Origin of the sequence: Bacillus sp. NMCC4, assembly GCF_002998555.1 — a bacterium.
GTDB lineage: Bacteria > Bacillota > Bacilli > Bacillales > Bacillaceae > Bacillus.
On record NZ_PVRA01000001.1, the window covers coordinates 1 to 54,962 of the forward strand.

Genomic DNA, 54,962 nt, shown 5'->3' on the forward strand with positions numbered 1-54,962 from the left:
CCATGCGGTTCAAGGAACTATCCGGTATTAGCTCCGGTTTCCCGGAGTTATCCCAGTCTTACAGGCAGGTTACCCACGTGTTACTCACCCGTCCGCCGCTAACATCCGGGAGCAAGCTCCCTTCTGTCCGCTCGACTTGCATGTATTAGGCACGCCGCCAGCGTTCGTCCTGAGCCAGGATCAAACTCTCCGAAAAAGTACAAAACCGAAGTTTTGTTTTTCGCCAGTTTGACTGACTACCTATGATGTTTCATAGGATTTTTTTATAAAAACTCGAATTAACAGGTACGTTTTGTCTTGTTTAGTTTTCAAAGATCATCTTCATCGTCTCTCAGAGGCGACTTTATTAATATAACATTCTATCAAGATAAAGTCAACAACTTTTTTCTTTATCTTATTTAATAACCGCGCTGTTTTAGCGGCGAATACAAATATAACACCTTTCGAGAGAGGAAACAAGTATTTTTTCTAAATAATTTATTTTTCCTTATCTCTTCCTATATAATCATACAAAAATTGATTGCCACAGGAATTCTCTATTGTTGATCCTGAAGGTCTTTAGTATATTTATAATAGAAGAAAACTAAATAACCGCAGGGGGAGCTTTGTGCTGAGAGTGAACACTCGTTGTTCTGACCCTTTGAACCTGTCAGTTAATACTGAAGTAGGAATGTGGATTCAATTGAATACATGTGGTGTATTCAACTCGATATGTTTTTCTATGAATAACATACTCATCCTTACACGGTCTCTCCTTGCTCAATTCATGAAAAAGGAGATTTTTTTATGCAGCAATCAAATCAATTGGTACGACTGATGGAAATCGCAATTATGACTTCACTTGCACTTGTATTAGATTACTTATCAGGTCTATTTTTAAGAATGCCAAATGGCGGATCTCTTGCGCTGATAATGATACCCGTCATTCTTATGTCTATTAGATGGGGAATATCAACCGGGTTTATCATTGGTGTGCTTATTGCAGGCCTTCAGCTGATGAATGGCCCTATTATCGCTACACCTGTTCAAGGATTTCTCGATTATTTCGTCGCATCTGTTGTCATTTCCCTAAGCGGTCTATTTTCTGGATTGATCAAAAAAGCCATTCAGGATCAAAAGCGAAAGCAGCAATTCTTCTATATTACCTTATCCGTATTTGTTGCAAGTTTCTTTAGACTGTTGACGTTCTTTATCTCTGGTGTTGTTTTCTTTTCTCATTATGCACCAAAAGGAACTCCAGGTTGGGTTTACTCTTTAATTTATAACAGCACATATATGGTTCCTTCATTTATTATTTGCAGTATCGTTCTTTGCATACTCATACCAAGTGCATCTCGTTTGGTTTTTCCTCACAAAAAATAACTGGCTGATTTCAGCTGGTTATTTTTTTATGCATAATTTGCCGCTCTATGGAATCTATTAATAGTAGAAGATTTCATGCTGGAGGTACGCCAATGAACCCTTACCCCATTATGCTGTGCTGTTATATTCTCAGTCTTGCTTATTTTTTGGCAGGTTTCTATGAAGCTTTAAAAATAGCAGGAATAAAAGGAAAAGTAGAAGCTTCTCCTTTTATCTCTTATATTTTGCTAGCTGTGCTTTTCACTTTTTTCTCTCATTATTATTGGAAGCTGACGATTTAATTCGGTGTACATGGTCATGTAATACAGACAGTTCCCACCCATACCCTATTTCATTATGTTCCTCGCCAGCCAGCTCGAACTGGCTGGTAACGACAAAATGAGGTTGAAGCTTTTGATAAAAATGCTTTGCCGAATTTTGTTCAAATACCCACAGCATTATATTCTGATACCCTTTCTCTATTAAATAACTCACTCCTTCTGCAATTAAAGCGATACCTGCTCCTGATTTCTGTTTCTCTTGCAATAAATAGATCGCGTAAAGTTCTCCATCATATGTTGAATAGCGCTCATCACGTTGTTTTCCAAAAGAAGCAAAACCAAATACCCCCTCGGCATCTTCTGCGACAAACGTCCCTTCAAGTGACCTTCTTCTCCAGCTCTCTTCTCGATCTTCTATATTTAAACCATCCAAATAATCCTGATTAATAATGCCTTGATAAGTCGTCTGCCAGCTCTTCACATGTATTTCGGCAATTTTAGGAATATCTTTTTGTACAGCATGCCTCACCTTCATCCGCGCCACTCCTTCTCACTGTTTTCACCCTATCTTCATTATGATAAATTCCTATTTCCTAAAATTCAATCAATAAAGGATATTCGTTGACATTTTGTCAACACACCTTTATATTGGGTACGACTTCTTCTATAGAAGAGTTGAAACATCATACAAAGGATGGCGTAAAAGATGGATTTTAAGACAACTGAGCTTGGGCCGCTCTTAAAGGAAAAATTGCAACAACGTTCTCTATCTTTAAGAGATCTCAGCACATACACAGGAATTGATAAAGCGACACTGTCTCGAATCATGAATGGAAAAAGAAAACCAACTTTGAATCACCTGCAGCGGCTTTCAGATTCTCTGAACATATCATTAGATCAACTATTGACTGCTGCAGGGTTTCCAGTCAAAAGCGAAAAGGTGCACGGTGATACGTTCATTCAAGCGGTAGAAGAGATCGAAAAAATACTGAAAGATCAGGACGTCTACGACGGTACATTTAGTCAGACCAAATTGAAACAAAAGTTAAACGAATACGAAGCCTATAGCCAAACAAACGAGGGAAAAGAAACGATCTCGGCAAATTTTGAGAAAAAGATGGAGACGCTAAGCGGCGTCGGACCATTCCTTCAACATTTGAAAAACATGTACAGCTTATTTATGACCGGACGGGGGACTTCTCGAGAATTAATGGTGATGGGGGGCGCACTCCTTTATTTCATTATGCCTGTTGACTTAATACCAGATTATATTTTTCCGATCGGCTATATTGATGATGCTGCGGCTGTGAAAATTGTCATAGACCAGCTGACAAATAGGTAGCAGGACAAGAAGCTATGAAAAAACAGTACAGCATTGACTTCGTACTTTTATTCACTGTGATTTGTTTATTTGTCATCAGCCTGATAGCTGTATATAGCGGATCGGGACAGTATGAAACGCAAGATATGTTTTATTTCGTCAAAAGACAAATTTTCTGGTATATCGTCGGTTTCGGCCTCATGGCAGCTGCTGCATACTTTGATTATGAACTGCTTGAGCGTTTATCTTTTCGGTTATTTGCAGGTGGTATTTTCCTCATTATTCTTGTGCATTTTTTCGGAACGAGTCAAAACGGATCCCAAAGGTGGATCAGCTTCGGTTCAATCAAAGTTCAGCCATCAGAGTTCATGAAAATTTTTGTGATCCTGCTGCTAGCGGCTGTCTTGAACCAATACAAGCATCAGCGATTTTCGTTTAAAGAAAGCATCATTCCTACAAGTAAAGTCGTTTGCTGGACCGTTGTCCCTTTTTTCCTCATCTTAATTCAGCCTGATTTAGGGACAGCGCTCGTGATATTATCCATCGCCTTTACACTGATGCTTGTGTCAGGGATTTCTAGCAAGATGATGGCTGCATTAATGGCTACTTTTCTTACACTTCTTGCATTTTTGGTCTACTTGCACAATGAACACTTTGAGCATTTTACAAAAATCATTAAGCCTCATCAGCTTGATCGCATTTATGGCTGGCTCTCTCCTGATGAATTTGATTCAACATACGGGTATCAGCTGAAACAATCGATGCTCGGCATTGGATCAGGTCAATTATCAGGAAGCGGTTTTACACAGGGGCATCAAGTACAAGGAGGTAATATCCCTGAAGCGCATACGGATTTTATATTTGCCGTTATTGGTGAGGAGTTTGGTTTTATCGGTGCCTCCCTTTTGATGTGTTTGTACTTAATGATGATTTACCGAATCATTCATGTGGCTATGCATGCTAATACGCTTTATGGATTGTACATATGTGCGGGAGTCGTTGGGCTGATCGTGTTTCAAGTTTTCCAAAACGTAGGGATGACAGTCGGTTTAATGCCTGTGACGGGACTCGCGCTTCCTTTTATCAGCTATGGGGGCAGTGCGCTTTTGACCAACATGATCGCCATTGGCCTCGTGTTTAGCGTCAATCTTAGGTCATCATCCTATATGTTTGGGCACAATTGGAATTGAAGATGATGACATTTCTTCTATCTCATCTCAAAAGAGTCGACCGCATTCTTGTTGGAACGATTGTGTTCCTCTGTTTATTTGGTTTACTGATGGTTTACAGTGCGAGTTATCCTTTAGGAGAAGTGAAGTATGAAAAGGGCAGCTATTTCTTCATCAAACAATGGCAATGGCTCCTGATTGGGGGATTCTTTTTCTTCATTGCCGCTCTGTTCCCTTATCAGATTTATCGTAAATGGATTCGGTGGCTTGTTATGCTGTCATTGTTATGCCTGATCCTAGTCCTGCTTCCTGGAATCGGTGTTGTCAAAAACAATTCCCAGCGCTGGGTTCAGTTGGGCTCTCTCATGCTCCAACCTTCTGAAGCTGTGAAACTAGTGATGGTGATCTATTTTGCCTATGTGTACGCGAAAAAACAGGCGTACATTACATCTTTTAAAAAAGGCGTACTGCCGCCACTCATTCTTTTAGGTCTTGTTTTTTTGTTGATCTTAAAGCAGCCTGATTTAGGCACAGCTGTGTCTATTTTATTAAGCTGCGGCATCATTTTATTATGCGCTGGGCTGAAAACGCACCATCTCATTTTGCTAGGATCGACTGCGGCAGCAGGTATCACATTTTTTGCAGTGACAGCTCCTTATCGTTTGAAGCGGCTGACTTCTTTTCGTGATCCTTTTCAGTATGAAGATGGAGATGGATATCAGCTGATTCATTCGTATCTCGCGATGGATTCAGGCGGGCTGACAGGGAATGGCTTAGGCGGGAGCATTCAAAAGCTAGGCTTTCTTCCTGAAGCCCATACGGATTTTATCATGGCCATCATCAGTGAAGAGCTGGGAATCATGGGGATTTTGTTTGTGATTGGTGCATATCTACTCATCATGTCTCGCGCTATGCGAATTGTGCAGGCTTTACACGACCCTTTTGGAAAGCTGTTAACGATCGGGCTCACGTTTCAAATCATGCTCCAAGCAGTCTTTAATTTAGGCGCTGTCTTTGGTCTTCTTCCAATCACAGGCATTCCGCTTCCCTTTATTAGTTATGGCGGCTCCTCCCTAGTGTTCATGATGATATCTGCTGGTATTCTCGTGAATCTTTCTTCATATGTAAAGAGGAATCCATATCAGGCGCATTCCAAATAGACACCTTCTGATGGAAGGTGTCTCTGGTTGTTGACAATGGGCTAAAATGGGTTTTATTTTAGCCCTTTGTCTTCTATTCAGCGTGATAGAAAACCTTTGAAGTCTAGGAAGGACGAGTACTGGCGCGGAGCGAATTAGACATTCGTGAGCACCAGCGCGCAGGACTGACAACGAATGCAAGGGTTTGTCTACACGCTGAGACACCTTCTGATGGAAGGTGTCTATTATGTTTATTCTTCTATTTGATGATCAGCGATCTCTTTTTTTCTTGGCTGTTTGATTTCATTCGTTAGTTCCTGAATGCTTTGTTTCACATTGCCTTTACCGGAAAAGTTCTCAATAATTTCTTTGACATCAATTCCAGAGGATGCTTTCAGGCTTTCTTGCAGACTGGACATGAGGTTTGTAGCATAGCCAGTGACTTTATTGGCACCGCTGCCTTCGCCGTTTCCTCCCGTATCCACAACAGTAATTTTATCAATGTTAGAAAGTGGTGCAGATACTTGCTTCGCATATTCAGGAAGCATTTTCACAATCATATCAAGGATCGCTGCCTGACCATACTGTTCGAATGCTTCAGCGATTTTCTCTTTGGCTTCGGCTTCCGCAAGTCCTTTCAGTCTAATGACTTCTGCTTCGGTTTCCCCTTTCGCACGATCAGCTTCCGCTTTGGCAAGCCCGTCAATTCGGACTTTCTCAGCTTCTGCCTTCGCCATTGCTTCAATGCTGTATTTCTTGGCATCTGCTTCAGCGAGGCGTTTCGCTTTTTCCGCCGCAGCTGACTGCTCAACAGCATAACGATCCGCATCTGCTTTCTTTTTCACTTCAGAATCGTATTGACGCTCACGACGCTGGATCTCTTTTTCTTCCAATTCAATTTGCTTCTGACGTTCAATGATTTTCACTTGCATTTCTTGTTCAGTTACGTGCTGACGGTTACGAGCTGTTTCAAGATCGTACGCTTGGTCGGCACTTGCTTTCGCTGTATCCTGTTCACGTCTGAATTCTGCTCTTTTCAGCTCATTGACCTTTTCTGCTTCAGCGATTTCAGTAGCACGCTCAAGCTCAGATTTCTTCGCATCTTTATCTGCTTCGGCACGTTTGATACGTGTTTCCTTATCCGCTTCAGCTGTTGCAATATCTGCATCGCGTTTCACTTGGGCAATTCTCGGTTTACCTAGTGATTCTAAATAGCCATTTTTATCACGGACATCTTTGATCGTGAACGACACAATGACGAGGCCCATTTTCGCTAAATCTTGAGAAGCGACACGCTGTACTTCTTGAGAAAATTTTTCTCTGTTTTTATAAATCTCTTCGACTGTCATTGATCCTAAGATGGAGCGAAGGTGTCCTTCTAGTACTTCTCTCGCTTCGTTTTCGCGGTCTTCTTTTGTTTTACCTAAAAATTGCTCTGCAGCAGTAGCAATTTCTTCAATCGATCCGCCAATTTTAATGATGGCCGTTCCGTCCGCCATGACCGGTACACCTTGTTCGGTATAGACTTCAGGCGTTGAAACATCTAGCTTGCTAGATAGTAAGCTGAGCGGCTCTGCTTGTTGAAAAACAGGGAGCACAAAGGTACCTCCGCCTCTTACAATCTTAATCTTGTTTCCACCTTCATCCACGTGGACATTTTTACTTCCTAGGTAACTTCCTGTGACAATTAACGCTTCATCTGGACCTGCTGTCCGGTATTTCGAAACAAATACACCAATAAGTGCAATAAGAATCACAAGCACAATTCCAATGATAATCAAAATGGTTGTTCCTGGCATAGCATTCCCTCCTAGATTTCTTCATTTGGTATAACTGATAAGACGCCTTTGTTCACTTCGACGACCAGCACCCGGGTTCCATATGGAATCTCCTCTTCGTCGAAACTGACGGCAGGCTTTGAGATTTTCCCGCTATTACTAATTAACAGCACTTCTCCAAACCCGTCTTTTGGAACAGATACAATGATCTCCCCAGTTCTTCCTTTTAAGTCGGCCTCTGTATATGAAAGAGATTCTTCAGCAGAGGAAAGCGGGACTAAGACAAATACATTCAAACAGGTCACAAGGACCACTGCGAGGATGGCAGATAATACTGCGCCAAGTCCACTCCCTACAATTGCTGTTTTTTCAGAGATAAACCCTCCAGCCGAGAAAAAGGTAAGAAATGCGAGGATCAATGTTGGTTGAAGGAATGAAACAGGAATCGCTTCAAACAATCCATCAAATACATCGCCGAAAAAGACGAAAACTAGTGTCAGGATTCCTGATATCATCAATATGTATAAATACAGCGTCTCAAGCGGCAGCCCGAACACATCCATCTTCCTCACCCTTTCTTCATGAAATGAACAGCCTTTGTTTCATTTAGACCATGCTCACCTCCAATGTATTCCTTCTAACAGGTAATACGAACCACTTTTGTAAAGGTTTCAAATTTCCTCACAATTCTTCACAGGAATTCCCCGATAGCTCAAGAATGATTGTCATGTACCACTATGTTAAAATTTGATCTTGAGGTGATGAAAATGAGTTTATTACATGAGGCAAGACAAGAATTGTGGCAAAAGCTGCAAGGTTTGAACGAAGAACAATTGAATCAAAAATTATCTGATGATACTTGGAGTATTCAAGAGGTGGCAGATCACTTAAAGAAGATGGATCTCATGGCAGCAAAACATCTAGCTGCTGAGGGAAAAAAAGCACCGATCAAGGAATATGAGCCAAAGCCGGTGGAAATGGCAGAGGACCGTTCTAGAAAAGCCACTGCGCCTAGAATTGTTGAGCCTGAACGCAAGCATGTGACACCTACACATTTAAAGGATGAGCTCGATACAGCACGTGAACAGCTCAATCAAATTTTATCAACGTTTACTGAGGAAGATTTCAAACGTGTCATTGCGCACCCGGTGTTTGAAGAGTTATCCCTTAAGCAATATCTTGATTTTATCGGCGCACACGAAAAACGTCATATTCATCAAATCAAAGAAATTAAAGAACAGCTATAAGACATAAAGAAGACTCCCTTTTGGGAGCCTTTTTTCATTGTTACACTGTTTTCGGTGTTAGATCAAAACAGCGAGCATAAATCCAGTTGTACGCTTTTTCATTTAGATCTCTTGGGTTTCCAATTGTTTGCGGATCTTTCATGGCTTCTTTAGATAAACGGTCAATCATATCTTTTGATACACCTTGTTCTTCTAATGAAGGAACTTCTAGATCTTCCACTAAATCATACATCCAGTTCACAGCAGCTTTTGCTGCTTCCTCTGTAGACATTCTGCTTGTATCAATGCCGAACGCTTGCGCAATACGAGCGAATTTTTCCGGATACCCTTTCCAGTTATACTCCATCACCGGTCCCATCATTGCTGCTACACACTGGCCATGCGCTACAGGAATAATACCTCCGAGTGTTTGACTCATCGCATGCGCAGCTCCAGCTGACTCGCTTCCATAAGAAAGCCCGGCAAGCATTGCAGCTTGTGCCATTCCATATCTAGCTTCTAGGTCCTCACCATCAGCAAAAGCACGGCGGATATAATGAGCAGCATATTCAATGGCCATGAGCGCTACCGCATCTGTAATAGGCTGAGCAAATTTCATCGTATAGCATTCGATAGCGTGAGCAAGCGCATCAATTCCAGTCATTGCTGTCACATGAGGAGGCATGGATACATGAAGCTCTGGGTCAATCACTGTGAGGTGAGCTGCAATGAGTGGTCCACCTGTGTTGAATTTAAATTCTCTTTCTTCATCCGTAATTACTGCCCACTGCGTAACTTCTGAACCTGTACCAGCCGTGGTCGGAATGGTGGTTAAAGGTGGGATTCTGTTTTCAAGCGGTTTTTTTCCCTCTGCCGCTTCGTAATCAAGGACTGAGCCTTCGTGAGTCGCCTCTACTCCGATTGCCTTCGCTGTATCCATTGAGCTTCCGCCGCCTACTGCGACTAATCCATTACAGCCTTCTTTTTCATATAACGCAGATCCTTCATTCACTAAACGGACTGGCGGGTTTGGCTCTACTTTATCAAATAGGATCACATCGATTTGTGCTTCTTTTAATGAAGCAACCACTGGGTCTACTACGCCCGCTTGATAAATACCTGGGTCTGTTACAAGCAATACCTTCGTGACACCGTATGCTTTCACTTCTTCCCCAACATGTTTCACTGCACCGATGCCATGTTTGATGACAGTCGGGATTTCAAATGTGTGGAATTTCTGCATGCTTTCAATTTTCATATTTAATGTCATATAGAATCTCCTCCAAATGTGTGATATTTATTTAAACCAATGAACCGCTTCAGGTTTCGTATTTCGATATACATGCTTCAGTTCCGTATATTCCTCAAGTCCGGTGCGTCCTAATTCACGTCCAAGACCTGACTGCTTATATCCACCCCAAGGTGCTTGAGCGAAATAAGGATGGAAATCATTGATCCAAACTGTGCCTAATCTTAATTGACGAGCCACTCTTTCGGCTTTTCCAATATCAGAAGACCACACAGCTCCTGCTAATCCATAAATCGTATCATTTGCCAGCTCGATCACTTCTTCCTCTGTTCGGAAGGATTCGACTGTCAATACTGGGCCAAAGACTTCTTCTTGGACAATCCGCATCTCTGACGTACAGCCTGAGAAAATCGTTGGCAAGTAGAAGAACCCATTTGAAAGCTCCTCTGTGTCAGGCCTTTTTCCGCCTGTTTCTAATCTTGCGCCTTCATCTAACCCAATGCTGACGTATTTCTCTACTTTTTCTCGATGCTCAGCTGAGATGAGCGGCCCGCTTTGGGTTTCTTCATCAAAGCCGTTGCCTAGCTTGATTTTTTTCGTACGCTTCACCAGTTCTTCTAAAAATTCATCATGAATGGATTCTTCCACTAGCAAACGTGAACCTGCTGAACATACTTGCCCTGCATGGAAAAACACAGCATTCATTGCCTGGTCAACCGCTACGTCTAAATCAGCATCTTGAAACACAATATTCGGATTTTTCCCGCCGAGCTCAAGGGCGATTTTCTTCACATTCCCACTGGCTCCCTGCATGATTTTCTTGCCTGTTTCAATACCGCCTGTAAATGAAATCAAATCTACATGTTCATTCACAGCAAGCTCATCGCCAACCGTTGCCCCTGGTCCAAGGACTAGGTTTGCAACTCCTGCTGGAATGCCTGCTTCTTCCATGAGTTGGAATATTTTGATCGTGGTGAGTGGTGTAATTTCACTTGGTTTTAAAACGATTGTGTTCCCTGCTGCAAGAGCAGGAGCGATTTTCCAGCTTGCTTGAAGCAATGGATAGTTCCAAGGAGTGATTTGCCCGCATACACCGACTGGCTCTCTGACTAATTCACTTTTTGAGTTCGGGATTGGTGACGCAATGATTTCCCCGCCATCTTTGTCAGCCAGACCTGCGTAATATTGGAACACGTTCGCAATATCGTCCATATCTGCTTTGCTTTCCTCTAATGTTTTACCAGTATCAAGCGATTCCAATTTGGCTAGTTCATCAAGATCACGTCTAATCAACTCAGCAATCTTAAACACCATATTTCCTCTTTCAAGTCCAGGCTGATTTGCCCAGTCCCCTTGATCGAAGGCTTTTCTCGCTGCTTTGATGGCTAGCTGCGCATCATTTCTTGATCCTTCGCTGACTGTCGCGATCACTTCTTGATTAAATGGATTGATGATATCCCGTGTGTCGCCACTTTTGGCGCCAACCCATTGTCCATCTATAAATAGTGTTTGACTCATAGAAGGAACCTCCTCTGATTCTCTTTGATAAGTTTGTTAAATAAAAATTTAACGTTTTGAACATAATTAACTTATCATGTTCAAATTTTTCTGTCAAAGGGAGATAGGCTTCATTTATTTTGACATTTTGTATTCTTTCGTTAACATATAGTCCATAAAGATTTTTTTGAACGTATTGAATTCTCTTAATAGAAAGCAGGGACAAGATGAAAAAGCAGGAACAGCCACAAGCAGAAGATCGTATTTTAGCTGCTAAAGATCTAGTCATTGATTCCATAGCTGAAACGATGGATCTCTATGGCATTACACGAAGTGCAGGTATTCTCTATGGGACCATGTATTTAAATGAGGAAATGACGCTTGATGAAATGCGTGAAGAGCTGCAAATGAGCAAGCCAAGTATGAGTACGGGTGTGAAAAAACTGCAAGACATGAATATTGTCAAAAAGACGTTTCACCGGGGCCGAAGAAAACACAGCTTTGTTGCTGAAAAAGACTTTTTTAAGTTTTTCACGAACTTCTTTCCGCAAAAATGGGAACGGGAGGTCGAGGTCAATTTAGCGGCGATTGAAGAAGCGCAAGAGCGGCTTCAAGAGGTTGCTAGTGATGATCAGTTGGAGGAACATGTAAGAGAGGAAGCGCAGCAGCTTCTTGAACAGCTTGAAAGCTCGAAAGCCTATTATGACTGGCTGAGACGCTTAGCGGACTCTGTACAATCAGGGGAGATCTTCGACTATATTCCGATTGATCAGAAAGATAAATAGGCGATATGTTTGCGTTTTACAGCTTGAATTTTACAGGAGGATTGATTATAATAAATTATGTCGTCATACTTCGGGGCATTAGCTCAGCTGGGAGAGCGCTACGCTGGCAGCGTAGAGGTCAGCGGTTCGATCCCGCTATGCTCCATCCGAAAAACCATTCTTGAGAGATCAAGGATGGTTTTTTATGTATATATTTCTTTTTGTTCTTTGTTTTTTCTTAACCTTATTATCTTTATGATTCGGTACATGATCACAGAGACATAAGCCGTGATGAGAATGATTGTGTAAGACACAGGAAAATCGCTCGTCATTCCGTGATAAACGAAATAGATGAGCAGCACTGACAGCATGATGACTTGGAACAGTTCCTTTTTCATTTTACTCTCCCCTTTTGATAGATTCGGTCGATTATATCACAAATGATGTCATTTTTTATTAGCTATCAGCAAGGAAAAATCCCTTCACCTGCTGATAGCACTTTATGAATGATCACTTTTTCAGCAATTGTTCCATTTTGTTCTTCGTCTTTGGTCCGTATATCCCGTCTGCCGCTAAGCCGTTCATGAGCTGAAACCGCTTGACCGCATTCGCCGTTTTCGGTCCATAATAGCCATCAATCCCATTGTTTTTTGCTCCTTTGTCTGGGTAAAAATAGAGGGAAGATAAGGCTTTTTGCACGGCTGTCACTTGAGATCCTTTTGTCAAGGGCTTGGTTATTTTTAAAATGCCAGATGGCAAATTTGACGATTTCTGTTTGGTCACGGGTGCTTTGTCTTTGTGGCTCAGGCTCTCTGTTCGGACTGGCTTTCTTGTGCTTTTGCTGTCGGTATGAGCTGTGGCTATTCCAGCTTTAAATTGATCCCATCGTCCGAGCAATTTCCTTGGACATTCTTTCCCACTCCAATGTTTATGGGGCACTACATTTGATAAAGGAATCCCCAAATCGCCCATCAGTTTCCGAATGAGCCATTGAGCATTTTCGACTGCTTGTTCAAAGTTGCCGTCTGTATTTTCACAAATTTCAATTCCGATTGATTTCATATTGCCATCGCCTCTGCCATCCCCTGCGTGCCAGCCGTTCTCGTTTAATGGTAAATGCTGATAAATGACCTGATCGTCGACAGTGTAATGCCAGCTGACCCCAGTACTTGAACGTGCAACAAACGCAGCGTGACTCCCCGCATTTGCACCTTTTGCAGTATTAGAGGTATTATGCACCGTAATATAGAGCGGCTTCATCCTATTTCCTGGTCTGTTGCGGTTGTGTTTTGGAATGTAGGCTTGAATGATATTGACCATATTGTTTCTCCTTCAACTATTATTTTGTTAGCCCTCTTTGTTTCAGGGTATCTTTTTGTAATTGACCTTTGTAGGTCACATAATTGTTTTTAAACCAAGCGATAACGGCTGTAACCATCGTAAAAATGGTGGAACCTGCTACATATAGTGCCTCACCGGCGGTTTGTACTTGCTCCTCACTAATCGGCAGCACCGTCTGTCCAAACATGACAAGCGTTTGATTGATGAGAGCAATAAAAAGAAGCACTGTGCGAATCACAGTGCCTTTGTCGAATGTTTTCATAATTTTTTCCTCCTATTTTAAATTCCGTTCAATTTTATCGAGTTTGTCGATCACGACGTCATACTTCTCACTAAACTTTGCTAACACTTCATTTTGCGCCTCGATTTGCTCATTGAGTTTACTTTCTCTTTCTTTTGTTGTATTAAGAACATAAAACAGAATCCAGCAAAAGAGAACGGCAAACGGGCCTTGTGTCATTAAGTTTTGGACGACATCTACTTCCATTGGAATCACCTTCTTTCTGGAAAAAAAATAAAGCCATTAGGCTTCGTATTTTTCTCCTGTTATGTCTTGATAGTCATCTGCCGAGATCCAGCCAATGCTTACATAAAATGCAATGTCCTCTGGACTGTAACACTGCCAGTCCCAAAATTTTTTAATATCTGCTACAGTTGGAAAGATCATTCTGAAGCCCCCCCTTTTTGCATAGTCAATAGCTGCGTTAATTGTTTTGATAATAAAGCATTTTGTTTCTTTAAAAGTTCTATATCACTTGGCGGGAGAGGGGCTGGTTTTAGGCTATCTATATACTCCTGTGTCGCTGATTCATACCATTGCTGTTTTTCCACATCAAATGCAGCTTTATAAAAAGAAGGATTATTGGGTGGTGCAATTGTTGTGCATTGATCTGGAATAACATAATTTCCTTCATCATCCCTCTCGAACACTTCTATAGGTCTGACCAATTCATATTTATGGTTGTATTCATAGGCTTGTATCATTTTTATCACTTCCTTAATTTAATGGGATGACTGTGTCTAAATAGTAGCCAGTTACCGCACTGTCATTTGCTGCTAGTAACCCAGTTAACTTTAGCTCTCCTGTCTTATATATAAGTAATTTACTATGACCCGTTGTACCTGATACTGGAACTGATACTACTATGCCTTTAAAATGCTGCATTGCCTATAGCAGGAGAATCGACTATTCCAGAAGCGCCCGGCGCATAGAACGAGCAAGCACCTAACGATTTAATCCCGTTATAAATACAATCGCCAGCAGGAATATGACCAACTGGGACGTTATCATTTGTCATTTTATATAGCTGAGATTGATTCCATTTCTGCTTTTCTGTTTCAGATGAATGAGATTTTATATCTTCTATGTGCTGATTGATTTGCTCTAACAATCCCATATCATTAGAAAGAATAACCCTAAGTATGTCATTAAACAGATCCGCATGGGTTTTGTCACTGGTTTCGAAAGTACGAGGTGTCTTTATCTCCATGTGATTCTCCTTTCACATTTCAGTTTTATTGAATTATCTTGTACTAAACTTAAAACCAAATGTAATAAACTCAGTCGGATTGACGTTATTTGAAGAAGATTGCACACATACCCTTCCTTCCTTATCTATTAATGTACGATGGAATTGAGGTACTCCTGGAGTCCCTATACTTGAAGCGACTCCTACAAAATGGATTGCCTGCTGCGGCCGATATTCTTCAGGCAAAATAAACACTGGGTTATTTCCTAAAATTCCCCCTTTTACAGCACCTACTATCTCGATTTCCCCTAAGAGATTCTTGCGATATTTTACTGGCAAATTAATAGGGTCATATTCCTTCCAATTGCTTTTAATCTCTTCAGGTGTTTTCCAAGAACCATCTAATAAATCTGATAGCGTGATTTGTTTCTCCCAAGGCGTCCATGTTTCTGCATCTTGTCGACGAAATCTAAAATAAGTGTTTTTCCCATAAACAGATTCGTACGCTATTTGTATTAAGGTATTGCCATAACTCATGACTAATAAAAACACTTTATTAAAGGATGATGGACCATTTACCCCAGGGTTATAAATGAGATACATACCTGTCTGAGTAAGGGTATTATAATCTGTCACGCTAGCAAATCCATGATAAAAAGGCTTGCCATTATCTTGTGTGATTTTTACTAATTGACCGTTATCCCACCTGTTCCTATCGCTTTCTGTAGGCAGCTTTGTCCATGTAATCGACGTATGTCCGGTATGATAATAAAAAAAGTAAGCATTACCCGATACATCAATTGCAAAACCAGAGCCAATATTTTCTTGACCTACTGTCTGTAGCCCTCTGATTGAGACATTCGATGAGGCCGGAGAATCCTCCACGCCAGCAGCTGCATAAAATGTACATGTTCCTTTATCTTTTATCGCATCAAATATTCTTCCGTCAGCAGACACATTAATAAGCTGTCTTCCACTATCTGCTGTGATTTTATAACTCTGGGAATCATTCCATTTCTTCTTTTCTGTTTCAGATGCGTGTACTCTCGCATCATTTGTATGTTTCAAGAACTGCTCTATTAATCCATGATCATTTTCAAGGAGTACTTTGACCATGTCATTAAACAAATCGGCATGCGCTTTATCATTTACTTCAAAAGGTTTTGGTTCTTTTATTTCCATTCAGTTTTCACTCCCTTTCTTTGAAGCTTGGTTTAATTTCTTGCAGCTGCTCTAGAGTGAGCATCCTTTGCTCATATCCTGCATTTAAATCTTCCATTGAACAATCACCTAGTTCCACTGCTTGTTTGACCAATTCAGGGGTCACCCATTGAAAATATAATGCCATTACCCAATAATTCATGATTCACGCTCTACTTTATATAAAAGGATCTCATTTTTTAGCGCTTTTAGTTCGTTTGTTAGGTGCTCGCATTGATGTTCAAGCTGTTTTCTCATTAGCTTTTCTTTGGCTACTTCTTGTGCAAGATAATCTAGCGGAAGAGGTGGTTGATACCTTGGATTGATTCGAGATTCCTCCCACCATTTTTTCAATTCTTCTATCGTTGGCTTTGGCACATCTAGATGCCACTCGTTAATATACGAACCGTCTCCGTCATTTCTAAGTTCAAAGTCCTTTTGCGGGTCGGCATCGGGGTATTTATATTTAATAGCTTCATATAAAATCATTAGAATCCTCCTATACTCTCGGGAAATTTCGACCACCTATTTCAGTAATATCGAAATAGTTGTACCAGCCTGGGTTATCTGATATATAACGATCGGAATTTCCCGCATAGCCTATATACATGTAAATTTCAATGTAATCTCCTTTATTCGCTGGCACATTCGCAGCCCCATATAAACCTATATCAAGTTTTGCCGTTTCAGAAGGTGTAGCCGGGAGATGTCTATAATGTGAAATATTTTTATAATTTTTCCCATTTAAAAAGATAGACAGCTCAAAATTTGCATACATTTGAACCGTCTCAATATAGACCCCAGCGTTCACTAAATACATTCCGTTTTCTGGACAAATAAAACGACTGTTTTTAATATCAAAATTATTGTGACTATCTTTTATTTTTCGATTAAATAAGATTTTTTGTCGTTCAGCATTATTAAGCAACTGCTTCCCAGTTGTACCTATATTGGCATGACAGTACCCAGAGAGTTTATGCCAGTCGGTCCAACCAGATCCAGTCCACCAATGACGGCACCACGTACCTGTGCTATCAAAATAACTGCCTGCTTCGTTTCCAGTCCCATAATAATATTGAACAAATCGAAAGTTACTATATTTTTCATTTTTCACAAAGCCAAATCTCGTAGGATATCCGGTATCATTCGCTTGTCCAATATCCATGAACGTAATGCCATTTGGATATTCCTCACCGCTGACTGATGCATCTTGAATGGCCTGATCGCCTGTTAGCTTAAATAAGCTTTCATTGGTGATTCCTTCTATCTGTCGGCTGAGCGCATTGTCATTCTCTACAAGTGTGTCGACCATCCGGTTAAATAAGTTGGCATGTGCTTTGTCAGAGGTTTCAAACGGTAAAGGTGATTTGATGTCCATTTCATTTCCCCTCCATTAATAAATATCATCAATCTCAAAAACAAATTCGATGTCGCCGTCTTTTTGTTTGTCTGTCATGGTGCGGATGGCGGTGAATTTGCCGGCTTCGTCGACAAGTGCTAGTTCGTTGATGACTTCTCCTGCAAGTTCTCCTTCGGCGATCGTGCAGGTGTAGCGGATTTTTGCTGGTTCCATGAAGGTAAACGAATCAATCTCTTTTTGGACGAGTTCTTTTTTCAGTTTTTGTTCAGTGCCGTCTAGTGAGATCGGTTTGCCATCCTTCGTCCCGCCGTTTCCAAATGCCATTTTGACGACTTTTGTGAGTTTTGTTCCCTCTGCTCTTGCCTTTGCCATTTGTTGACGTGCATATAATGTTGTTACGGTTAATTGATCAGCCATTGTGATCCTCCTTATAGCTCTATTTTTTGAGAAGTTGCTGCTAGCATTTTTGATCCGTCAAGCGGAACAGATCCATCGAGAATCCAGTAATGATCCTTGATCAGTAAGCTGCCGCCCTGTTCAGTTTGGACATGTACTGCCAATCGGAACGTCATCTTCTTTTTGGTTTGATGTGCCAGCTGGTTCTTTGTGCGTAAAGTCAGTGCCGCTTTTTGCCCTGTTTCATGTACAGCTCCAGTGATGACATAATTCATGCGATATGTGGTTTCTGACTTATGCTGAAGCGGCATTCTCATCTTCAACGAATGCCGAAAACGAGCAGGTACATCGGTTGAACCTCTTGTCCCGCTAAGATAAAACGTACCATTTAATACAAATTCACCATTCAGTAAAATCGGGATATGATCGAAAAAACCCACTCTGCTTCGCAGTGTGAGCCTCCCGTGATGATCATTTTTTTCATGTACATCGGTATGATGAAATGCAGTGAACGTATAAGCCAAATGAGCCGGCTTTAACGTTTCAAGTATTTCTACAATATATCTAGTGTTTTGCAGGTCATCTAGGTTCACACGTAAGGCGAAATGATAGCGATTGGTGGTGAGACGGATGATGGCACTTGGATTTTTGAGAAAGCGATTCACCGATTTCTCTAATGAAAGATACGTGATCGGTGGAATGTTTGACATCATATTGAGTAAGCGTGCCCTGCGAAGTTCAATGGAGTCACCTGATTCTCGCTGCACCTTCAGCATTCTTTCCCATCTATTCAATCCCCATGTCGCAGTTAAAGGGAAGAACTGATCCGTTAAATCGAAAATGGATTCATCCAATTGCTCAAACTCCGGTGCTTCTGTTTTGAGTAGATGATCTACTTCATAAATCTCTGTAAAATATGGCGGCAAGTAGTTTTTCATTTCATCCTGTTTGCTCAATAACCTTCACCTGCCTCAGACGCGGTATCTCAATGTCCTGTAACACTAAGTTTTTCGATTCCCCATTCAATAACACGTTTGCATAATCTGATACACTTTCTGAATGGTACAGAATGTCATTTAAGGCGGACATTCGAATGGTACTCTTTTCAAATGCGATTGATTTCAACAGCGCTTTGACCTTTTCTTCTATTTCTTTCTGCGCTCCTTCAAGGGTCCAGTCCATTTGAAGTTCGACGGCTACTTCTATGTCAATATCCAGCCATTTGGCGCTTTCGACGGTTGCTTTTGAACCAATAGGCGCTTGTCCTTCCCCTTCGCCTGATACTGGGTCGATATATTCCTGTACTCTTTTAACAAGCAGATCTGATGCAACATCTAGATTGCCGTCTGTGATGACAATTTTGACCGTCCCTTCTCCGTTCCAAAGCGGGAATACTTTCGCTCTGCCAACCCCTGTCACCTCCTCAGCCCATTTTTTATAATGCGCCTTGTTGGCACTGACAGCCTCTCGCCTAGCACGTATTAAGTAGCGATCATATAACGAAGCGTCATCTTCTTCCTCTTGTCCTGGTATCACCAGTTCTTTCATGGTAATCGATTCGAGTCCTGGAATTGTATCAAGTGATAGCAGCGGCTGATCTGTTAATTGACCATTGCCGATCTTGCCAGGTGTCTCGCATTCTAGCGTGCCATCGTTCGAATATTGGAAATAGACATCTTCAATAAAAAACCGTGAACCAGCTGGGATGTTGATATCCTCCGGCTGAATAGCTGCGGACCATACCGCTTTAGTCGCTGGTTTTCTTTCAATTCCTACTTCAGCAGCCCGCCGATCTAGAAACTCTCCTTGTGCTGTATCTGCAAAGACCAGCTCGAATACTTGATCAAGCCAAATATAGGACTGGGCTAATTCAGCGGCAGCAGGTGCCAAGACATTCCAAATGACGCTGTTTTCTCTTTTATCTATGTCATCTGGCAGTCTGTCTAGCATTCTTTCCATTAATGCTTCGTACGTTTGTTCCTCAAACATCGCTCTCCATCACCTCCTCTATTTCTAATGTGCCTTCATCTGTGACAATAGCTAGCTTGACATGAAACGAGTCATTTTGCTTTGTGACCTCTAATTCTTCAATATGATCAATCCGTTCGTCCACAATCAATGCTTCCTCTAGCAGCCTCGGAATCTCCATTTCTTTGTATTCATCCGTGGCTTCTGTATCCGTCAAGAGTTCCTGAATTTCAGTGCCAATGTCGTGGCTGTAGATAGGATATGCATACCGCTCTGTCCTGAGTGTCATATAAACGAATTGACGAATTGCTTCAATGCCTGAAATGGTTTCACCTGTCAGTCTGCCAGTTTCAACATCTATTCGATACGTCGTCGAGGTTTCCACCTCTTCCTCTTCTTCTATTTCCTCGATTTCTTCCTCTGGTGAAAGTGCCACATTCATCACCTCCCTTACAATTTGTCGATGATGTAGAAGGACTGCCCTCCTGCCATTGCCAGCACCATAATGCTGTCTCCCCTTTTCAGTTCATCATCCTCACCCTTATTTAGGCGCTTTGGCCAAATCAGTAATTCTTCCGGAATGACTAGCTTATGGTTTTCATTTAACCGGATGCTTACAGGAGAAACTGCCGTGACTTCTCCAACCACCAGATCAATTGGAGAGGCGGCATCTACAGCATTCACTGCTAATCGTTTAATCGCTTCACTTAATCTCACGCTTGATCACCCTTTGGGATGGAATTTTTCTCAACGACATCAATTGTCATGGTGTGTTTCACCCCACTGAATTCATGTTTGTCTTGATCGATCCAGTAGGTTTTTTTTACGTTGATTTCAGGGATTTTCAAATAGATTGGAAGACCGCTTTGCAGTTCAGGAATGCCTAGCGCTTGGATACTTTTGACTTCTTGTTTAACGCCTTTTTTCTCTGCCAGCCGTACTTTGGCTCTTTTTTGTAGCTGAGGCTGGTTGATTTGCCCTGTAACCGTCTCAACATGCTGTAAAATACCGTATTTACTCTGACCTGCTTTATCCTGTTCGACCACCACAATCTCTGATTTGCTGCCTTTTTTCTTATTCTTTCCCTGTTCATCTGCAGACGTGCGCAGTTTGACACGAGTGGCTGTCTCTTCAATCGAGGTGCTGTACTGATAACCAATGAGATTGACGCCTGATTCAATGACCCATACGTCCTCTGGATCTGGCCAAGCTCTCAGCCCCATCTTGCCTTTAGCAGAATAGATTTGATAGTTTCTACCAGTTTGACGCTTTGTTTCTTTTAACGCTTTCAGAATCATGTCATACAAACTCGTATCGTTTTTAAACACTAGTGATTTTATGACATGTCCTGTATTGGCGATGGAGGTCATTGGAATTTGAAAGTCAGCCCCTATCCGCCTCAAGATTTGATCTGCTCTTTGTTTTGAAAAAACATAGACATCTTGGTTTTTCACCAAATATTGAAGCATGTCGTATGCGGTAAAGGTCAGCTTCCCTTCAACAGGTGTCCGGGAAAACACAATGCCTCTGAACAGCTCTTTTCCTTTCCATTTAAAAAGAACCGTGTCCCCTTCTGAGACACGGTAATATGTTTGACTGCCTTGTTTAGTGATAATATTTGCCTGAATAGAGCGAGGGGCTTGATACCTTTGCCCCTGAAGTGTCACACTCTCTGTGACAAGCTCATACATGGTGCCGCTTCTGATGGCAAAAAGCTCGATCAATGCCAGCCCCCCTATTGTGGTATTTTTAACCTTTGTCCAGGGAAAATCCAATGCCCCGGCTGCTTAATATTGCGTTTGCTACGTTTAATCATCGCTAATTTATTGGCATTCCAAATACGCCGCCATTTTGTACTGTCGCCATAAAATCTGCCTGAAATAGCCCATAGCGTATCCCCTTTTTTGACGGTGTACATTTTTGGTGGTGTTTTTGAAGGCCTTTTCTTTTTCGTTTGTTTTGCTTTTTTCTTTCGTTTAATTTTCCTAGGCGATGCGGTTTTGTATTCCTTTAACTCGATCGTAAATTCACGATCGCCAATATCATATGACCCTTCTTTATGGGTGAAGCTTTCAATGCTACACGTCATATTAATTTTTGTCCCCGTTACAATGAGCCGCACCGACTTCTTTGAACGCATCATTCGTTCTATTTTCGCTATCGCATTCTCCGGTGATGGAATGCTTTTATATTCAGCAATTGGCGAATATTTCTTAGGAAATAATGAAGTGAATGATACTTGCTTAGCCGATGGGACATCAATAAAGGTCAGTTCTCCAAAAGAAGCAACCTTTACCGTTTCATTTTGTACGTTATTTGTGATTTCAAGTTCGGATGGAAGGACAGGGAATCGCAACTTGTCCTTTCCTTGGGAAATCCACAATTGATACACTGATTTACCCATCGATCACGACCCCCTTCGTTCCTGTATGAAGCTCTACTTCCAGTTCATCTACGAGCATTTGTCTAATTTTTTCGACAAGCGATTGCTGATCTTGTCCATTATGGAAATGCTGATCCCCATTGAATTGAATGGTAATTTGCTTATTGCCTGACGCTGTTGTACCACTAGAAGACTGAGCTGAGGTGACTTGCTGCATTTGTGATTCTGGTAAAGGTGCAGACGCATTTGCTGGGTCATATACTTGCATCCCAAGTGCTTTGGCTGCCTGCGTTAATAAATATCTCCCTCGAATCCCTCTTTCTTCAGGAATAATCCATTCGCGTTTGTTTCCTTCTCCGACTCTAGCAACCTGCTCCTGAGTAATCAGTCCACCATTTGCGTAGCCTTTATAAGGCCCGCCTCTTCTCATACTTCGTAATCCCGGTGTATTGAAGACTGTTCCATATCTGCCCTTAATGTAGTTAATGGCGGCTACGGCATTATGAATTGGGTTCCAAATGTCATTCATACCTTTGCCTTTATTGGAGTTAAACGTCGGTCCAATGGTTTGCATTAAGCCTTTAGAAGGCGTTCCCTTTTTAGCGTTGGAATCCCATAAGTTGATTGCTCTCGGATTTCCATTCGATTCATGCTGTGCAATGGTCATAAGACCTGGAAGCCAGTTCATCGATGTGCCAGTTGCCATGAGAGCTGCCATGAGCCATTGCTGAACACTAAGACCTGAAGCCCCCATACCACTGAAAGCTCCGATTAATGAACCAGCCTGATTTTCAGCAAACTTTTTCACATCCACTGAGTCCAGCCCTTTAACGACACCGATCGATGCAAATTTCCCAAGACTCATCATGACGCGTGAAGGGGAATGAATGTCTAATTCCTCTCTAAACGCCTGCTCTACTTTCTTCGCCATTTCTTTGGCAGCTTGTGTGACTTCACTTGCTTTTGAACGCATGCCGTTGTTAAAGGCATCCATCATTCCTGAGCCCCAGCCTGGTGATTCTTGTTTTGCTTGTAGGAATGGTTGTTTGATGTGCTGATCTACGTATTGGCTAGTACCAACTGATGTGGCATTTTGACCTGTGGCAAAACCATTAACTGTTCCAGAACCCCAAGTTGGTGATGCTGTCATCACTTGTTGGTATGGTGCTTTTACACGACTTTGCAAAAAGCTGTCTGTTCCTGTGGGTGTCACCTGCTGACCATTCGCAAAAGCAGCAACTGTTTGCTGACCATACTTACCTGAGTCTGAGGTCAATTGAGCAAAAGGCTGCTGAATATTCTTTTGCTTCCATTGATCAAGTGTAATCACTTTTTGATTTAATCCTTGTTCAAAATCCTTATTAAATTGCTCGCCTATGCTGGAGGCTTGAATGTTCCCAGTCATCGAGACAGATCCGTCTATTGAACCGACAGAAGATGATGAAGCTACTGCTGGAGGAGCTGGAGAGCTTGATACTTGATTTCCAGCTGCTCCGCTTGGCATAACAGACATTCCAAGATGAGAAGCAGCCTGAGCAAGCAGCATCTTCCCGCGTCCTCGGTTATTTTGAGTTGGAATAACAAATTCGTTACCTGCTTCTCCGACCCATGATAAGGTTGGCTGGGTGATATAGCCGCCTGTGGCATTGTTATCGGGTTTTTTCTTCCCAACAATCCAATTTATGACTACATCTACAATACCGCCTGCTTTGTCAAAAATCTTTTTAACCCAACCAAATGCTGCAGAAAACCCATCACTAATAGCTTCTGCTACTTTTACAATCGGCTTTTGAATGTTGTCCTCAAACCATTTGGATAATCCATCCCATATATCTGTCACGACTTTATACGCTTCTTCAAACTTTTTCCCGATGCTATCTTTAATGGTTCCTACGGTATCTACAAGTGGGTTCCATACATTTTCCATAAACCATGACGATACAGCTCCAAAGATTGATTGTATCGTTTTCCATGCATTTGATAATGCTGTCCAAATCCCTGTAGCGACTGTAACGACTGTGCTGCTTAGCGGTGTCCAAACGTTTTCAATAAACCAACCTGCAACTGCACTAAATGTCTCTTGAATCCATGTCCAGGCATTCACTAAACTTGACCAGATGGTCGTTGCTACCGTAACGACTGTGTCGCTGAGAGGTGTCCAAACGTTTTCGATAAACCAGCCTGCTACGGCACTAAATGTTTCTTGAATCCATGTCCAGGCATTGACTAGACTTGTCCATATGGTCGTTGCTACTGTGACGACTGTATCGCTTAGCGGTGTCCATACATTTTCAATAAACCAGCCTGCAACTGCACTGAAGGTTTCTTGTATCCATGTCCATGCATTGACTAAACTTGACCAAATGGATGACGCTACTGTGACAACCGTATTGCTTAATGGTGTCCATACATTTTCTGTGAACCAAGCCGCAACTGTTGACCAAACTTCGACAATTTGATTTTTGATTTCAATGGCTTTTTGGCCAATCTTTTCAAATCCGCCGCCATCAAACCATTTTCCAATTGTTTCACCGATAGATTCTCCACCCATACTTCCAGCGATGCCGCCTACTAGACCGCCGATGGCTGTACCTACCCCTGGAACTACGCTTCCAATAGCTGCACCTGCTGCAGCACCTGCCATCCCGCCAGCGATTCCGCCTCCAGTCGTACCAATCTTTTCACCAGCATTCTCTTTGTTCATACCGATTAGATTTGTTGCACTAAGTACACTTCCTAGAATAGGTACTTTCTTTAATAACTTGCCGCTCCCTTTACCTATACTCTTCATCGCATTCCCTAATCCACTTAACCCCTTGCTACCTTTCACTAAACCCGTAAGTCCGCCAACTGAAGCTGCGATACCCGCACCTTTCTTTAGTCCACTAGGAATTTTTCCAAATAATTTACCTGCATTTGTTTTCAGTTTCCCTAATCTACTTGGAGGTCTTCTATTCATTTCGGTTCTTGTTGTGGCATTTGGGTTTGTGGATTGTCTTGGTGATTGACCATTTCTATTTTTAGTTTTAGTAGATCCTCCCCTGCTTAAACCTCTTGCACAACAGGGGCAACAACTATTGCGAAACAAGCCTTTTCCACCTCGCGGCTGAGGTTTCGTTTTGGGAGCTGGATTTGATGGTGTTGATGTTGATGTTGGTGTTGGTGCTGTTGTTGGTGCTGTTGTTGGTGCTGTTGTTGGTGCTGTTGTTGGTGCTGTTGTTGGTGCTGTTGTTGGTGCTGGAGTGGCACTTTCACTTGATTGATCACTTGCACCAAAGAGACGATCTAATCCAGTCTTCACCAATTGATCTAGTTTTTCTTCAGGATTAAATTTAATCTTCTCTTTAATTCTTCCGATCACATCTTGTTTGTAATCTTCCATTTTATTTTCAACCCAAGGAAGTGCTTTTTCATCCCAAAACTTTCTAGGACTCAATTTTTCCTTCACTTTGTCTGCAACGTCACCTGCATATTTTTGAATTTCATTTAATCCTTTATTGGCAAGGTTTTGAAGCCAACTCTGTTTAGATTCATCTGTTTTCACTGATGGACTAACAGCCTCAGGCTCCTTTTTTATGTTTTGTTCTTTCACAATCGACTCAGCCTGATCTCGTTTTTTCAACTTACTTTTTGCATTGTCTTGAACAGACACTCTGATTTCGTGTTTAGACATCGTCAAGCTTTTGAGTGTCTTTTTGATTCGTTGAATTGCAGCGGTGGCTTGGTCAACCATGTTTAATCTCATATAATACGTTCTGTTCATGAGCTGAAGGATAGATTTTTTGATCGATGACATTTTACCTGACAATTGATCGTTTAGTTTAAACGTCAGCAGAATGGGGCTTGTTCCCGCTTGTTTTAAACGGTTTATGCTGGATTTAATGACATCTAGTCCTTTCGCTTGAATGGATATGACCAGATGATTTGGGAGCATATTTAACTGATTGTTTAATGCTTTTAAATCACGATAGATTCCCTGATCCAGTCTCATGGAAAATACTGAAATTTTCCGAAGCGATAAACTGAAGTTTCTTAACTTCTTTTCATCTATTTCCAGGTTTATTTTCACTGGTTTTCTAAATGGTTTTAGCTGCTTCTCAAACGTTTGAAATCGTTTTTGAATGCGCATAAGCTTCTTCGATACTTTGTCTTCTAATTCAAATCGTGCAGTGAGTTTCGCCAATTATTTCCCTCCTTTCTTTGCTTCTTTTTCTAGCATGTCTAGTTTGTAGCTGATGAGTCCGAATAGGAATGCTTTGAACGGTCTTGGTGATTCGTATAAATCTAGGAGTTCAGATGGGGAGTAGTGAAGCTCGTGCATGGCGTAATATAAAAACACCGCTTCTTTATCCCCATCTTTTATTAGTTTTTTGCTGCTTCTTCTAAATCTTCAATTTCGTCTTCGAATCCATTGATTTCGATGGCTTTGTTTAACCAGTTCGCATATTCACCGCCAACTGACAGGACGCGTTTTGCTACTTCAACTGGATCTTGTGTGCTGTAGGCTTCCCTTAATTCCTTTGAGCGGAAATCTGGATAAATGGTCGATTCAATCGCAATTCGTGCGTAGAAGCGCTGACTGTCTAAGTCCTTTACGCGGCCTCTGCCTTTGACATTTTTGAAGGTCGTATTTTCTTTTTCCAGTTCATCAATGCGTTCAGTTGTAATGGCTTTAAAGACAAAAGGAATGACATTCCCTTTTTTATCAACAAAACGCTTAGAAATCGGTACTTTGACCTCTTCCGCTTCTACTGTTTGTCCTGGCATAAAAAATGAAAGATCAAATGTTTGTTTTTCGCTCATGTTTAAAAACTCCCTTTGTTATGTTTTTTTGAATGCAAAAAAGCACATCCATTTTTGAATGTGCTTTCCAATTTTTTCATGTATAATTTAGGTTGTACAATTGAACGGCTTGCTCAAGGGTGTCTGGCTCATCCCCGATAGGAAGGGGGTGATGCTCATGTCAACATTTCAAGCGCTTATGTTAATGCTTGCATTCGGGTCATTTATCGTTGCCCTGTTGACGTATATAGACAAAAAATAGACTCCCCTTGAGCTTTGGACGGTTGAAGGGAAAGTCTATCCTTAAAACTATCTAATTGATTAGCCAGCCCCTTGAGGGCCTCATTGTACATTGCCGGGATGTTGACGCATCCTAGCTTCTTTTTATTTTATGCAAAGTACTTTGCATGTAAACATATTTCTAAGAAACTTTTTGGGGTTACACAGTAACTCTTTTGTAGCTACTCTGTAACTATGAAAAATTATACCATATCGTTGAATAAAATAAAAATAACATATATTTTCGTCATTCGTAATGCCTTTTTCAATTGTAATTAGAAAGAATTCTTCAGCTTTTCAGGAAGATCAAAGTCCTCGAACGTAAACGGAACTTCTTCTTCAAGCGCCTCTGAATCAACATCCAGTCCAGCGATTTTAGCTGAATCAAAGTTGACATCAAATAATGTCACACGCTCAGTGCCTCGGCCTGATGACTTATCGTCAATTACAGCCTGAAGAGTGAAATATGGGTCTTCCCCTTTTTTCACATAGTTGAGCATTAATTGAACGAAACGTGACGTGACTTTATAGAATGTTGCCGTTCCTGTTCCGTTTGCCCCTGTTGTTTTATGACCAGTCATTCGGCGGCCCATCACATTGACTTCTGATTTGTTTTTCTCCACGTTTGCTTCAAACGTTTTGATAAAGGCAAGCTCCTCACCTTCTAAGAAAAGACGACCTTCTTTACCTGAAATTGTATTTTGCGCTTTAAAAGCCATCTTACTTCACCTCCACATTGAAATAGAATTTTTCTGCTGCATCTACTGGTTGAACCGCTAGATCGATGATAAATCCATCACGATCTTCATTGAGACCGATCACGATATCTGTTTCTGAGTTAAAGCCTGTAATGCCGCTGCCATCTTGAAGCTGTGTGAGATACTGAGTAATCAGTGTTTTCACAAGCTGCACCCCATCATCTGATGCTGGAATGTCATTGCCATTGGCTTTGCGTAATTTAATCAGATTTTTTAATTCGAACGTCAAATCATTGTTGATCGCATCAAGCACACGAATGATTTTGTTTTTCGCCATTTGCTGGTTCTTTTCAGCTGTAAAGCTTGTCAAGGAGTTAATATCTTTTTCAACACTCACGGTACGATCTCTCGCATCAAAGGTGAACAGGAACTCCCCTTGTGATAATCGGTATTCTACTTGATCATTATCAAGGCGTTCTAATGTATCCACTGCTCCTTCGTATTCTACAAAGGTCAGTGACTGATTGAAGTTTGCACCTGCACTTGCACCTGCGACCCATGCTGTTGCTTGAGCAGGCGTTAGTTCTGTTCCATCTTCCAGCACAACACCGCTTGTCACATTGATGATGCCTTCTTGGTCAGCTGCATAGTTGGCCACAACTCCTTGCACCTTACGTCCTTGCTTATCACGTAAACGCTCGATAAATGAAGCGAAGGTCGCTTTTAATTGCTCACTATTATCGATCGGGAGAGCAATAACATCAAAGTATTCTGTTTCTGCTGCTTCTAGGAAAGCTGTATAATCTGCGACACTTGCCACACCATTTTTCCCGCCGCTTAGTGCCACACCAGCCGTGATGACGGCTTCACCTTCACCAGAAAATTGAACATATTTGTTTTTCACAAGATCTTTGACATCCGTGACAACCTGCTTATCCACAATATCTGTTCCAAGATAAGTGATGACGTCACGCTTTGTGCTATCAAGTACATTTTCTGCCACTTGTACAGTGATCTCATTTCCTTTTAGACCGCCATAATTGGCTGTGACCACAAAGTTTTCTGCGATTTCAGCTTTGGCCGTCTCCCCTTCATTTAGGCGGTAAAGCAAGACCGTTTGTGCTTTTTTCTTTGCTTCACGGAAAAGAAGAAGTGACTTGTCATCAATGTTGAGTCCAACCTTTTTATTTAAGTCTTCCATATTGGAAACGGAAATAAAGGTTTTTGGTTCTCCCCAGCTCATCACAAGAGGAAGTGCCACCGTACCTCGATCGCCTAAAGTAATTCGCTGCTCTGCTGTTGTTTTAAAATTAAAGTAAATGCCAGGACGCTTTTTCTCTGTACCTGGTGTAAATGTGCCTCCGTTCATCCTTTAAACCTCCTTGGACAAAAAAGCATCAATGTGCTTTTTCGCTTCTGTTTTTGTAATTGGTTGATGTTTGATATAAAAAAGAGCACCTTCAAGGATTTCTGGTTTAACCCCAAAAAGATCCTTACTGTGCTCCTTTAAGGCTTCAAATGAAAAGCCAAATTCTTTTTCTTCGCCAGCTGTTTGAGCGGGCTCTGCTTTTTTAGTCTTGCTCACGTTTGATCACTCCATCTGAAAAGTTGATATCTTCAAGGCTTGCTTGTTTGTCTCGGTTGTACCAATAACTGCTATCCCACGTCAGGACAATCGCTGCTACGCCTTGATCTATCATTCTGGTTTCCACTCTTTTTATGCGGACATAATCATCAAGCACCTCTCCATCTTCACTCATCATCTGAATCATTTGACGATCAGCAAGCAATGCATCAACAATTGTTTCTGCCGCGTCATGCGCTTTTCCTGTATCCATATGAAACACTTTTACTTGCAGCGAATAAGATTTCATAAACGTAGATACCGTATCTGGACCGCTGATGACTGTTACGGGCGGCACATAAACGGATGGCACTTGAAAACGCTCTGGCAAAAGTCGATCATACATTGTCACAGGAAAGTGTGTGTAAATATAATGCATGATTGCCCCGACTTCTTGATTCATTTCATCACCTCCCAAAATGTCGATCGAACCAGCTTTGAAGCTTTCGATCCAGCGACTGTTCAAACATTTGCTCATAGAGCATGACAGCATGATCCCAGTAGCCATTTCCATCTATCCATTGAGAGGCAAGCATCATTCCTGTCTTTGCATTCGGATCATATTCAAAGCGGCTGCCAGCCCATCTGCCAGGCACCCATCTTCGCTCTCCACTTGAAGAAGTAGCATGTCCGTCATTAACATAGGAGGCATATTCAAGCTGCGTTCCCACTTCAAGCGTGAGACCACCTTTTGACATAAGAAAATGATTCTCCTTGTCTCCTTGCGTAAAGGAGCTTAGAAGCCGGCCTGTATCGACAGCATTCTCCTTGATTAGCTCATCCTGAATGATGTCCAAAAGCTCTAGGCCCATGTCTTGCAACAAATCTTGATATTCTGCTTTTAAGCCGCCGGCACACGCTGTTTCCAGCTGTGAAAGCAGCCGGTCAAGTCCATCAATTTTCATAGATTTTCCTTCCTGACTGCCATCACTTCAATGTGATGATTTTTCACTATTTTGGGCTGCTGCAACTTAAGTGAGACGCCGTTCCACACCATTTTGTCATGCAGGCGAATATCACTTGCTAAAGGGAAATGGACAAGATAGGACTGATAAATAACTGTATTCGGCTCTTCTTGCACAAGGGACTGATTCTTTTCTATGACATAACAAGCCAGATCTGTCAGGCTAGGAGCATCGGGATAGGAAAGAGTCATTTGTAAGTCATCAGCTGGAACCCCGAATTTTCCTCGGGAAGCCTCCTGATGTTCAAGGTGAAAAAGATCACAGCGGTCTGTTAATAAAGAGTGATAACTCATAATGATCTCACCTTTAATTTGGTACTGCCGCCAGTTAATGATGGTTCAATGTAATCGACAAGCAGGGCATATACATAAGGTTTGCCTTTCACTTGATCAGCTGCCTTCGCATATGAATAATCACCCATTTTTTCTGACGTAAAGCCTTTCATCATAGATTCGTCATCATTCAGCATGGCAAAATATTGGGCCATTTTTAATAATGCGATTCTTGCTTTTTCAGGAAGGGGCTGATATTTTTCGCTTGAGAAATCATGACCTACGATCTGAAATACCGCAGCTTCGGCTTCGATAATATCTGCTGTCAGTCTTTCTACAGATCGATTTTTCACACGCTCAAATACAGAATAGGCTTGCAGTTCTTCAGGAGAAATAATCATGGCCTGCCGTCACCTACTCTTTCACTTTCATCACTTTTGCTACAGCATCCTCTTCCTCAAATTTGCTGTCTAGCTTCGCTGTCAGGACAATAATAAATTTACGGCTGCGAATATCTTTTTCTACTTCAATTCGAATATTACGAGAAAAACCTACGATAATATTTTTAGGGTGTGTCAGCAAAATATCTGATACGTCTGTTCCCGCTTCGTCATATGGCTGCATATTGGCAAGACCTTTGACCGGCACACCGAATGCAGAAGAAAGTCCGCCTTGAATGACCGCATCTCCGAGATTTGTCTGACGGTTTGCTACTTGATCCTTCCACTCAACCTCTAAACTTGGGGATGTGTAGAAACGGAAATCCTGAGGTACACGTAAATATTTTGACGGCATCGCTTTATAGGCTTGTTTAAACATTTGGCGGCTAATTTCCGCTCCATTTGCATCAACAATATGAGATACTGCTTGTTTTCTCACGCCATCCATTTGGGCTAAAAATGGATCTGATGAAGTCGTATCCCCATTGACGATGAGCTCTTCAATATCGACCGCCGCTCGTTCAGCCAGCATTTGCATAATTGTCTGCTGGATTCCGTCTTTTTCAATATTGTTTTCAATGCTGTCGTAGGTCATGTGAATCTCTGCAATGACCTCTTTCGCATTTAGCTGGACAGTGCTTGTCGCTGGGACAACACGGTCTTTTGCATCAAGCGCTTGGCCTTCTTCTGCTGGGCGCAAAATACGCTGGCCAAAGCCAATTTTTTCGATTTTTTGTGAATCACTTTCCATCGGAATGATGCGTGCATCATTTAAAACGGTTGGTGTGTTTTGCATCATTCTAATGAATGTGTTGGATTGGGTTGCGTTCATGAGACCGCCGGTTTTTAAGCTGGCAAGTGTCATTTCAGCCTTGCGAATCAACTCTTGATTTCTCACACTGTTTCCTCCTTATTTAGGCTTATAGTAAGCCATCCCATATGGGTGTTGTCGTGTCGTTTTGTGTATCGTGGATTGTTTGTTTTGACATGCCCCGCGCCTTTTCAAGCATGTGAATCCGTTCTGAAATAGGCAAAAGCTGCTGCTCAAGCACTTCCTGCACCGCTGCTTTTTCTCTGCTGGCTGATTTCTCTAAGGAAGAGAGCTGCTGACGAATCGGTGCAACGACTTGCTCGAGCACTTTTTGGACAGGTTCTTCCCCGGTTTGATCTGTTTCTTGTTGTTCAGCCTGCTGTAAGACGTTTTCGATGGCCTTTTTTGCTTTTTCGAGCTCTCGTACTTGATCTGTCGTCAACGCAGCATCTTCCTTTTGTACGGCGGCTGGCCTTTCACCAATCGTTTGAAGTACATCCTCTGTCTTCAGGATGTCCTGCATGATTGGAATGAGCTGTTCTAAGGCAGCTCTTACATCCGCCTCATCACCATCACTTGACTGTAAGGTTTCCAGCAGATGGTCTAAAACGTTCCAAAATGGTTGTGACATGTTTGCACCTTCCTCTTTTAAAAAGAAATTTTTCAGCAAAGAAAAAAGCCCTCTCTCATTCGTGCCTTGAGATAGAAGCTGATCTTGTTCTTCTATGGCGACGATGTCCGCCGTTCCAGCCATTGAATAGCCTGTAATGTGGCCCTTCTGAATTTGATCCCAAATCTCTTGGGAAGCTTTTGTCACAAGCACCCAAGACCCTTTTCGAATCAGCTCCCCGCCTACCTCTACATCAGCCGGAGCAATATACGATTCAACCACTTCGCCAACACCATCCTGAAAATCATGCTGCTTGTCAATATGACGGGCATCCTTCATAAAGCCGTGTGCCGCTCTTTCAATTTCCTTGGCTGTCATAAAGTCTTGATGTGCATCAGGCGTATTCGGTTCATACACGACACCGTACACGAGGCGATGAGCATCTTCTGCCTTTGTTAGGACACTGACCTCCTTTTGAAAGTCAGGCCGCTTTTTCTTTGCTTTCATCAAAAAGAATTTCTTCTGGTTTGCTGCTCTGTCCACGTAGGAAACATGCGTAATTTTAGCGTTTTTTAGTTCTCTTGGCATATGTTCACCCCCTTTCAAAAAAGTGCACGCGCTTCTGTTTATTTCGTCAGCTGGTCCGGCTCTGGTTGAGGCTTTTCTTCAGCTGATTTCATGCGGCTTTCTAAAGGTCGGTGATATAGTTCCTCAGGCCATTCTTCTAGCGTTTTTCCAAGAATTCTTCCTGCTAGATCGCGCAAATCGTTAGGTGACACTGCCCCCGCTTGAATAAATGGCGTCAGTACCTTGGCAATCTCTAATGGGTCTCTAAAATCAGGGCCATTTAATAGAAAACGGACATGCCAAATATCAAGATCCGGCAGGAAAAGAGTATTGAGTTTTCCTGTGATGAGATGCCGTTCCGGCTGAAATACCTGCTCTTCTGTTGTTTTACGCGCTGTATCTGCTGTCGCTTTGTTATAGTCTTGAGACTCACCTGTGTAAATTGGCGGAAGGCGAAACGCAGAGCGGATTTTGTTTCTTGTTTTTTCATCGTATTCTAAAAAAAGCGCATCTTCTTGCAGGATCTCGGCTAGGGATTTAAAGTTCACTTTGACATTTGAGACATCTTCTTCTCCCGTTAACCCTTTTTCTGTCGGTAGACCTTCAACTTCAAGCAATAGAAACTTATGTGCATGATCAGATCCTTCAATATCGTCCATATAATCTTGAAGCTGCTGATAAGAGGATTCTGACAGCATGCCATTTTCGACAATAATGGCACCTGGTACATGCCGCCCTTGTTTAAAATAAAGGTAGTTCAGCTCCTCTGCCTTGCGTGCTCCGTACATATTGACGATGTTGCCAATCCAGCGGGGAATCCCATACGTTCCACTGCCAATTTTAAAATGAATCACTTCTGTTGCGCGAAGCGGCTCTGGTGTGGTGTCATCGTATTTGCCTGTTTCACAGTGCAAAATGCGCGGATCACCATACTCCTTGAAGAAGACTTTCTTTTCGTTGATCACCTGTACATATTTACGGAATCGTTTCTTTCGATTCATTGTCTTCATTTCGCCATTTTCGGTGTACCTGAATTCGACGTCGACTGGCTCACTAAGCTTGCAAATGCGGATATGAAGCGCATCTAAATACTCGATTCCTGCCGGCTTTCGTTGTCCATCTCTCAGCACCTCTAAAAAACCATTGCCCGTTTTCTCTCGGTCTTCGAGGACATAGCCAAGAATCACATCAGCGGACTCATCATAGTTCATGTACTTCGTAAACTCTTCAAGTCTTGTCCATTCCTTCTCTGCGGCTTTCTTTTTTGCCGGTTTTACACCTTCTGCATTAAAGTCAAAGGCGTATTCCACCCCAAACCCAAAGCCTAAAATATTGGTTTTGTACGCATCAATACATTGCTGAAGAATGGTTGAATATTCTGCCATGCTTTTTAATTCATTGATGTTGTAAGGCGGGGGAACAATGTCATCTTTTTCGTAGGAAAATTCATCTGCATACATTTGTTTTGTATGATCAGACATGTTTGCCTTCATAATCGTTGCTTTCAATTGTTTCATTGTATGGACCTCCTCTCTCTGTTTGGGCGGACACGCTCCGAGGCGGTCTGTTTTAAATCCGTCACTTCATAATCATCCAGCGCATACCAAATGGCTGATAATGTGTGCGGATCGATTTGAAATTCATCTTCCTCTAAACGGCCATCCTTATCTGCCTTATAGGTCAGTGATTGAAGTTCATAGATTGTGTACGGACAAGCATCAGAGCAAATGATTTTCTTAAACCGTTTGATCTTTTTCGTATACTGCAAACGCGAGCCTTGGAACTTATGTGCTGCCACCATTTGAAATCCACGCTGCCGAAAATAGTGAATGGTTTTAGGCTCTGCTGCATCGGCTTTGATGAGTTCCTTTGATTCAATGAACTCTTTTAGATCAACGGCTGTTTCATCATCTGTTTTCCCGCGGTCGTAATATTCCCAGTAAATATATAAGTACTTTTTTTCATGATCGACGGCTAATCGAATGAGCGCATTGTACGATTCAACAAATCCAAAATCCATGCCTGCTCGTTTCAGCGGCCGTTCAATCTGGTGAATCGCTTCTAATACATCAGAATGATTTCTTACCTCAAATTGAGGAAAAACCTTTGTGCCATTGATCCCGAAATAGCCCTTCCTCGCAATTCGATAGAGGTCTGGGTCGTATTCTTTCAGCTCATCCAGCTGCTTCACATAGCTTTTAGGGAGAAATAGATTATCTTCCGCTGTGGAGTGATGGTAGTACGTATCCTTGATGACAACGGTGCGCTTTTTGTATAAGGTTTCGTCATCTAGGACAAATCGCTTCAGCTGTTCATCTCGAAAGAAATGTCTGTACGTCCAATTATCTTGACCAACAGGATTGGTCGATAACATCATATAAAGCGGTAAGGACGGATGCCTCAGCCTTCCAAGCAGCTCTTTAAAGCCTTCATAAGAAACCTCTGAACACTCTTCAATCCAAATGATCGAGATGTTGTTGATCGATTTCAATTTCTCAGGCTTGTCCAGTCCTTTGAATAAGATGCTGCTGCCATTTCGAAACGTCAAGGCAAGCGGCGAACTGCGGCACTTCACCACATGATCGATGCCAAGATCGCTGACGATCTCTTGTAATAGAGAAAATGTTGATTCACGGTGCGTATCATATACTTCTCGAATGACAAGTGCTGTCCGCTTTTCTTCCAGCAGCTTTAAGATGAGCTTTAACGCAATGTGATAGCTTTTGGAGGAGCCGTAGCCGCCTACTAAAAATTGAAACTTTTGCTTCCAATCGAATAGAAAGTGTTCAAAATGAGGATTGACTTCTTTTTCAACCAATGGCGTCATGAGTTATCCTCTTTCCGTTTGATCATGATGTGAAGATCTTCCTCTTTTTCTTCGCGCACTGCTTTTTTTGTTTTTTCGATGGTCAGTTCAATTTGCTTCAGCCTTAATCTTCGTTCATCCTTCGCATGTGCGAGCTCTTCAAACTGTTTAATGAGACGCCTGAGCTCTCCCATTGCACGGGATTGGGCATTTAAAAAGGTGGCATGCCGATCCCACGAAAATTGAAACGAATATTCTTCTGTGCTGATTTCTTGTTCTGGCTGAATGCCTTCTACTGTTTCTTCTAATGAAGAAGGCTTGTATGCCGCCTTTTTCAGCTCTTTGATCATGTCCTCTTGATCTGACACATACATGATGCGCTGCGCCCGAATAATGGCAGCATATTGAATTTGAATTTGATCCCAGATTAAATCAAGCGATGTACGCCCGCCCATTTTCTCCATGATTTCAATCGTTTCATCTGACAGAAACTGATTGAAGATCGAGTGTGCCTGCTTTGACGAATCTTTTTGCCTTTGCCATCCGTATCGTCTTTTCCATGATTTCACGGTATGGATCGAGACATTGTAATGATCAGCAATTTGCTGGTACGTCATCCCTTTCATATAATCTTGCTTGGCTCCTATCCGTTTATCTTTCATTTACATTCACCTGCCGCCTCCTTTTAATTCGAACGATTTCCTGTGAAGGAATCATTTGTGTAGGGTTAGCAAACATCCGTTTGGTCTTTCTAACTATAGGTGGCAACTGTAAGACAAGTGCTGCTCCATTTATTTTGTAAAAGAAAAAACGCCTATTCAGCTGCTTCGAATAGGCGTTCTTGTACTTTTTTGGACATCTTTGTCCGAGCTCTCTCCATATGTTTTTGGACAGTTCCTTTTTTCACATCCAGCATATTGGCAATCTCACTAAACGATAATCCTTGTGTTGTGTGCATGAAGAATACATCCTTTTCTCGATCCGTTAAAACGGACAAGGCTTCGTCAATTCGTTTCTTGTCCCGCTCACTGAATTCTCTTTCATTTTCTTGGATGAGTGTATATTCATATGATAAAGCCTCTAACACTTCTGGATTTGCTAGAATGGTGCGCTGATAGACTGAACGTCTGTCTAATCCTCTGCGTGCGCCTGGCTGTCTGCCGATTTGAAGCCATTCCACGACGTATTCGAGATCGCTGACCATACTGGCGATAATTTTTTTATCATGCTTCTCTTGATCTGAAAGCTGTTTGTCTTCTTTTTCTCTAAATGGTTCATATCTTTTTCTAGCATCCTTTAATGCCCGTTTGTATTCGATAAGTAAATCTTGCATATTGGCTCTCTCCCTTTTTTAAGAAAATAAAAAACGGACACCAATCAGTCCCCTTTTCATAGGGTCTTGATCAGTGTCCGCAGGCTTTCCGTCTTGGACGTATGATGTTGTGATTTGTTCAGTGATCTAGCTGATTTTAAAACCAATCTCGTGATCTACTCTTGCAAAATGACCTTTTGCCGTTTGTATAATGGTTTTTCCATGTTCAGGTACATCCATCTTATAAGCCGTTCCTACATTCCCATCTAACACGATGACTTGAATTTTTCCTGTTTCCATCTCACCGACAAATGTCTGGTTTTCTTGAATGAGTAATTGTTTTGGCTCGTTCATATGCTTGTCTCCTTATTTGGTGAGGATTTCGTGCCATCACCTATCGTATTTAAAATGATTTCAATTCTTGGACGCATACTATAAAACTGGGAAACTCTTAAATCGACAATCTGTAGAGGGACCTTATCCGCAATAGAATGAAGTGCTTCTTGAATATGTTGTAGTCTTGGCTGAAAGATGCTGACGTGCACCGGGCGTATCAAACCTTTTTCTGCGTATGTACGCTTGTTTTGACAGTCAGCTATGTCAAGCGGCATGTCGTCAAATAAGCGAATCTCGAGTGATAGTGCGCCTTTTATTTTATGCGGGCATTGTGCTTTTGCAGCTGCTCGTATTCTTTTTATCAATGTATCTTTTGTTAAAAACTCTGCCTCAATGATGAAATGGATGACCATGTTATGATCTCCCGTCATCCTTTTCCCACTGACGGATGTCTTGTTCGTTTTTACTCGCTTTGAGCAAGCATTTGAGGATTGTCATAATTTGCTTCCATCGTTTCACGTCGCCTTGATTCCTCCTTTTTTGCTTCAGCGAACTTTTCCGCCAAGAGGGTCATGTATGTTTGCTTGTCTTCTGCTGTGGAAAAAACAAACACCGGTTTCTGATGATGAAAGGTGATCCAGCCGCCAGCTTGGACTAAACAAAGCTGCGCTTCCTTTCTGGCATCAAACGTCATCTGATGTTTCATCTTCTTCAAACCCCTCCAGACTGTCCTCAATCTCTGTTTGATATCCATAACGTTTCATGTCATATGACCAGTAGCTTTTTGGATATCCAAAGTCATTCATCTGCGCTACCATTGGATGTTCAATATTCATTTTGTTCGTCTCCCCTTTTCTAAGAAATGCTCTTCCTTTAGAGAATTACTCATTTCGTGTAACTTTTGGTCAAAAAAAAGCTCTTGAACACCCCTATTCAGCAGATCTGCAATATGCTTTGCGATTTCTAAGCTAGGCTTCGTTCTGCCCATTTCTATATTTGCATAGCCGCTCGTATACTTATATCCTAACTTTTTCGCCATATAGGTTTGTGTTTTTCCTTGTAAAATGCGTTCTTCTCGTAAATGTTCAAGTTTCATCTTTCCACCTCTTACTCAATATGTGTAAGTTATATTCATTATGATAATATACACGAAACGAGTAAGTCAATCATTTTTTATTCTTTTTGTGTAATTATTTATCTTTTCCGTGTAATTCATGATAAAATTTACTCATAACATGAAAAAAGGTGTTTCCAATGGATAATTTGACTGGAAAGATTTTAACTGAATTAAGAGAGAAGCATGGATGGAGCAAGTCAACGGTTGCTAAAAAACTCGGATTAAAGGCGATGTCCACTTATGCAAATTGGGAATATGGCTTGAGAAAGCCTGACGGTGAGATGATTGTGAAAATCGCCGAGTTATATGGGGTCTCAACGGATTATCTTCTCACAGGTAAGGACAAAGGCGGAACTGATGCCGACCTTGCAAACGATCCTGATTTGCAAATTGCGTTTAAAGCTGCCTCCGATTTTTCCGAAGAAGCGCGAAGACAAACCATCGATTTTATTCACTACATTAGAGAAAAAGAGAAGCTAAAAGGCCGTCAGCCAAAACAGCGAGACGACGATTGATGATCTCTTTTCATAAAGCTTTACATTGCTGGGATAGCCCAGCTTTTTTTTATGCCTCTTTTTCCCCTAAAAAAGAGAAGGCATATGAATAATACATGACAATTTTCACCATAAATACTCTTTTTTCTACATAATTTTATTGACATATAATTCTATTATTATTAATATATGTATATACCAAAAAAAGGAGTGTTACCGATGAAAAAATTAATGAAAGCTTGTACATTGTCTTTAGCTGCTTTAGGTGCTCTTACGTTCTTCCAAACTGAAGGTGCTCATGCAGCTGCACAGCCAAAAGAACCAGTCATAGCAAAAGCTCCTATTATGAATAAAGTAATTACGTTGACCCGTACGCTTCCTGTAGGTTCTTCGATCGCCGTCTCTCTTCCAGCAAGCCAAATTACTGTGACGGGCGCAACTTATGCGATTCAATTAGATCAAACAGCTCCAAACTTCACTTGGATTCGTGCCGTACAACGCGGTTCAGTGACGGTTTCTTACTATAATTCACTTGGAGAACGTGTGATTAACTATATTACTGTTCGATAAGCCATATTGCTTTACATATGAAAAGGCGATGACTTCATGATCATCGCCTTTTTGTGTGTCTACATGTATATTCATAGACTTCATTTATCCAATGCTTGCCAACGACCATCTCTTATGTTAACTTTTAATAAAAATAAGTTAACATAATGAGAGGAGCTTATGATGGGAAAACAAATATCTTTGTCTTGGGAAGCGATGGCGGAGAAAGCGCTGAAAAATGAACGGATCACGCTGCAAGAAGGTCTAGACATTCTTGCAGCTGACGATAAAGAATTATTATCTATGATGCATGCAGCCTATCAAGTACGATTTCATTTTTTTCAAAACAAGGTGAAATTAAATATGATTTTTAACGCAAAAAGCGGTTATTGTCCTGAAAACTGTGGTTATTGTTCACAGTCGATCATTTCAAAAGCACCGGTTGAACGATATACAATGCTTGATCAAAAAACGATTGTGGCTGGCGCGCGTGAGGCGCTCAAGAGAAAAGCGGGGACTTATTGTATTGTCGCAAGCGGCAGAGCACCTTCTCACAGAGAGTTAGATGAGGTGACGGCAGCAGTAAAAGAGATCACTGAGACCATGCCTTTGAAGGTGTGTGCATGTCTTGGGTTATTAAATGAAGACAAAGCGAGGCGGCTGAAGGAAGCAGGGGTTCATCGGTATAATCACAATATCAATACACATCAAGATCATCATGCTCACATTACGACAACTCATACATATCATGATCGTTTGTCGACCCTTGAGGAGGTCAAACAGTCCGGCATGTCACCTTGCTCAGGGGTTATTATTGGGATGGGTGAAACCAACCAGCAAATTGTTGAAATGGCTTTTGCGCTCAGAGCCCTTGATGCGGATTCAATTCCAGTCAACTTTCTTCATGCAATCGAGGGAACACCGCTTGAGCATCAAGAACGAACACATCCGATCAAAGCATTGAAAGTGTTGGCGCTCATGAGGTTTGTCAATCCAACCAAGGAAATTCGAGTATCTGGAGGCAGAGAGTTCAATTTACGGACGCTTCAGCCGCTTGCCCTTTATGCGGCAAATTCCATTTTCGTAGGCGATTATTTAACAACAAAAGGCCAGCAAGTCCAAACGGATCATCACATCATTGAAGATTTAGGTTTTGACATAGAAGAATGTGCGTTATAAAAAAAGTCTGCCGGTGAATCGGCAGACTTTTGGCAATAAGATTAGAATCTTTTATGGAAATCGACAGTGCCGCTTCCTTCCTCACGGTCAAAGCTGCCAACAAATGTCCAGTTAATATAGCCGCCGTCACCATTGTTGACGAACGTACCATCTTCAAATACCCAAATACCAAACGTAATACCATCATATTCAACACTATCATAGTAGACAACATTGTTCAGTCCGCTAAAGTCATGATCTTGGCTTAAGTTTTGGACAACTACGTTATAGTTTTGACCTGCTTCATAGAAGGCACTGTACGCCGCATTTTTTACAAATCCATCACGATTTTGAGATGATTTTACTGCTTGTTCAATTTTATCGGCAATGGCTACTGGATCAATAGAGACACTTCCATCAACACCTGTTGTCGTCGCAGCTTCAGCCGTTTGACCAAAAGTCGTAAGAGATAGAGGGGCAGCAACCATTGACGTAGCAATCATAGAACTAACAACAAATTTGCTTGTTTTCCTCATTATTTCTAACTCCTCCTTTAATTGGTATGTTTATGTACTACCCCTTCCTCTGTCTCTTAAACACTAAATTATGAAAAAACTTTTTTTTCTACCAATTAAGAGGGTGATTTTACTGTTTAAAAGAGCTGAAACAACAAAAAAACTACTCTTTTATAAGAGTAGTTTCAGATTGTTGACAAAGGGCTAAAATGATCTTTATTTTAGCCCTTTGTCTTCTTTTCAGCTCAGCGTGTTTGAAAACCTTTGCAGTCTAGGAAGGACGAGCACCGGAGCGGAGCGAATTTGACATTCGTGAGCACCGGCGCGCAGACCTGACAACGAATGCGAAGGTTTGTCTACACGCTGAAACTACTCTTTTATAAGAGTCGTTTACAGCATTACATGAACAGGATAAATAAAATCACACCTAGGATAATTCGGTATATCGCAAAAGGCACCAGTTTGATTTTATTGATCAGTTTTAGGAAGAATCGAACAACAAAGAGAGCCACAACAAATGCACTCACAAAGCCGACGATAAAGAATGGCAGCATGTCTGTTGTTAAATATTCGGCATTTTTCACAAGTGTTAACAAGCTTGCGCCTGCCATAATCGGCATCGCCATGATAAATGTAAAATCAGCTGCAGCACGGTGATTCAAACCAAGAATAACCCCGCCTGCAATCGTCGAACCTGAGCGAGAGAAGCCTGGCCATAATGCCAAACATTGAAACAGTCCGATATAAAGCGCCTGTTTGTACGTCATGTTATCGACAGAGCTTGTTTCTGTTTTACGTTTATTGATCCAGTCAGCGACAAGCATCAGCACTGCGCCTAAAATCAAACCGACAGCGACTGTTCTCACGTCAAACAAGTATTTATCAATATAGTCTTCAAATAAGAATCCTAAAATGACGGCTGGGACGAGTCCTACTGCAATTTGAGCAATGGTCAGCTTATGCCCGCTGCGCTTTTGTTCTTCGGTGATATTTTTCTTTAAGCCTAACAAGTTCAAAATACGATCCTTGAACACAATCATGACAGCTAAAATAGAGCCTAACTGAATCACGACTTTAAATGTGTTTGCCGCCTCTGGCGTAATGATTTCCTTTGATTTTAACCATAGATCATCGACTATGATCATGTGACCTGTAGATGAGACAGGTGCATACTCTGTTAATCCTTCGACAATTCCTAAAACCAGTGCCACGAATAAATCCCATAGATTCATGATTTTCTTTCCTTTCAATTCTGATCTTTTGAACAGGCCAACCATCTATGTCCACATAAAGACAAGCTTTCTTCATCGAAAGCTCGTCTTTATGATACTATATTTTTTTCAAAAAAAGATTATGACATTAAACCTTTTCTTCTTTGTACAAATTGGATCGCATTTTGAACCAATCAAACAAGTGGGTCGTGATAACTTTCAGAACGGCGTACGTCGGAATAGCGACAATGATGCCGATCACGCTGAAAAGTTTACCGGCTGTTAAAAGAACAAAAATGATGGTAACCGGATGGATATGAAGGTTTTTCCCCATAACCTGCGGAGAAATGAATTTCCCTTCAATCAGCTGGACAACAGTCCAAACAATGATCAATTTTAACAGCATAATTGGTGACGTGACAAGGGCAATCACAATCGCTGGTGTAATGGCAATCGTTGGACCCAGATAAGGAACGACACTTGTACATGAGGCAATGAGGGCCAGCAGCAAGGCATAGTCTAAACCGATAATCATGTATCCAATTAAGAGAAGAATACCAATACAGAAACTGACAATGATCTGTCCTAGAATATATGAGCTCAGGCGATGATTCATTTCATGCAGCACGATATGTGTATGCTCTCTTAGATTATTCGGAATAAATTTCAGGAAATAATCAGGTAATTTTTTGCCGTCTTTTAATAGGTAAAATAGAATGAATGGGACTGTGACAATCGAGATGATGATTTCAGTCAGCGCACCCAAAAATGTCCCTACACCGGTGAAGGTGCTTTCCAAAAGACTTGTCGCTTGGCTTGACGCTTTACTGACTAATTCAGACACATTAAAGTTCATCGTATTTTGCACTTGATTAATGAAGTTGCTGCCTGTTAATTGTCTAATTTGATCTTCTACCGTATCAACATATTTCGGAAGGTTATGAAACAGACTCATCGTTTGTGCTTGTAAAAAAGGAATAATAGACACAATGGTCACTGTAATGATGCCAATAATGACAATATATAAAAGCAAAATTGAAAAGATCCGTTTGACTCTAAACCTCTCTAACAAGTTGACAATCGGATTTAATAAATAATACACGACCCCCGTTAAAATAATCGGTAAGGCGATGGTTTTGACGAGTACAATGAGCGGTGTGAAAATAAAAGATGTTTTCATGAAAACAAGGATATTCAATCCAATTAATAGCAGGACGAGTAAAAAGAGAACAAACTTGTTATCAAGAAAAAATTTTCTAAATCGACTGCTCCACATTTGCATAGAATTCATATCGTTCCTCCAAACTCGGACTATTTTATTAATAAATTGTACACTACCTGATCATGATATGGTGGTCATTGTTTCAGCTTTTTTTCCCATTTCGCAATGGACATCGCCCATATAATGAGAATCGGCTGTCCAATAAGCCTTATCCATAGCAAGGCCTGCTCTGTGCTTTTTTGACCTGGAATTGGAATTCCCTCTCGTGCAGCAAATAAGTTTGCAGGGAAAATGAGTACAAGATAGACAGCCATGATTTTTGCTGCTGCAATCCTGACATTTGGCAGAAGCAGCAAAACAGCCATCAGCCATTCAAAGCATGCAGTCGCATAGACTATCACATATGGAAATGGCCAGCCTGACATCATACGGGCAAAGCCGCTCGGCTCTATCACATGAAAAATACCGGCTGCTATGAATAAAAGCGCAAAGACGTATGTACTTCCTATATGCAGGGTGCGCTTCATGTTCGTTTCCTCCTCTCCCTTCTATCAGAGTATTACCCGAATGAAGGAAGAAACTACCCACTTTTCGTACATTTATATCCTTTATGTAAGACGCATCAGCCTATATAAAGGTTTCATCCGCTCTTCAATAAAAAGAATGTTCTTTCATACAAACGCTTTCAAAGGATGTATAATCAGAGAAAAGCAGAAGGAGGGAATGACATGATTCGATTTGCTGTCATCGGAACGAACTGGATTACAGATCGATTCTTACAGGCCGGTGAAGGAGCAGCTGATTTTACATGTACAGCCGTCTATTCACGGTCCGCTGAAAAAGGCCAGGCATTTGCCGAAAAATACGGTATTGATACAGTTTTTACGAACTTACATCAAATGGCGGAAAGTGATGCGTTTGATGCCGTGTATATTGCAAGTCCAAATGCCCTTCATAAGGAGCAGGCCATGTTGATGATGGAGCACCAAAAGCACGTTTTATGCGAAAAACCATTCGCCTCTCACCGAAAAGAAGTGGAAGAGATGATTGCTGCAGCGAAAAAACATCAAGTGTGTTTAATGGAAGCGATGAAAACGACATTTCTGCCAAACTTCCTGCAAATCAAACAGCATCTTGATCAGCTCGGGCCCATTCGGCAAGTGGTCGCTCATTACTGTAAATATTCCTCAAGATACGATGCTTACCGAAATGGCGAGATTCCAAATGCTTTTAAGCCTGAATTATCCAATGGTTCTTTAATGGATATCGGTGTGTATCTTGTCTACCCGGCGATCTATTTATTTGGTCTGCCGAATCAAATCACCGCGAGAGGCTATAAGCTTTCTTCTGGTGTGGATGGGAGCGGCTCTGTCCTTTTACAGTATGACAGGCATCAAGCACTCCTTTTCCATTCTAAAATTTCAACGTCTCATTTATCTGCGGAAATTCAAGGAGAGGACGCTACGATGGTGATTGATCAATTCCACCGTCCTTCGCGTATCACGATCCACGATCGTCAAGGACATCAAACCGATATCTCTATCAAAGATGATCAGCCAGCCATGTATTATGAAATCTGTCATTTTATTGAGTGTATTCAGCAAGGAATGGGTCAGTCTCCAGTCAATACATTTGCCTTATCTGTTCAAACCATGTCCGTCATGGACGAGGCGAGAAGACAAATGGGTGTGATGTATCCTGCCGACAGACAAAATGAATGGGGCATGAAATGATAAACAAAGGGCGAACATGATGTGCAAGTTCGCCCTTTGTTTTTTGTTTCGGATCCTTTGTTTATGTTGCCGCTAACACATCCGCAAATGCTTTCACATATGGAGGGAGATCCGGCGGACGTCTGCTCGAGACGAGGTGGCCATCTGTAACGACTGCTTCATCAAACCAGTCCGCTCCAGCATTTGTCATATCATCTTTAATACCAGGTGTACTTGTTACTTTTTTGCCTTGCAGGATTCCTGCTGAAATCAGCACCCAGCCAGCGTGGCAAATTTGCCCGATTGGTTTTGCCTTTGCATCAAATGAACGAACAATGTTTAACACTTCTGGATAACGGCGCAGTTTATCTGGTGCCCATCCACCAGGGACAAGCACAGCATCATATTCATCCGCTTGAATGGAATAAAAATCTGCATCAGATACAGCCGGCACACCGTATTTTCCGATGTACTCATGATTTGCTTTTTCTCCTACAAGATGCACAGTTGCCCCTTCTTCTCTTAAACGCAGAACCGGATACCATAGCTCTAAATCTTCAAAATCATCACTGACAAACGCAATGACCTTCTTATCTGATAAACGCATAACATCTCTCCTATTCTTTCGATTTCCTCTATTGTACGAGATGACCTCTTAAAAAGAAAAGCGGTTCCCCTTGAGGAGAACCACTTGATCTTATTCGCTGATCTTGAATCTTTTAATTAAATCACGTAATTCTTCCGCCATTTGGGAAAGAGTCGTAGATGAAGAACTAATCTCTTCCATAGAAGCAAGCTGTTCTTCAGCAGATGCGGCGATATCTTGGATGCTTGCTGAACTCTCTCGTGATACATCGGCAATTTCATTCACCGCTTTAGAAATTTGCTCAGATCCTTTTGAAAGCTCGCGTACTGTTGTATTCATTTCATTGATTCTTGTTGCGATTTCCGCTGTTTGCAGATTAATTTGTGAGAAGCTTTCTTTCGTTTGATCTGTAATGGAAAGACCATTCTTCACTTCTTCATTCACTGATTTGAACATATTTTGAGATGTTTCGATTTCAGATACGATTTCTTTCACAAGCTTTTCAATCTCTTTTGCTGAATCCGATGATTGAACTGCAAGTTTACGCACTTCTTCTGCGACAACAGAGAAGCCTCTGCCTGACTCACCTGCACGTGCTGCTTCAATGGCAGCATTGAGTGCAAGTAAATTCGTTTGATCCGCAATGCCGTTAATCACGCCTAGGATGTTTGTGATATCTTTTGATTTATGCTCCAGCCCGTTGATCACCCCTTCAGCTTCTTTCACTGAATGGTCGATCGTCTTCATTTGTCCAACGGTTTGCTCCACAAGCTGCCCGCCTGATTCCGCTACTGTTTTTGATTGAATAGATGACGCTGTGATGACATCAGACGTTTCTGCGACTTCGTTCAGTCCTTCGTTCATTTGTTTTAAATGAGACGCACTTTGTTCCACCATTTCGCTTTGATTTTCGTTGCCGTTTGAGAATGATTCAATAGATGATGTAATATGTTCGGTTGCTTTTGTTGTTTGACCTGCACTTGCCGTCAGTTCTTCAGATGAAGAAGCCACGTTTTCTACAGATGTTTGTACAGCTTGGATGACATCTCTTAATGACTCACTCATTTCATTAAAGCTTGTGCCTAGCTGTCCAATTTCATCTTTTGACCGGACATCAATTTTTTCTGTTAAATCTCCCTCACTGATCTTCCTTGAGGAAGAGACAAGTATAGAAAGTGGTTTTGTAATGGAACGGATTATCAAGAAGATCAGAATCCCGCCAATGATGAGCGCGCCTGCTAAAATGATAGCGGCCATGTTAAAGACTGGCTGTGCAGCTTCTTCTACTTCACTGACAAACATCGTCCCGACAATTTTCCAGCCAGTCGCCTTGTTTGTGGTGAACTCCATTTGCTTTTCTTTTCCTTCAAACATATAGCTCATAGCTCCGTTATCTTGTGAATACAGTTTTTCTAACCATTCACCACCAGATATTTTTGTTCCCGCTTTTTTCTTTGGATGCGCCACATATGTGCGATCTGGACTTCCAATAAAGGCATAGCCATGTTTCCCAATGTTAATGCTATTGGACTCTTTAACTAGATTCGCAATGTCTAGGTTCATCGCGATAACGCCTGATCCATCCTCTAGTTTTTTAGAGATGGTCACCACAAGCGTACCGGTTGAAGCCGTTGGATACGGTGCTGAAACAGACAGCTCCCCGTTTTTCGCCCAGCCGTCTTTATACCAATCCCGCTCCGTTGCGACATAGTCAGCAGGCATTTTTTTATTAGGATATCTTGAAAACACTTTGCCATCACTTGAAGCGACAAAAATGCCTTCTGTGTCATCATTCATACTCATGAACTGCTCAAAGCGCCCTTGAATATCTGTCGTGCCTTTTTGCTTAAGCTTTTTCTCCGTGATCCATTTGCTAAAGAAATCGGCTGCGTCTGTTTTCACTTTTACAACCTTCGTAATATTTTTATCTAGCTGCTCTACGTTCTCCTTGGCGCTTTGCATGATTTGATCATTTAAAGAGGTGCTCGCCGTATGATATGAAGAGAATGCCAATACAATGATTGGGCATAAGAGAATAAATAAGAAAGAGAATACGAGCTTTTTTGAAATAGATGGCTTCCTGAAATACTGTATTAATTTCATAAAAAAGAAAACTCCTTTTAGTAAGATAGTATATATATCGGAAGTACTACTAGGTTGTTTACTTTTTTAATTTATTAAAGTCTAAATAAGTCCAAAACACCCAAATTATATGCATCGAATGGAAAAACACCTGACGTCAAAACGTCAGGTGCTTCCTTATATCTCTTACATTTTAAATTGTTTAATGAGCTCTCTTAGCTCTTCTGCCATCTGAGATAACGTGGCAGAGGATGAGCTGATCTCTTCCATAGATGCCAGCTGTTCTTCTGCGGATGCTGCGATATCTTGGAAGCCTGCGGAACTTTCTCTTGAAAGCTCTTTGATTTGATTCACCGCATGTGAAATATCATTTGAGCCATGCGAGAGTTCTTTGGCGGTTCCGTTCATTTGTTTCATTTGTTCTGTCATTTCTGATGTTTTATCGGTGATTTTCTCAAAGCTGACTTTCGTTTCATCTGTAATGTTTAATCCAGCTTGTACTTCACCTGCTACTTGTTTAAACATTTTCTGTGACTTTTCAATTTCCTCCACAATCTCGTTCGTCAGGCTTTCAATTTCCTTTGAAGAGCTTCCTGATTGCTCTGCCAGCTTACGAACTTCTTCTGCAACAACAGAGAAACCTCTGCCTGCTTCTCCTGCCCGAGCGGCTTCTATCGCAGCATTTAAAGCAAGGAGATTGGTCTGGTCAGCAATGCCGTTAATGACACCCAGAATGTTAGTAATATCCTTTGATTTCTGCTCTAAGCCTTGAATAACAAGCTCTGCTTCTTTCACTGCCTGCTCGATGGTTTGCATTTGACCTGCTGTTTTTTGAACGAGTTCTCCACCAGCCTGAGCCGTTTTGCTCGAATCAATCGACGATTCCATCATATGTGAGGTCGTATCGACCATATGGGATAAGCTGCGATCCATTTCGTTCAACTGGACTGAGCTTTTTTCGATCATATCATTTTGGTGTTCAGTGCTGTTTGAGAACTGTTCAATAGATGATGTGATATGCTCAGTCGCTTGGGTGGTCTGTCCCGCACTGGCTGTTAACTCTTCAGAAGAAGCAGCCACATTTTCAATAGAATTCTGAACAGCTAGAATGACGTGTTTCAGCTTTGCTGACATCTCGTTAAAGCTCTGCGCAAGCTTCCCGATTTCATCGTGTGTACGAACTTCAATATGCTGGGTCAGATCACCCTGACTGATTTTCTCAGCCGATTCAGAGAGATCTATCAGTGGCTTTCGAATCGATTTAATAATAAAATAAATCGCGATTCCGCCTATGGCCATCGCAGCTGCCAGTATGATCATTGTTAAGTCGAGAACTGGCTGTGCAGCTTCTTTGACTTCGCCCGTATACATTGTTCCAGCAAGCTTCCAGCCTGTTGCTTCATTTGTGTCAAAAAACATTTGCTTCGGCTTTCCATTGTATTCATATTTGAAGCTGCCTTGTTTTTTATCATACAATTTCGATATGAAATCACCTGTCAATTTCGCCCCAGGCTTATCTGTTTTATGGGCAATATAATGCTGATCTGCAGTCGCGACAAACGCATAGCCTTCTTTGCCAATTTTGATGCTGTTTGTATCTTTCACGATCGTGTTCAAGCGCACATTGATCCCAATCACACCAGAACCATCTGCTAATTGTTCTGATATTGTGATGAGCAGGTCATCTGATGACTTGCCGACAAAAGGATCTGAAATGATGAGTTTCTCATCTCCCATCGATTGTTGAAACCACGATTCGTTTTTTGCGCTCGAGGCACTACCTTTGTGAATCTTGGAATATTCGGTTAGTTTACCATTTTGATCTGCAATGAATACTTCCACCACATCTTCATCTGTTTCCGATAATTGCTCTAATTTTACCTTGAGTAAATCCTTGTTTTTAGAAGCCAATTCACTCTTTTTCACCGATTTGGCTAAATAGGAAACGATATCAATTTTAGGCTGTACATCTTTATTAATGAGTTCGTTTAATTGCTGAACACCATTTGCAGCACTAGACATAATCTCATCATTGAGAGACTTTGAGGCCACTTCATAAGAAAATGCTGCCAATACGAGAATTGGCACTAGGAGAATCGCTAAGAATGCAGTAATTAATTTCTTCGACATTGTAAAGTGCTTAAAAAAGTTGATTTTTTTCATGACTCTACTCCTTTTGAATTATGATTTGGGGTCTTTCCCTTCTATTCTTAGGTAATACGAATTATTTTTCAAGACTTAATGTTCTTAAATTAATCAAAATGAGTAAATTAACCTATTTCTTTTGATTTATTTAATGAAAAAAGAGCCCTCTAGCTGAAGGGCTCTTTTCATTATGTCTATTCGACTTTAAATTTGCTGATCAAATCACGCAATTCTTCTGCCATTGATGAGAGCGTAGCAGAGGATGAGCTGATTTCTTCCATTGATGCCAGCTGTTCTTCCGCTGAAGCCGCTATGTCTTGAATGTTTGCGGAGCTTTCACGTGAGACGTCTGCAATCTCACGGACAGCCTCTGACACATGGGCAGAGCCATTTGAAAGCTGGATAACCGTTTGATTCATCGTTTGAAGCTGGTCAGAAATTTCTTTTGTCATTTCGAAAATATTATGGAAGCTGGCTCTTGTTTGTTCAGTGAAGCTTAAGCCTGATTGAACTTCTCGATTCACCGCAGTGAATACTTCCTGTGATACATCGATGTCTTGAACGATCTCTTTAATCAAATTCTCGATTTCTTTCGCCGAATTGGCTGATTGAACAGCCAGTTTTCTTACTTCTTCTGCTACAACAGAGAAGCCTCTGCCAGATTCCCCAGCTCTTGCTGCTTCGATTGCTGCATTTAGCGCAAGTAAATTCGTTTGGTCAGCGATTCCATTGATGACACCTAGAATTTGTGTAATGTCTTTTGATTTACTTTCAAGAGCGCTGATGACATTCTCTGCTTTTTTCACGGACTGATCAATGACATTCATTTGAGAAGCGGTTTTTTCCACAAGCTGTCCGCCTTCCCCTGCGATATCTGTTGATTTGATCGATGAAGCAGTAATGGATTCAGCCGACTCATTCATGTGCTGAAGGCCTCGGTTCATTTCTTCTAACTCGTCTGAGCTGGATTCGACTTTGTCATTTTGACTTTCATTTCCATTGGAGAATTGTTCAATGGCTAGTGTAATATGCTCTGTTGCTTTACTTGTTTGCCCTGCGCTGGCGGTCAGTTCTTCTGATGAAGAAGCGACATTTTCGACCGAGGTTTGGACGGCACCAATGAGGGTTCTTAATGAGTCAATCATTGTATTAAAGCCTTTCCCAACTTGGCCAATTTCATCATCTGATTGGATCTCAAGCTTATCGCGCAAATCACCTTCGCTGACTTTTTTCGAGAAGCGGGCAAGGTTGGATAATCTTTTAGATATAGAGCGAACGATAAAGAAGATGAGGGTACCTGCTACGATAAGTGTCACACTGAACACAATAATGGCTGTATTGAAAACGGGCTTTGCTGCATCTTCTACTTCTGATACGAGCATCGTTCCACCGATTTTCCAGCCAGTTAATTCATTGGTCACATACGCAACCTTTTTATCTATCCCTTTGAGTGTGTAGCTGCCGCTTCCTTCTTTGTTTTTAAAAATAATATTTGCCAGATTCTCATTGACCTGACTTCCTGGCTTATGGGTCGGATCTGCTAAAACTGTTTTATCTCTCTCCATGATGAAGGCATAGCCTTTTTGCCCAATTTTGATTTCTTTTAACTTTTGAAGCAGGGTGTCAATTTCCATATCAAGTCCAATAACACCTGAACCATCTTTCATTTTTTGAGTAATGGTGATGACCATTTTGCCTGTGGAGGCTGCTACATATGGTTTTGTGATGACTTGTTTGCCGTTTTCTGCATTGAGCGCTTCTTGATACCATGGACGCTCTCTTGGATCGTAGCCATCAGGCATCTTTTGAACAGGATATTGCATAAACAATCCCTTTTCGGAGCCTGCATAGATAGCAGAAACATCTTTTTCATTAATTTTTCCAAATTGCTGCAATTCTTTAATGGTCGCATTTCTATTTTTTTCTTGAAGATTAGACGCTTTGAGTGAGTCTGTAAACAGGGTCACAGCTTCTGCTTTGTTTCCTATATTCTCATTGATTAAGGTATCAAATGCATTGACTTGACTCATCGCACTGCCCATAATCTGTTTGTCTAGCTCTGTCTTTGATGTAAAAAATGCACTAATTGTCAGTGCAGTGGTTGGCAGGATAAGGACTACCAAAAAGGCAATAATTAATTTTTTTGAAATGGATGGTTTTTTTAACCATTGGATCATTTTCCCCATTTTCTCTTTCCCCCTTTACTTCTCTAAAGTTATTATCGGATGAAAGGTTTATTTTTACAGGCTGAAAACGATGTTTAAACATAAAAAAAATACCCAGACAATTCTGGGTATTTTTTAATCAATTTTAAATTGACTTGTGAGCTCTTTTAGTTCCTCTGCCATGTTAGCAAGTGTCACAGAAGAAGATGAGATTTCTTCCATAGATGCAAGCTGCTCTTCAGCAGAAGCCGCAATGTCCTGAATGTTTGCCGCACTTTCTCTAGAGACTTGGCGCATCTCCTGCATAGCTTGTGAGACAAGCTTTGAACCGCTCGATAGATCAATCGCTGTATCGTTTAATTGAGTCAGTTTTTTCGACATTCCTTCTGCCGCCTCATAAATGTTCTGGAAGCTTTCTTTTGCTTCTTCTGTCATACCGAGTCCTGCATGTACTTCTCGATTGACCGTTTTGAACATATCTTGAGATTTAGCAATTTCTAACACAATTTCTTGAATGAGCTTTTCAATTTCTTTCGCTGAATCTGCGGATTGGACAGCTAGTTTTCTTACTTCTTCTGCAACGACGGAGAAGCCGCGTCCTGATTCACCTGCTCTTGCTGCTTCGATGGCTGCATTTAGCGCAAGTAAATTCGTTTGATCTGCAATGCCGTTAATAACATTTAAAATGCTCGTAATATCTTTAGACTTGTATTCTAATTGTTTCATGACTTGTTCTGCTTCTTGTACAGATGTATCAATATGTTTCATTTGGCTCGCTGTGCTTTCAACAATTCGGCCGCCTTGACCAGCAGCCTCTGTCGATTGAAGTGAGACAGCAGCCACTTCTGATGACGTATGTGACATGTCTTGTAATCCTTCATTCATTGCCACAAGCTGATTCGTACTAGATTCGACTTTCTCGTTTTGTGCTTCATTTCCATTTGAAAATTGTTCAATCGACATCGTGATATGCTCGGTTGCTTGACTTGTTTGGCTGGCACTTGCCGTCAGCTCCTCGGAAGCGGAAGCCACATTGTCGACAGATTGCTGTACCGCTCGAATGACGTCACGGAGGGATTCACTCATTTTGCTAAAGCTTCTTGTCAGCTCTCCTATTTCATCCTTCGATTTGGTTTCAAGGGTTTCGGTTAAATCCCCTTCACTCACTTTGTTTGAGAAATCAACAAGCTTTCGAAGTCCAATTGTGATGGATCGAACGATAAAGAAGATCGCAACGCCGCCAAGGATAAATGAAGAAATTAAAAGAATAATGGCAGAATTCCAAACTGGCTGTGCTGCTTCTTCTGTTTCTGATACAAACATCGTTCCAGCAATTTTCCAACCTGTTAAATCATTTGTCACAAAAACAAGACGCTTTTGTTCTCCTTTATTCTCATAAGTTGACGTTCCTTCTTTTCCGCTGTAAAGGATAGATGAAATATTTTCAGTGACCTTAGATCCTGACTTTTCTTCTGGATGAGCCACAATTTGTTTATTTTTATTCGCAATAATTGGATATCCTTGTCGTCCAATTTTAATCTCTTTTATTTTATCGACAATGTCTTGCACATCAATGTCAATTCCGATCGCTCCCGACCCGTCCTTCAGACGCTGGGCAATCGTGACAACCATGCCGTTTGTTGTGGCAGAGATGTATGGATTAGTAACAACTGGCTTACCACTGTCATCCTGCATAGCTAGTTGATACCAATCACGCGTTGTTGGATCATAGCCTTTTGGCATGTCTACTTTAGGAAACTGAATGAAATCACGCTTTTTACTTGCTGCATAAAAGCCAACCACATCATCTTCATTGATTTTACTGTATATCTCGAAATGCTCATACAGTTCGTCCTGGTTGTTCTTCTTAAAGTCTGCAGCAGTAGATGTTTCAGTAAAGAGTTTTACTGCGTTTTCCTTATTCATAAGCTTTTGCTGAATCATGTCATTCAGTTCATTGACTCTTGTGTTTGCTCCGTACATGATTTCATGATCTAATTCTTCTTTGGCAATCTGATATGAAATCGTACTGAGTGTAATAATTGGCAAGACAAGAACGAGCGTGAATGAAATAATCAGTCTCTTAGAAATCGATGGTTTTTTCAACCATTTTATTGCATTTTTCATGTTTTTCCTCCTTTTAAACGATATGTTATATATCGGACATCTTCATATTATTTTCATGTTTTTCAAATAAAAAGGATGCCTTTTTGTTTATTTTCACAAATTGATTCCTTGCCCAAGCATCCTGCATACGCTAATACAAAAGGGGGCGCTTTTCATATGATTATTCTTTCAGGACAGCCAGTGACAAATGAGCAGCTGGCTTCATTTCAGCTAGAGGGACAAAAGCGGATCATTTTGATGCAGTTACAAGCCTCAAATGATACGTTCCGCTACAGGCAAGCATCTGATTTGTTATTTGAGGTCACATTGAGATCGAACATTATGAATGCTGCAAGAGATTTGCATAAAAGTGGTGCCTCATTTGCCATCTTCCAAAAATCTCGTGCAAATGATGCCTTTTGGCGTGTATCGGAAGCAGGAGCACTAGAGCTGCGCTATCAAGTGGAACCATCTAGAGGAATTAAAGACATTTTTGAAAATGGCTCACAATATGCA

At 41.4% G+C, this 54,962-nt stretch carries 65 protein-coding genes, 1 tRNA gene, 1 rRNA gene, 4 pseudogenes and 1 riboswitch (1 of these 72 running past the window's edge); of the genes and pseudogenes, 13 read left to right on the forward strand and 58 right to left on the reverse strand.

The features are described from left to right. Positions 1–196, reverse strand: a 16S ribosomal RNA gene (locus C6Y02_RS00005); the annotation flags it as partial. A 390-nt stretch (positions 197–586) separates the two neighbouring features. Then, a riboswitch (TPP riboswitch) is annotated at positions 587–688 on the forward strand. 98 nt (positions 689–786) lie between these two features. Here C6Y02_RS00005 and thiT point away from each other — a divergent pair. Beyond that, positions 787–1,362: an energy-coupled thiamine transporter ThiT gene (thiT, locus tag C6Y02_RS00010; RefSeq protein WP_034659700.1), complete on the forward strand. Its 576-nt coding sequence runs from the start codon at positions 787–789 to the stop codon at positions 1,360–1,362. 240 nt (positions 1,363–1,602) lie between these two features. Here thiT and C6Y02_RS00020 read toward each other — a convergent pair whose 3' ends face one another. Continuing rightward, a complete protein-coding gene (locus tag C6Y02_RS00020) occupies positions 1,603–2,157 on the reverse strand; it encodes a GNAT family N-acetyltransferase (RefSeq protein WP_066030506.1) in 555 nt (184 codons plus the stop codon). A gap of 171 nt (positions 2,158–2,328) precedes the next feature. Here C6Y02_RS00020 and C6Y02_RS00025 point away from each other — a divergent pair, with 171 nt between their 5' ends. Genes C6Y02_RS00025 through ftsW form a run of 3 tightly spaced genes read left to right on the forward strand, consistent with a single transcriptional unit; the run spans position 2,329 to position 5,272 of the window. After that, positions 2,329–2,964 carry a helix-turn-helix domain-containing protein gene (locus C6Y02_RS00025; RefSeq protein WP_060597120.1) on the forward strand — a complete coding sequence of 212 codons (636 nt, stop codon included), beginning with the start codon at positions 2,329–2,331 and terminating at the stop codon, positions 2,962–2,964. 14 nt (positions 2,965–2,978) lie between these two features. Continuing rightward, a complete protein-coding gene (gene rodA, locus C6Y02_RS00030) occupies positions 2,979–4,133 on the forward strand; it encodes a rod shape-determining protein RodA (protein WP_106030398.1) in 1,155 nt (384 codons plus the stop codon). A 5-nt stretch (positions 4,134–4,138) separates the two neighbouring features. Next, complete coding sequence (ftsW, locus tag C6Y02_RS00035) at positions 4,139–5,272, forward strand: putative lipid II flippase FtsW (RefSeq protein WP_106030722.1); 1,134 nt, start codon at positions 4,139–4,141, stop codon at positions 5,270–5,272. 230 nt (positions 5,273–5,502) lie between these two features. On the opposite strand, the gene floT is transcribed toward ftsW, so the two are convergent. Beyond that, positions 5,503–7,050 (reverse strand): flotillin lipid rafts scaffold protein FloT, encoded by a 1,548-nt coding sequence (floT, locus tag C6Y02_RS00045; protein ID WP_060597126.1) that lies wholly within the window; start codon positions 7,048–7,050, stop codon positions 5,503–5,505. A gap of 11 nt (positions 7,051–7,061) precedes the next feature. Further along, complete coding sequence (locus C6Y02_RS00050; protein ID WP_060597128.1) at positions 7,062–7,592, reverse strand: NfeD family membrane protein; 531 nt, start codon at positions 7,590–7,592, stop codon at positions 7,062–7,064. A gap of 204 nt (positions 7,593–7,796) precedes the next feature. On the opposite strand from C6Y02_RS00050, the gene C6Y02_RS00055 reads away from it, so the two are divergent. Then, positions 7,797–8,276 carry a DinB family protein gene (locus tag C6Y02_RS00055; RefSeq protein WP_060597213.1) on the forward strand — a complete coding sequence of 160 codons (480 nt, stop codon included), beginning with the start codon at positions 7,797–7,799 and terminating at the stop codon, positions 8,274–8,276. A 40-nt stretch (positions 8,277–8,316) separates the two neighbouring features. Here C6Y02_RS00055 and gbsB read toward each other — a convergent pair whose 3' ends face one another. Further along, positions 8,317–9,525: a choline dehydrogenase gene (gene gbsB, locus C6Y02_RS00060; RefSeq protein WP_066030503.1), complete on the reverse strand. Its 1,209-nt coding sequence runs from the start codon at positions 9,523–9,525 to the stop codon at positions 8,317–8,319. Between the two features lie 27 nt (positions 9,526–9,552). Then, positions 9,553–11,022 carry a betaine-aldehyde dehydrogenase gene (betB, locus tag C6Y02_RS00065; protein ID WP_106030400.1) on the reverse strand — a complete coding sequence of 490 codons (1,470 nt, stop codon included), beginning with the start codon at positions 11,020–11,022 and terminating at the stop codon, positions 9,553–9,555. Positions 11,023–11,228: 206 nt separating this feature from the next. On the opposite strand from betB, the gene gbsR reads away from it, so the two are divergent. Both gbsR and C6Y02_RS00075 read left to right on the forward strand, forming a co-directional pair. Next, a complete protein-coding gene (gbsR, locus tag C6Y02_RS00070) occupies positions 11,229–11,786 on the forward strand; it encodes a transcriptional regulator GbsR (protein WP_034659712.1) in 558 nt (185 codons plus the stop codon). A gap of 72 nt (positions 11,787–11,858) precedes the next feature. Beyond that, positions 11,859–11,931, forward strand: a tRNA-Ala gene (locus C6Y02_RS00075). Positions 11,932–11,968: 37 nt separating this feature from the next. Here C6Y02_RS00075 and C6Y02_RS00080 read toward each other — a convergent pair. The 21 genes from C6Y02_RS00080 to C6Y02_RS00180 form a co-directional block, all read right to left on the reverse strand. After that, positions 11,969–12,163 (reverse strand): hypothetical protein, encoded by a 195-nt coding sequence (locus C6Y02_RS00080; protein ID WP_106030401.1) that lies wholly within the window; start codon positions 12,161–12,163, stop codon positions 11,969–11,971. A 112-nt stretch (positions 12,164–12,275) separates the two neighbouring features. Further along, positions 12,276–13,085 carry a peptidoglycan recognition protein family protein gene (locus tag C6Y02_RS00085; RefSeq protein ID WP_060597133.1) on the reverse strand — a complete coding sequence of 270 codons (810 nt, stop codon included), beginning with the start codon at positions 13,083–13,085 and terminating at the stop codon, positions 12,276–12,278. 19 nt (positions 13,086–13,104) lie between these two features. After that, on the reverse strand, positions 13,105–13,368 hold the full coding sequence (locus tag C6Y02_RS00090) for a phage holin (protein ID WP_034659731.1): 264 nt from the start codon (positions 13,366–13,368) through the stop codon (positions 13,105–13,107). 12 nt (positions 13,369–13,380) lie between these two features. After that, a complete protein-coding gene (locus C6Y02_RS00095; protein ID WP_034659732.1) occupies positions 13,381–13,593 on the reverse strand; it encodes a BhlA/UviB family holin-like peptide in 213 nt (70 codons plus the stop codon). Positions 13,594–13,629: 36 nt separating this feature from the next. Beyond that, positions 13,630–13,773: an XkdX family protein gene (locus tag C6Y02_RS00100; RefSeq protein WP_189318225.1), complete on the reverse strand. Its 144-nt coding sequence runs from the start codon at positions 13,771–13,773 to the stop codon at positions 13,630–13,632. After that, positions 13,770–14,090 (reverse strand): hypothetical protein, encoded by a 321-nt coding sequence (locus tag C6Y02_RS00105; protein WP_106030402.1) that lies wholly within the window; start codon positions 14,088–14,090, stop codon positions 13,770–13,772. The genes C6Y02_RS00100 and C6Y02_RS00105 overlap by 4 nt, the downstream gene beginning before the upstream one ends. A 167-nt stretch (positions 14,091–14,257) precedes the next feature. After that, on the reverse strand, positions 14,258–14,596 hold the full coding sequence (locus C6Y02_RS00110; RefSeq protein WP_223256469.1) for a hypothetical protein: 339 nt from the start codon (positions 14,594–14,596) through the stop codon (positions 14,258–14,260). Between the two features lie 33 nt (positions 14,597–14,629). Beyond that, positions 14,630–15,757 carry a pyocin knob domain-containing protein gene (locus tag C6Y02_RS00115; RefSeq protein WP_106030403.1) on the reverse strand — a complete coding sequence of 376 codons (1,128 nt, stop codon included), beginning with the start codon at positions 15,755–15,757 and terminating at the stop codon, positions 14,630–14,632. 7 nt (positions 15,758–15,764) lie between these two features. Then, entirely contained in the window at positions 15,765–15,938 is a 174-nt protein-coding gene (locus C6Y02_RS00120) for a hypothetical protein (protein ID WP_060597138.1), read from the reverse strand. Next, entirely contained in the window at positions 15,935–16,264 is a 330-nt protein-coding gene (locus C6Y02_RS00125) for an XkdW family protein (protein ID WP_106030404.1), read from the reverse strand. Before C6Y02_RS00125 ends, C6Y02_RS00120 begins: the two co-directional genes overlap by 4 nt. 10 nt (positions 16,265–16,274) lie before the next feature. Continuing rightward, on the reverse strand, positions 16,275–17,153 hold the full coding sequence (locus tag C6Y02_RS00130) for a hypothetical protein (protein ID WP_106030405.1): 879 nt from the start codon (positions 17,151–17,153) through the stop codon (positions 16,275–16,277). A gap of 15 nt (positions 17,154–17,168) precedes the next feature. Continuing rightward, complete coding sequence (locus C6Y02_RS00135) at positions 17,169–17,552, reverse strand: phage tail-collar fiber domain-containing protein (RefSeq protein WP_003212666.1); 384 nt, start codon at positions 17,550–17,552, stop codon at positions 17,169–17,171. 11 nt (positions 17,553–17,563) lie between these two features. Next, positions 17,564–18,487 (reverse strand): YmfQ family protein, encoded by a 924-nt coding sequence (locus C6Y02_RS00140; protein ID WP_106030406.1) that lies wholly within the window; start codon positions 18,485–18,487, stop codon positions 17,564–17,566. Next, complete coding sequence (locus tag C6Y02_RS00145) at positions 18,471–19,520, reverse strand: baseplate J/gp47 family protein (RefSeq protein ID WP_106030407.1); 1,050 nt, start codon at positions 19,518–19,520, stop codon at positions 18,471–18,473. Before C6Y02_RS00145 ends, C6Y02_RS00140 begins: the two co-directional genes overlap by 17 nt. Next, positions 19,513–19,935 carry a DUF2634 domain-containing protein gene (locus C6Y02_RS00150; protein ID WP_060597150.1) on the reverse strand — a complete coding sequence of 141 codons (423 nt, stop codon included), beginning with the start codon at positions 19,933–19,935 and terminating at the stop codon, positions 19,513–19,515. Before C6Y02_RS00150 ends, C6Y02_RS00145 begins: the two co-directional genes overlap by 8 nt. Before the next feature lie 14 nt (positions 19,936–19,949). After that, positions 19,950–20,216 (reverse strand): DUF2577 family protein, encoded by a 267-nt coding sequence (locus C6Y02_RS00155; RefSeq protein ID WP_034659738.1) that lies wholly within the window; start codon positions 20,214–20,216, stop codon positions 19,950–19,952. Beyond that, positions 20,213–21,223, reverse strand: a complete 1,011-nt coding sequence (locus C6Y02_RS00160) for an XkdQ/YqbQ family protein (protein ID WP_044140764.1) — start codon at positions 21,221–21,223, stop codon at positions 20,213–20,215. The genes C6Y02_RS00155 and C6Y02_RS00160 overlap by 4 nt, the downstream gene beginning before the upstream one ends. Before the next feature lie 11 nt (positions 21,224–21,234). Beyond that, complete coding sequence (locus C6Y02_RS00165) at positions 21,235–21,903, reverse strand: LysM peptidoglycan-binding domain-containing protein (RefSeq protein WP_003213616.1); 669 nt, start codon at positions 21,901–21,903, stop codon at positions 21,235–21,237. Further along, on the reverse strand, positions 21,896–26,065 hold the full coding sequence (locus tag C6Y02_RS00170) for a transglycosylase SLT domain-containing protein (protein ID WP_411266001.1): 4,170 nt from the start codon (positions 26,063–26,065) through the stop codon (positions 21,896–21,898). Before C6Y02_RS00170 ends, C6Y02_RS00165 begins: the two co-directional genes overlap by 8 nt. After that, on the reverse strand, positions 26,066–26,203 hold the full coding sequence (locus tag C6Y02_RS00175; RefSeq protein WP_095285871.1) for a hypothetical protein: 138 nt from the start codon (positions 26,201–26,203) through the stop codon (positions 26,066–26,068). A 41-nt stretch (positions 26,204–26,244) separates the two neighbouring features. Further along, complete coding sequence (locus C6Y02_RS00180) at positions 26,245–26,685, reverse strand: phage tail assembly chaperone (protein ID WP_012011040.1); 441 nt, start codon at positions 26,683–26,685, stop codon at positions 26,245–26,247. Between the two features lie 151 nt (positions 26,686–26,836). Here C6Y02_RS00180 and C6Y02_RS00185 point away from each other — a divergent pair, with 151 nt between their 5' ends. Continuing rightward, positions 26,837–26,926 carry a putative holin-like toxin gene (locus tag C6Y02_RS00185; protein WP_081311383.1) on the forward strand — a complete coding sequence of 30 codons (90 nt, stop codon included), beginning with the start codon at positions 26,837–26,839 and terminating at the stop codon, positions 26,924–26,926. Between the two features lie 292 nt (positions 26,927–27,218). On the opposite strand, the gene C6Y02_RS00190 is transcribed toward C6Y02_RS00185, so the two are convergent. The 18 genes from C6Y02_RS00190 to C6Y02_RS00270 form a co-directional block, all read right to left on the reverse strand. After that, positions 27,219–27,662, reverse strand: coding sequence for a phage tail tube protein (locus C6Y02_RS00190; protein WP_003213309.1), 444 nt, complete (start codon positions 27,660–27,662; stop codon positions 27,219–27,221). Between the two features lies 1 nt (position 27,663). Continuing rightward, positions 27,664–29,010 carry a phage tail sheath family protein gene (locus C6Y02_RS00195; protein ID WP_060597153.1) on the reverse strand — a complete coding sequence of 449 codons (1,347 nt, stop codon included), beginning with the start codon at positions 29,008–29,010 and terminating at the stop codon, positions 27,664–27,666. A gap of 3 nt (positions 29,011–29,013) precedes the next feature. After that, the gene (locus tag C6Y02_RS00200) at positions 29,014–29,226 is read right to left on the reverse strand and encodes a YqzN/YkzM domain-containing protein (RefSeq protein ID WP_003212736.1); all 213 of its coding nucleotides are present in this window, start codon (positions 29,224–29,226) and stop codon (positions 29,014–29,016) included. Beyond that, entirely contained in the window at positions 29,213–29,668 is a 456-nt protein-coding gene (locus tag C6Y02_RS00205; RefSeq protein WP_066030489.1) for a phage tail terminator family protein, read from the reverse strand. Before C6Y02_RS00205 ends, C6Y02_RS00200 begins: the two co-directional genes overlap by 14 nt. Positions 29,669–29,672: 4 nt before the next feature. After that, entirely contained in the window at positions 29,673–30,170 is a 498-nt protein-coding gene (locus tag C6Y02_RS00210) for an HK97 gp10 family phage protein (RefSeq protein ID WP_060597157.1), read from the reverse strand. Further along, on the reverse strand, positions 30,167–30,523 hold the full coding sequence (locus tag C6Y02_RS00215; RefSeq protein WP_034659744.1) for a YqbH/XkdH family protein: 357 nt from the start codon (positions 30,521–30,523) through the stop codon (positions 30,167–30,169). The genes C6Y02_RS00210 and C6Y02_RS00215 overlap by 4 nt, the downstream gene beginning before the upstream one ends. Beyond that, positions 30,520–30,903, reverse strand: coding sequence for a protein YqbG (gene yqbG / locus C6Y02_RS00220; protein WP_060597160.1), 384 nt, complete (start codon positions 30,901–30,903; stop codon positions 30,520–30,522). Before yqbG ends, C6Y02_RS00215 begins: the two co-directional genes overlap by 4 nt. 13 nt (positions 30,904–30,916) lie before the next feature. Beyond that, the gene (locus tag C6Y02_RS00225; RefSeq protein ID WP_034659746.1) at positions 30,917–31,840 is read right to left on the reverse strand and encodes a phage major capsid protein; all 924 of its coding nucleotides are present in this window, start codon (positions 31,838–31,840) and stop codon (positions 30,917–30,919) included. A 22-nt stretch (positions 31,841–31,862) separates the two neighbouring features. After that, a complete protein-coding gene (locus C6Y02_RS00230; protein WP_106030408.1) occupies positions 31,863–32,951 on the reverse strand; it encodes an XkdF-like putative serine protease domain-containing protein in 1,089 nt (362 codons plus the stop codon). A gap of 38 nt (positions 32,952–32,989) precedes the next feature. Beyond that, complete coding sequence (locus C6Y02_RS00235; RefSeq protein ID WP_106030409.1) at positions 32,990–34,447, reverse strand: phage portal protein; 1,458 nt, start codon at positions 34,445–34,447, stop codon at positions 32,990–32,992. Then, positions 34,444–35,757, reverse strand: coding sequence for a PBSX family phage terminase large subunit (locus C6Y02_RS00240; RefSeq protein WP_106030410.1), 1,314 nt, complete (start codon positions 35,755–35,757; stop codon positions 34,444–34,446). The genes C6Y02_RS00235 and C6Y02_RS00240 overlap by 4 nt, the downstream gene beginning before the upstream one ends. Beyond that, positions 35,754–36,398, reverse strand: coding sequence for a phage terminase small subunit (terS, locus tag C6Y02_RS00245; RefSeq protein ID WP_060597166.1), 645 nt, complete (start codon positions 36,396–36,398; stop codon positions 35,754–35,756). The genes C6Y02_RS00240 and terS overlap by 4 nt, the downstream gene beginning before the upstream one ends. Before the next feature lie 152 nt (positions 36,399–36,550). Further along, a complete protein-coding gene (locus tag C6Y02_RS00250; protein ID WP_106030411.1) occupies positions 36,551–37,069 on the reverse strand; it encodes a sigma-70 family RNA polymerase sigma factor in 519 nt (172 codons plus the stop codon). A gap of 126 nt (positions 37,070–37,195) precedes the next feature. Further along, positions 37,196–37,402 carry an XtrA/YqaO family protein gene (locus tag C6Y02_RS00255; RefSeq protein ID WP_066030484.1) on the reverse strand — a complete coding sequence of 69 codons (207 nt, stop codon included), beginning with the start codon at positions 37,400–37,402 and terminating at the stop codon, positions 37,196–37,198. Continuing rightward, entirely contained in the window at positions 37,399–37,797 is a 399-nt protein-coding gene (locus tag C6Y02_RS00260; protein ID WP_034659754.1) for a RusA family crossover junction endodeoxyribonuclease, read from the reverse strand. The genes C6Y02_RS00255 and C6Y02_RS00260 overlap by 4 nt, the downstream gene beginning before the upstream one ends. A 50-nt stretch (positions 37,798–37,847) precedes the next feature. Further along, the gene (locus C6Y02_RS00265; RefSeq protein ID WP_081311382.1) at positions 37,848–38,090 is read right to left on the reverse strand and encodes a hypothetical protein; all 243 of its coding nucleotides are present in this window, start codon (positions 38,088–38,090) and stop codon (positions 37,848–37,850) included. Continuing rightward, complete coding sequence (locus tag C6Y02_RS19220) at positions 38,068–38,220, reverse strand: hypothetical protein (RefSeq protein ID WP_164847178.1); 153 nt, start codon at positions 38,218–38,220, stop codon at positions 38,068–38,070. Before C6Y02_RS19220 ends, C6Y02_RS00265 begins: the two co-directional genes overlap by 23 nt. Further along, positions 38,217–38,480 (reverse strand): helix-turn-helix transcriptional regulator, encoded by a 264-nt coding sequence (locus C6Y02_RS00270; RefSeq protein ID WP_034659755.1) that lies wholly within the window; start codon positions 38,478–38,480, stop codon positions 38,217–38,219. The genes C6Y02_RS19220 and C6Y02_RS00270 overlap by 4 nt, the downstream gene beginning before the upstream one ends. A gap of 158 nt (positions 38,481–38,638) precedes the next feature. Between C6Y02_RS00270 and C6Y02_RS00275 the strand changes: the two genes are divergently transcribed. From C6Y02_RS00275 to bioB, 3 genes are all read left to right on the forward strand, one after another. Beyond that, a complete protein-coding gene (locus tag C6Y02_RS00275) occupies positions 38,639–39,016 on the forward strand; it encodes a helix-turn-helix domain-containing protein (RefSeq protein WP_060597175.1) in 378 nt (125 codons plus the stop codon). A 198-nt stretch (positions 39,017–39,214) separates the two neighbouring features. Beyond that, positions 39,215–39,565: a hypothetical protein gene (locus C6Y02_RS00280; protein WP_034659757.1), complete on the forward strand. Its 351-nt coding sequence runs from the start codon at positions 39,215–39,217 to the stop codon at positions 39,563–39,565. Positions 39,566–39,727: 162 nt separating this feature from the next. Next, the gene (bioB, locus tag C6Y02_RS00285; protein ID WP_034659758.1) at positions 39,728–40,723 is read left to right on the forward strand and encodes a biotin synthase BioB; all 996 of its coding nucleotides are present in this window, start codon (positions 39,728–39,730) and stop codon (positions 40,721–40,723) included. Positions 40,724–40,764: 41 nt separating this feature from the next. Here the strand turns inward: bioB and C6Y02_RS00290 are convergent, their stop codons facing one another. The 4 genes from C6Y02_RS00290 to C6Y02_RS00305 all read right to left on the reverse strand — a co-directional run bounded on the left by C6Y02_RS00290 (position 40,765) and on the right by C6Y02_RS00305 (position 44,177). Further along, positions 40,765–41,238 carry a stress protein gene (locus C6Y02_RS00290; protein WP_106030412.1) on the reverse strand — a complete coding sequence of 158 codons (474 nt, stop codon included), beginning with the start codon at positions 41,236–41,238 and terminating at the stop codon, positions 40,765–40,767. Positions 41,239–41,615: 377 nt separating this feature from the next. After that, on the reverse strand, positions 41,616–42,449 hold the full coding sequence (locus C6Y02_RS00295; protein WP_050944681.1) for an undecaprenyl-diphosphate phosphatase: 834 nt from the start codon (positions 42,447–42,449) through the stop codon (positions 41,616–41,618). A gap of 127 nt (positions 42,450–42,576) precedes the next feature. Next, positions 42,577–43,719 carry an AI-2E family transporter gene (locus tag C6Y02_RS00300; RefSeq protein ID WP_106030413.1) on the reverse strand — a complete coding sequence of 381 codons (1,143 nt, stop codon included), beginning with the start codon at positions 43,717–43,719 and terminating at the stop codon, positions 42,577–42,579. A 65-nt stretch (positions 43,720–43,784) separates the two neighbouring features. Next, complete coding sequence (locus tag C6Y02_RS00305; RefSeq protein WP_060597179.1) at positions 43,785–44,177, reverse strand: DoxX family protein; 393 nt, start codon at positions 44,175–44,177, stop codon at positions 43,785–43,787. Positions 44,178–44,378: 201 nt separating this feature from the next. Between C6Y02_RS00305 and C6Y02_RS00315 the strand changes: the two genes are divergently transcribed. Continuing rightward, entirely contained in the window at positions 44,379–45,383 is a 1,005-nt protein-coding gene (locus C6Y02_RS00315) for a Gfo/Idh/MocA family protein (protein WP_106030415.1), read from the forward strand. A 61-nt stretch (positions 45,384–45,444) separates the two neighbouring features. Here C6Y02_RS00315 and C6Y02_RS00320 read toward each other — a convergent pair whose 3' ends face one another. The 9 genes and pseudogenes from C6Y02_RS00320 to C6Y02_RS19715 form a co-directional block, all read right to left on the reverse strand. Next, positions 45,445–45,969, reverse strand: coding sequence for a type 1 glutamine amidotransferase domain-containing protein (locus C6Y02_RS00320; RefSeq protein WP_060597185.1), 525 nt, complete (start codon positions 45,967–45,969; stop codon positions 45,445–45,447). 90 nt (positions 45,970–46,059) lie between these two features. Beyond that, a complete protein-coding gene (locus C6Y02_RS19680; protein WP_374955726.1) occupies positions 46,060–47,013 on the reverse strand; it encodes a methyl-accepting chemotaxis protein in 954 nt (317 codons plus the stop codon). After that, positions 47,005–48,051, reverse strand: a pseudogene (locus C6Y02_RS19685) (HAMP domain-containing protein); the annotation flags it as partial. The gene C6Y02_RS19680 and the pseudogene C6Y02_RS19685, both read right to left, overlap by 9 nt. A gap of 165 nt (positions 48,052–48,216) precedes the next feature. Further along, on the reverse strand, positions 48,217–49,164 hold the full coding sequence (locus C6Y02_RS19690; protein ID WP_374955725.1) for a methyl-accepting chemotaxis protein: 948 nt from the start codon (positions 49,162–49,164) through the stop codon (positions 48,217–48,219). Further along, positions 49,159–50,193, reverse strand: a pseudogene (locus C6Y02_RS19695) (HAMP domain-containing protein); the annotation flags it as partial. The gene C6Y02_RS19690 and the pseudogene C6Y02_RS19695, both read right to left, overlap by 6 nt. Before the next feature lie 176 nt (positions 50,194–50,369). Further along, entirely contained in the window at positions 50,370–51,320 is a 951-nt protein-coding gene (locus C6Y02_RS19700) for a methyl-accepting chemotaxis protein (RefSeq protein WP_370876320.1), read from the reverse strand. Beyond that, positions 51,315–52,361: pseudogene (locus tag C6Y02_RS19705) on the reverse strand (cache domain-containing protein); the annotation flags it as partial. The pseudogene C6Y02_RS19705 and the gene C6Y02_RS19700, both read right to left, overlap by 6 nt. Positions 52,362–52,475: 114 nt before the next feature. After that, on the reverse strand, positions 52,476–53,426 hold the full coding sequence (locus C6Y02_RS19710; RefSeq protein WP_370876321.1) for a methyl-accepting chemotaxis protein: 951 nt from the start codon (positions 53,424–53,426) through the stop codon (positions 52,476–52,478). Next, positions 53,418–54,467 (reverse strand): annotated as a pseudogene (locus C6Y02_RS19715) (HAMP domain-containing protein); the annotation flags it as partial. The gene C6Y02_RS19710 and the pseudogene C6Y02_RS19715, both read right to left, overlap by 9 nt. Positions 54,468–54,623: 156 nt before the next feature. Between C6Y02_RS19715 and C6Y02_RS00345 the strand changes: the two are divergent. Further along, on the forward strand, positions 54,624–54,962 hold the beginning of the coding sequence (locus tag C6Y02_RS00345) for a protein-glutamine gamma-glutamyltransferase (protein WP_060597195.1). The gene runs 402 nt beyond the window's last position; 339 of the gene's 741 nt are visible here — the first part of the coding sequence; it begins with the start codon at positions 54,624–54,626; the stop codon falls past the right edge of the window.

Bases quoted from the DNA above. Each gene is read 5' to 3' on its own strand.
- yqbG (WP_060597160.1), bottom strand. From the start codon at position 30,903: ATGATTATTTCTCCTGAAGAACTGCAAGCCTATTCTGTATTTGAGCGT.
- C6Y02_RS00195 (WP_060597153.1), bottom strand. From the start codon at position 29,010: ATGAACGGAGGCACATTTACACCAGGTACAGAGAAAAAGCGTCCTGGC.
- C6Y02_RS19220 (WP_164847178.1), bottom strand. From the start codon at position 38,220: ATGAATATTGAACATCCAATGGTAGCGCAGATGAATGACTTTGGATAT.
- C6Y02_RS00190 (WP_003213309.1), bottom strand. From the start codon at position 27,662: ATGGCTTTTAAAGCGCAAAATACAATTTCAGGTAAAGAAGGTCGTCTT.
- C6Y02_RS00300 (WP_106030413.1), bottom strand. From the start codon at position 43,719: ATGAATTCTATGCAAATGTGGAGCAGTCGATTTAGAAAATTTTTTCTT.
- C6Y02_RS00275 (WP_060597175.1), top strand. From the start codon at position 38,639: ATGGATAATTTGACTGGAAAGATTTTAACTGAATTAAGAGAGAAGCAT.
- C6Y02_RS19700 (WP_370876320.1), bottom strand. From the start codon at position 51,320: ATGATTGACTCATTAAGAACCCTCATTGGTGCCGTCCAAACCTCGGTC.
- C6Y02_RS00105 (WP_106030402.1), bottom strand. From the start codon at position 14,090: ATGATACAAGCCTATGAATACAACCATAAATATGAATTGGTCAGACCT.
- C6Y02_RS00320 (WP_060597185.1), bottom strand. From the start codon at position 45,969: ATGCGTTTATCAGATAAGAAGGTCATTGCGTTTGTCAGTGATGATTTT.
- gbsB (WP_066030503.1), bottom strand. From the start codon at position 9,525: ATGACATTAAATATGAAAATTGAAAGCATGCAGAAATTCCACACATTT.
- C6Y02_RS00240 (WP_106030410.1), bottom strand. From the start codon at position 35,757: ATGACGCCATTGGTTGAAAAAGAAGTCAATCCTCATTTTGAACACTTT.
- C6Y02_RS00270 (WP_034659755.1), bottom strand. From the start codon at position 38,480: ATGAAACTTGAACATTTACGAGAAGAACGCATTTTACAAGGAAAAACA.
- C6Y02_RS00135 (WP_003212666.1), bottom strand. From the start codon at position 17,552: ATGGCTGATCAATTAACCGTAACAACATTATATGCACGTCAACAAATG.
- ftsW (WP_106030722.1), top strand. From the start codon at position 4,139: ATGACATTTCTTCTATCTCATCTCAAAAGAGTCGACCGCATTCTTGTT.
- C6Y02_RS00130 (WP_106030405.1), bottom strand. From the start codon at position 17,153: ATGGACATCAAATCACCTTTACCGTTTGAAACCTCTGACAAAGCACAT.
- floT (WP_060597126.1), bottom strand. From the start codon at position 7,050: ATGCCAGGAACAACCATTTTGATTATCATTGGAATTGTGCTTGTGATT.
- C6Y02_RS00100 (WP_189318225.1), bottom strand. From the start codon at position 13,773: ATGATCTTTCCAACTGTAGCAGATATTAAAAAATTTTGGGACTGGCAG.
- C6Y02_RS19680 (WP_374955726.1), bottom strand. From the start codon at position 47,013: ATGAGTGAGTCATTAAGAGATGTCATCCAAGCTGTACAAACATCTGTA.
- C6Y02_RS19690 (WP_374955725.1), bottom strand. From the start codon at position 49,164: ATGTCAGCAAAGCTGAAACACGTCATTCTAGCTGTTCAGAATTCTATT.
- C6Y02_RS00055 (WP_060597213.1), top strand. From the start codon at position 7,797: ATGAGTTTATTACATGAGGCAAGACAAGAATTGTGGCAAAAGCTGCAA.
- rodA (WP_106030398.1), top strand. From the start codon at position 2,979: ATGAAAAAACAGTACAGCATTGACTTCGTACTTTTATTCACTGTGATT.
- C6Y02_RS00175 (WP_095285871.1), bottom strand. From the start codon at position 26,203: ATGCACGAGCTTCACTACTCCCCATCTGAACTCCTAGATTTATACGAA.
- C6Y02_RS00145 (WP_106030407.1), bottom strand. From the start codon at position 19,520: ATGTTTGAGGAACAAACGTACGAAGCATTAATGGAAAGAATGCTAGAC.
- C6Y02_RS00235 (WP_106030409.1), bottom strand. From the start codon at position 34,447: ATGAAACAATTGAAAGCAACGATTATGAAGGCAAACATGTCTGATCAT.
- C6Y02_RS00315 (WP_106030415.1), top strand. From the start codon at position 44,379: ATGATTCGATTTGCTGTCATCGGAACGAACTGGATTACAGATCGATTC.
- C6Y02_RS00250 (WP_106030411.1), bottom strand. From the start codon at position 37,069: ATGCAAGATTTACTTATCGAATACAAACGGGCATTAAAGGATGCTAGA.
- C6Y02_RS00050 (WP_060597128.1), bottom strand. From the start codon at position 7,592: ATGGATGTGTTCGGGCTGCCGCTTGAGACGCTGTATTTATACATATTG.
- C6Y02_RS00115 (WP_106030403.1), bottom strand. From the start codon at position 15,757: ATGGAAATAAAAGAACCAAAACCTTTTGAAGTAAATGATAAAGCGCAT.
- C6Y02_RS00210 (WP_060597157.1), bottom strand. From the start codon at position 30,170: ATGAAAATTGATGGACTTGACCGGCTGCTTTCACAGCTGGAAACAGCG.
- C6Y02_RS00185 (WP_081311383.1), top strand. From the start codon at position 26,837: ATGCTCATGTCAACATTTCAAGCGCTTATGTTAATGCTTGCATTCGGG.
- C6Y02_RS00020 (WP_066030506.1), bottom strand. From the start codon at position 2,157: ATGAAGGTGAGGCATGCTGTACAAAAAGATATTCCTAAAATTGCCGAA.
- C6Y02_RS00125 (WP_106030404.1), bottom strand. From the start codon at position 16,264: ATGATTTTATATGAAGCTATTAAATATAAATACCCCGATGCCGACCCG.
- C6Y02_RS00215 (WP_034659744.1), bottom strand. From the start codon at position 30,523: ATGAGTTATCACTCTTTATTAACAGACCGCTGTGATCTTTTTCACCTT.
- C6Y02_RS00205 (WP_066030489.1), bottom strand. From the start codon at position 29,668: ATGAATCAAGAAGTCGGGGCAATCATGCATTATATTTACACACACTTT.
- C6Y02_RS00085 (WP_060597133.1), bottom strand. From the start codon at position 13,085: ATGGTCAATATCATTCAAGCCTACATTCCAAAACACAACCGCAACAGA.
- C6Y02_RS00255 (WP_066030484.1), bottom strand. From the start codon at position 37,402: ATGAACGAGCCAAAACAATTACTCATTCAAGAAAACCAGACATTTGTC.
- thiT (WP_034659700.1), top strand. From the start codon at position 787: ATGCAGCAATCAAATCAATTGGTACGACTGATGGAAATCGCAATTATG.
- C6Y02_RS00110 (WP_223256469.1), bottom strand. From the start codon at position 14,596: ATGGAGATAAAGACACCTCGTACTTTCGAAACCAGTGACAAAACCCAT.
- betB (WP_106030400.1), bottom strand. From the start codon at position 11,022: ATGAGTCAAACACTATTTATAGATGGACAATGGGTTGGCGCCAAAAGT.
- C6Y02_RS00230 (WP_106030408.1), bottom strand. From the start codon at position 32,951: ATGCCAAGAGAACTAAAAAACGCTAAAATTACGCATGTTTCCTACGTG.
- C6Y02_RS19710 (WP_370876321.1), bottom strand. From the start codon at position 53,426: ATGAGTGAATCCCTCCGTGACGTCATTCGAGCGGTACAGCAATCTGTC.
- C6Y02_RS00295 (WP_050944681.1), bottom strand. From the start codon at position 42,449: ATGAATCTATGGGATTTATTCGTGGCACTGGTTTTAGGAATTGTCGAA.
- C6Y02_RS00120 (WP_060597138.1), bottom strand. From the start codon at position 15,938: ATGAATTATTGGGTAATGGCATTATATTTTCAATGGGTGACCCCTGAA.
- terS (WP_060597166.1), bottom strand. From the start codon at position 36,398: ATGAAAGATAAACGGATAGGAGCCAAGCAAGATTATATGAAAGGGATG.
- C6Y02_RS00080 (WP_106030401.1), bottom strand. From the start codon at position 12,163: ATGAAAAAGGAACTGTTCCAAGTCATCATGCTGTCAGTGCTGCTCATC.
- C6Y02_RS00095 (WP_034659732.1), bottom strand. From the start codon at position 13,593: ATGGAAGTAGATGTCGTCCAAAACTTAATGACACAAGGCCCGTTTGCC.
- C6Y02_RS00265 (WP_081311382.1), bottom strand. From the start codon at position 38,090: ATGAAACATCAGATGACGTTTGATGCCAGAAAGGAAGCGCAGCTTTGT.
- bioB (WP_034659758.1), top strand. From the start codon at position 39,728: ATGGGAAAACAAATATCTTTGTCTTGGGAAGCGATGGCGGAGAAAGCG.
- C6Y02_RS00090 (WP_034659731.1), bottom strand. From the start codon at position 13,368: ATGAAAACATTCGACAAAGGCACTGTGATTCGCACAGTGCTTCTTTTT.
- C6Y02_RS00305 (WP_060597179.1), bottom strand. From the start codon at position 44,177: ATGAAGCGCACCCTGCATATAGGAAGTACATACGTCTTTGCGCTTTTA.
- C6Y02_RS00280 (WP_034659757.1), top strand. From the start codon at position 39,215: ATGAAAAAATTAATGAAAGCTTGTACATTGTCTTTAGCTGCTTTAGGT.
- C6Y02_RS00260 (WP_034659754.1), bottom strand. From the start codon at position 37,797: ATGGTCATCCATTTCATCATTGAGGCAGAGTTTTTAACAAAAGATACA.
- C6Y02_RS00025 (WP_060597120.1), top strand. From the start codon at position 2,329: ATGGATTTTAAGACAACTGAGCTTGGGCCGCTCTTAAAGGAAAAATTG.
- C6Y02_RS00165 (WP_003213616.1), bottom strand. From the start codon at position 21,903: ATGGGTAAATCAGTGTATCAATTGTGGATTTCCCAAGGAAAGGACAAG.
- C6Y02_RS00290 (WP_106030412.1), bottom strand. From the start codon at position 41,238: ATGAGGAAAACAAGCAAATTTGTTGTTAGTTCTATGATTGCTACGTCA.
- C6Y02_RS00180 (WP_012011040.1), bottom strand. From the start codon at position 26,685: ATGAGCGAAAAACAAACATTTGATCTTTCATTTTTTATGCCAGGACAA.
- gbsR (WP_034659712.1), top strand. From the start codon at position 11,229: ATGAAAAAGCAGGAACAGCCACAAGCAGAAGATCGTATTTTAGCTGCT.